41 protein-coding genes (1 of these 41 running past the window's edge) are annotated in these 41,697 nt (G+C 51.1%); 27 read left to right on the forward strand and 14 right to left on the reverse strand.

What is annotated here, in order from left to right:
- From dgt to cdaR, 3 genes are all read left to right on the forward strand, one after another.
- Positions 1-53 carry the 3' portion of a dGTPase gene (gene dgt, locus A1SC_RS02440; RefSeq protein WP_016262891.1) on the forward strand. The gene continues 1,465 nt to the left of window position 1, outside the view, so the window shows 53 of its 1,518 coding nt (coding positions 1,466-1,518); the start codon falls outside the window, past its left edge; the stop codon is at positions 51-53.
- Positions 54-182: 129 nt separating this feature from the next.
- On the forward strand, positions 183-1,607 hold the full coding sequence (gene degP, locus A1SC_RS02435; RefSeq protein ID WP_001517772.1) for a serine endoprotease DegP: 1,425 nt from the start codon (positions 183-185) through the stop codon (positions 1,605-1,607).
- Between the two features lie 126 nt (positions 1,608-1,733).
- Positions 1,734-2,915 carry a DNA-binding transcriptional regulator CdaR gene (gene cdaR / locus A1SC_RS02430; protein WP_032141542.1) on the forward strand — a complete coding sequence of 394 codons (1,182 nt, stop codon included), beginning with the start codon at positions 1,734-1,736 and terminating at the stop codon, positions 2,913-2,915.
- 63 nt (positions 2,916-2,978) lie between these two features.
- Here the strand turns inward: cdaR and A1SC_RS02425 are convergent, their stop codons facing one another.
- The 5 genes from A1SC_RS02425 to map form a co-directional block, all read right to left on the reverse strand.
- Positions 2,979-3,365 carry a DUF3461 family protein gene (locus A1SC_RS02425; RefSeq protein WP_000272188.1) on the reverse strand — a complete coding sequence of 129 codons (387 nt, stop codon included), beginning with the start codon at positions 3,363-3,365 and terminating at the stop codon, positions 2,979-2,981.
- Positions 3,366-3,523: 158 nt separating this feature from the next.
- Positions 3,524-4,336, reverse strand: coding sequence for a phosphodiesterase YaeI (gene yaeI, locus A1SC_RS02420; RefSeq protein ID WP_024214652.1), 813 nt, complete (start codon positions 4,334-4,336; stop codon positions 3,524-3,526).
- Between the two features lie 53 nt (positions 4,337-4,389).
- Positions 4,390-5,214: a 2,3,4,5-tetrahydropyridine-2,6-dicarboxylate N-succinyltransferase gene (gene dapD / locus A1SC_RS02415; protein WP_001186657.1), complete on the reverse strand. Its 825-nt coding sequence runs from the start codon at positions 5,212-5,214 to the stop codon at positions 4,390-4,392.
- 30 nt (positions 5,215-5,244) lie between these two features.
- Entirely contained in the window at positions 5,245-7,917 is a 2,673-nt protein-coding gene (gene glnD / locus A1SC_RS02410) for a bifunctional uridylyltransferase/uridylyl-removing protein GlnD (protein WP_001517774.1), read from the reverse strand.
- A gap of 184 nt (positions 7,918-8,101) precedes the next feature.
- On the reverse strand, positions 8,102-8,896 hold the full coding sequence (gene map, locus A1SC_RS02405) for a type I methionyl aminopeptidase (protein WP_001018205.1): 795 nt from the start codon (positions 8,894-8,896) through the stop codon (positions 8,102-8,104).
- A gap of 367 nt (positions 8,897-9,263) precedes the next feature.
- On the opposite strand from map, the gene rpsB reads away from it, so the two are divergent.
- The 20 genes from rpsB (at position 9,264) to tilS (ending at position 31,485) form a co-directional block, all read left to right on the forward strand.
- A complete protein-coding gene (rpsB, locus tag A1SC_RS02400; protein WP_000246882.1) occupies positions 9,264-9,989 on the forward strand; it encodes a 30S ribosomal protein S2 in 726 nt (241 codons plus the stop codon).
- A gap of 256 nt (positions 9,990-10,245) precedes the next feature.
- Entirely contained in the window at positions 10,246-11,097 is an 852-nt protein-coding gene (tsf, locus tag A1SC_RS02395; RefSeq protein WP_000818112.1) for a translation elongation factor Ts, read from the forward strand.
- A 146-nt stretch (positions 11,098-11,243) separates the two neighbouring features.
- Positions 11,244-11,969, forward strand: coding sequence for a UMP kinase (gene pyrH / locus A1SC_RS02390; RefSeq protein WP_000224575.1), 726 nt, complete (start codon positions 11,244-11,246; stop codon positions 11,967-11,969).
- A 291-nt stretch (positions 11,970-12,260) separates the two neighbouring features.
- Positions 12,261-12,818, forward strand: a complete 558-nt coding sequence (gene frr / locus A1SC_RS02385; protein ID WP_000622419.1) for a ribosome recycling factor — start codon at positions 12,261-12,263, stop codon at positions 12,816-12,818.
- A 91-nt stretch (positions 12,819-12,909) separates the two neighbouring features.
- A complete protein-coding gene (gene ispC, locus A1SC_RS02380) occupies positions 12,910-14,106 on the forward strand; it encodes a 1-deoxy-D-xylulose-5-phosphate reductoisomerase (protein ID WP_000811946.1) in 1,197 nt (398 codons plus the stop codon).
- A gap of 188 nt (positions 14,107-14,294) precedes the next feature.
- Entirely contained in the window at positions 14,295-15,053 is a 759-nt protein-coding gene (gene ispU, locus A1SC_RS02375) for a (2E,6E)-farnesyl-diphosphate-specific ditrans,polycis-undecaprenyl-diphosphate synthase (protein ID WP_001517776.1), read from the forward strand.
- A gap of 12 nt (positions 15,054-15,065) precedes the next feature.
- Complete coding sequence (cdsA, locus tag A1SC_RS02370; protein WP_000922453.1) at positions 15,066-15,923, forward strand: phosphatidate cytidylyltransferase; 858 nt, start codon at positions 15,066-15,068, stop codon at positions 15,921-15,923.
- An 11-nt stretch (positions 15,924-15,934) separates the two neighbouring features.
- Entirely contained in the window at positions 15,935-17,287 is a 1,353-nt protein-coding gene (gene rseP / locus A1SC_RS02365) for a sigma E protease regulator RseP (protein WP_000948226.1), read from the forward strand.
- 29 nt (positions 17,288-17,316) lie between these two features.
- Positions 17,317-19,749: an outer membrane protein assembly factor BamA gene (bamA, locus tag A1SC_RS02360; protein ID WP_001240903.1), complete on the forward strand. Its 2,433-nt coding sequence runs from the start codon at positions 17,317-17,319 to the stop codon at positions 19,747-19,749.
- 121 nt (positions 19,750-19,870) lie between these two features.
- Positions 19,871-20,356 carry a molecular chaperone Skp gene (gene skp, locus A1SC_RS02355; protein ID WP_000758958.1) on the forward strand — a complete coding sequence of 162 codons (486 nt, stop codon included), beginning with the start codon at positions 19,871-19,873 and terminating at the stop codon, positions 20,354-20,356.
- Between the two features lie 3 nt (positions 20,357-20,359).
- Complete coding sequence (gene lpxD / locus A1SC_RS02350) at positions 20,360-21,385, forward strand: UDP-3-O-(3-hydroxymyristoyl)glucosamine N-acyltransferase (protein WP_001139277.1); 1,026 nt, start codon at positions 20,360-20,362, stop codon at positions 21,383-21,385.
- 104 nt (positions 21,386-21,489) lie between these two features.
- A complete protein-coding gene (gene fabZ / locus A1SC_RS02345; RefSeq protein WP_000210739.1) occupies positions 21,490-21,945 on the forward strand; it encodes a 3-hydroxyacyl-ACP dehydratase FabZ in 456 nt (151 codons plus the stop codon).
- A 3-nt stretch (positions 21,946-21,948) separates the two neighbouring features.
- Positions 21,949-22,737 (forward strand): acyl-ACP--UDP-N-acetylglucosamine O-acyltransferase, encoded by a 789-nt coding sequence (lpxA, locus tag A1SC_RS02340; RefSeq protein ID WP_000565976.1) that lies wholly within the window; start codon positions 21,949-21,951, stop codon positions 22,735-22,737.
- Positions 22,737-23,885: a lipid-A-disaccharide synthase gene (gene lpxB / locus A1SC_RS02335; protein ID WP_000840596.1), complete on the forward strand. Its 1,149-nt coding sequence runs from the start codon at positions 22,737-22,739 to the stop codon at positions 23,883-23,885. The genes lpxA and lpxB overlap by 1 nt, the downstream gene beginning before the upstream one ends.
- Entirely contained in the window at positions 23,882-24,478 is a 597-nt protein-coding gene (gene rnhB / locus A1SC_RS02330) for a ribonuclease HII (RefSeq protein ID WP_000569435.1), read from the forward strand. Before lpxB ends, rnhB begins: the two co-directional genes overlap by 4 nt.
- A 36-nt stretch (positions 24,479-24,514) precedes the next feature.
- The gene (dnaE, locus tag A1SC_RS02325; RefSeq protein WP_001294787.1) at positions 24,515-27,997 is read left to right on the forward strand and encodes a DNA polymerase III subunit alpha; all 3,483 of its coding nucleotides are present in this window, start codon (positions 24,515-24,517) and stop codon (positions 27,995-27,997) included.
- A 12-nt stretch (positions 27,998-28,009) separates the two neighbouring features.
- Positions 28,010-28,969, forward strand: a complete 960-nt coding sequence (accA, locus tag A1SC_RS02320) for an acetyl-CoA carboxylase carboxyl transferase subunit alpha (RefSeq protein WP_000055741.1) — start codon at positions 28,010-28,012, stop codon at positions 28,967-28,969.
- A 222-nt stretch (positions 28,970-29,191) separates the two neighbouring features.
- Positions 29,192-29,446 carry a DUF4282 domain-containing protein gene (locus A1SC_RS02315; RefSeq protein ID WP_000644312.1) on the forward strand — a complete coding sequence of 85 codons (255 nt, stop codon included), beginning with the start codon at positions 29,192-29,194 and terminating at the stop codon, positions 29,444-29,446.
- Positions 29,447-29,735: 289 nt separating this feature from the next.
- Positions 29,736-30,125 (forward strand): VOC family protein, encoded by a 390-nt coding sequence (locus A1SC_RS02310; RefSeq protein WP_000901101.1) that lies wholly within the window; start codon positions 29,736-29,738, stop codon positions 30,123-30,125.
- Between the two features lie 64 nt (positions 30,126-30,189).
- Positions 30,190-31,485, forward strand: coding sequence for a tRNA lysidine(34) synthetase TilS (gene tilS, locus A1SC_RS02305; RefSeq protein WP_016262894.1), 1,296 nt, complete (start codon positions 30,190-30,192; stop codon positions 31,483-31,485).
- A gap of 51 nt (positions 31,486-31,536) precedes the next feature.
- Here the strand turns inward: tilS and rof are convergent, their stop codons facing one another.
- Both rof and A1SC_RS02295 read right to left on the reverse strand, forming a co-directional pair.
- Positions 31,537-31,797 (reverse strand): Rho-binding antiterminator, encoded by a 261-nt coding sequence (gene rof / locus A1SC_RS02300; protein ID WP_001517780.1) that lies wholly within the window; start codon positions 31,795-31,797, stop codon positions 31,537-31,539.
- Positions 31,784-31,984, reverse strand: a complete 201-nt coding sequence (locus A1SC_RS02295) for a YaeP family protein (protein WP_000417058.1) — start codon at positions 31,982-31,984, stop codon at positions 31,784-31,786. The genes rof and A1SC_RS02295 overlap by 14 nt, the downstream gene beginning before the upstream one ends.
- Before the next feature lie 165 nt (positions 31,985-32,149).
- Here A1SC_RS02295 and A1SC_RS02290 point away from each other — a divergent pair, with 165 nt between their 5' ends.
- From A1SC_RS02290 to nlpE, 3 genes are read left to right on the forward strand one after another with little or no spacing between them, the layout of a single operon-like run.
- On the forward strand, positions 32,150-32,695 hold the full coding sequence (locus A1SC_RS02290) for a YaeQ family protein (RefSeq protein ID WP_001185278.1): 546 nt from the start codon (positions 32,150-32,152) through the stop codon (positions 32,693-32,695).
- Positions 32,692-33,114 carry an alternative ribosome rescue aminoacyl-tRNA hydrolase ArfB gene (gene arfB, locus A1SC_RS02285; RefSeq protein WP_000635552.1) on the forward strand — a complete coding sequence of 141 codons (423 nt, stop codon included), beginning with the start codon at positions 32,692-32,694 and terminating at the stop codon, positions 33,112-33,114. Before A1SC_RS02290 ends, arfB begins: the two co-directional genes overlap by 4 nt.
- A gap of 13 nt (positions 33,115-33,127) precedes the next feature.
- Entirely contained in the window at positions 33,128-33,838 is a 711-nt protein-coding gene (gene nlpE / locus A1SC_RS02280) for an envelope stress response activation lipoprotein NlpE (RefSeq protein WP_000251764.1), read from the forward strand.
- Between the two features lie 255 nt (positions 33,839-34,093).
- On the opposite strand, the gene A1SC_RS02275 is transcribed toward nlpE, so the two are convergent.
- From A1SC_RS02275 to metN, 7 genes are all read right to left on the reverse strand, one after another.
- The gene (locus A1SC_RS02275) at positions 34,094-34,918 is read right to left on the reverse strand and encodes a YaeF family permuted papain-like enzyme (RefSeq protein ID WP_016262895.1); all 825 of its coding nucleotides are present in this window, start codon (positions 34,916-34,918) and stop codon (positions 34,094-34,096) included.
- Between the two features lie 52 nt (positions 34,919-34,970).
- A complete protein-coding gene (gene proS / locus A1SC_RS02270; RefSeq protein ID WP_001260711.1) occupies positions 34,971-36,689 on the reverse strand; it encodes a proline--tRNA ligase in 1,719 nt (572 codons plus the stop codon).
- Between the two features lie 110 nt (positions 36,690-36,799).
- Positions 36,800-37,507, reverse strand: a complete 708-nt coding sequence (tsaA, locus tag A1SC_RS02265) for a tRNA (N6-threonylcarbamoyladenosine(37)-N6)-methyltransferase TrmO (RefSeq protein WP_000094002.1) — start codon at positions 37,505-37,507, stop codon at positions 36,800-36,802.
- Complete coding sequence (gene rcsF, locus A1SC_RS02260; RefSeq protein WP_001202319.1) at positions 37,504-37,908, reverse strand: Rcs stress response system protein RcsF; 405 nt, start codon at positions 37,906-37,908, stop codon at positions 37,504-37,506. The genes tsaA and rcsF overlap by 4 nt, the downstream gene beginning before the upstream one ends.
- 117 nt (positions 37,909-38,025) lie before the next feature.
- Positions 38,026-38,841, reverse strand: coding sequence for a methionine ABC transporter substrate-binding lipoprotein MetQ (gene metQ, locus A1SC_RS02255; RefSeq protein ID WP_000874673.1), 816 nt, complete (start codon positions 38,839-38,841; stop codon positions 38,026-38,028).
- Between the two features lie 39 nt (positions 38,842-38,880).
- Positions 38,881-39,534 (reverse strand): methionine ABC transporter permease MetI, encoded by a 654-nt coding sequence (locus A1SC_RS02250; RefSeq protein WP_001517783.1) that lies wholly within the window; start codon positions 39,532-39,534, stop codon positions 38,881-38,883.
- Positions 39,527-40,558 carry a methionine ABC transporter ATP-binding protein MetN gene (gene metN, locus A1SC_RS02245; RefSeq protein WP_000593986.1) on the reverse strand — a complete coding sequence of 344 codons (1,032 nt, stop codon included), beginning with the start codon at positions 40,556-40,558 and terminating at the stop codon, positions 39,527-39,529. Before metN ends, A1SC_RS02250 begins: the two co-directional genes overlap by 8 nt.
- A gap of 187 nt (positions 40,559-40,745) precedes the next feature.
- Here metN and gmhB point away from each other — a divergent pair, with 187 nt between their 5' ends.
- Positions 40,746-41,318, forward strand: coding sequence for a D-glycero-beta-D-manno-heptose 1,7-bisphosphate 7-phosphatase (gmhB, locus tag A1SC_RS02240; RefSeq protein WP_001140179.1), 573 nt, complete (start codon positions 40,746-40,748; stop codon positions 41,316-41,318).
- Positions 41,319-41,697 lie beyond the last annotated feature (379 nt).

The following is a 41,697-nucleotide window of genomic DNA, read 5'->3' on the forward strand; positions in this document are numbered from 1 at the left end:
CAGACCTCTATGCGTGGGATGAATACCGGCGTCTGATGGCTGTAGAACAATAACCAGGCTTTTGTAAAGACGGACAATAAATTTTTACTTTTTGCAGAAACTTTAGTTCGGAACTTCGCGCTATAAAACGAATCTGAAGAACACAGCAATTTTGCGTTATCTGTTAATCGAGACTGAAATACATGAAAAAAACCACATTAGCACTGAGTGCACTGGCTCTGAGTTTAGGTTTGGCGTTATCTCCGCTCTCTGCAACGGCGGCTGAGACTTCTTCAGCAACGACAGCCCAGCAGATGCCAAGCCTTGCACCGATGCTCGAAAAGGTGATGCCTTCAGTGGTCAGCATTAACGTAGAAGGTAGCACAACCGTTAATACGCCGCGTATGCCGCGTAATTTCCAGCAGTTCTTCGGTGATGATTCTCCGTTCTGCCAGGACGGTTCTCCGTTCCAGAGTTCTCCGTTCTGCCAGGGTGGCCAGGGCGGTAACGGCGGCGGTCAGCAACAAAAATTCATGGCGCTGGGTTCCGGTGTCATCATTGATGCCGATAAAGGCTATGTTGTTACCAACAACCACGTTGTTGATAACGCGACGGTCATTAAAGTTCAACTGAGCGATGGCCGTAAGTTCGACGCGAAGATGGTTGGCAAAGATCCGCGCTCTGATATCGCGCTGATCCAGATCCAGAATCCGAAAAACCTGACTGCAATTAAGATGGCGGATTCCGATGCGCTGCGTGTAGGTGATTACACCGTAGCAATCGGCAACCCGTTCGGTCTGGGCGAGACGGTAACTTCCGGTATCGTCTCTGCACTGGGACGTAGCGGCCTGAACGCCGAAAACTACGAAAACTTCATCCAGACCGATGCCGCAATCAACCGCGGTAACTCCGGTGGCGCGCTGGTTAACCTGAACGGCGAACTGATCGGCATTAACACCGCGATCCTCGCGCCGGACGGCGGTAACATCGGTATCGGTTTTGCTATCCCGAGTAACATGGTGAAAAACCTGACCTCGCAGATGGTGGAATTCGGCCAGGTGAAACGCGGCGAGCTGGGCATTATGGGAACCGAGCTGAACTCTGAACTGGCGAAAGCAATGAAAGTTGACGCCCAGCGCGGTGCTTTCGTAAGTCAGGTTCTGCCGAACTCTTCCGCTGCGAAAGCTGGCATTAAAGCGGGTGATGTGATCACCTCACTGAACGGTAAACCGATCAGCAGCTTTGCCGCGCTGCGTGCCCAGGTTGGCACCATGCCGGTGGGTAGCAAACTGACCCTGGGCTTACTGCGCGATGGTAAGCAGGTTAACGTGAACCTGGAACTGCAGCAGAGCAGCCAGAATCAGGTTGATTCCAGCTCCATCTTCAACGGTATTGAAGGCGCAGAGATGAGCAACAAAGGCAAAGATCAGGGCGTGGTAGTGAACAACGTGAAAACGGGCACTCCGGCTGCACAGATCGGCCTGAAAAAAGGTGATGTGATTATTGGCGCGAACCAGCAGGCAGTGAAAAATATTGCTGAACTGCGTAAAGTTCTCGACAGCAAACCGTCTGTTCTGGCACTGAACATTCAGCGCGGCGACAGCACCATCTACCTGTTAATGCAGTAATCTCCCTCAACCCCTTCCTGCAAACGGGAAGGGGTTCTCTTTTCAATTTGTGACTCCCTCCACAACTCCATATTTCTGCATTGTCCTTTGTGCATTTGCACAATGCTGTGCGTTGCGTACTTCCTTATGCTAAACCGTGCTCAACGGAGGGCTTATGGCTGGCATCTTGATACCAAAATGGCGCAGGATATCGTGGCGCGCACTATGCGCATTATCGATACCAATATCAACGTAATGGATGCTCGCGGGCGAATTATCGGCAGCGGCGATCGTGAGCGTATTGGTGAATTGCACGAAGGTGCATTGCTGGTACTTTCGCAGGGGCGAGTAGTCGATATTGATGATGCCGTGGCGCGCCATCTGCATGGTGTGCGACAGGGGATCAATCTACCGTTACGGCTTGAGGGCGAAATTGTCGGCGTGATCGGACTGACCGGTGAACCGGAGCATTTGCGTAAATATGGCGAGCTGGTCTGTATGACGGCAGAAATGATGCTGGAACAGTCACGGTTGATGCACCTGCTGGCGCAGGATAGCCGACTGCGTGAAGAGCTGGTGATGCATCTGATTCAGGCTGAGGAGAGTACGCCAGCATTAACCGAATGGGCGCAGAGGTTGGGCATCGATCTCAATCAACCCCGCGTAGTAGCCATTGTCGAGGTCGACAGCGGTCAGCTTGGCGTCGATAGCGCGATGGCGGAATTACAGCAACTGCAAAACGCGCTGACTATGCCGGAACGTAATAATCTGGTTGCGATTGTTTCGCTGACTGAAATGGTGGTGCTAAAACCGGCGTTGAATCAGTTTGGGCGCTGGGATGCGGAAGATCATCGTAAGCGAGTTGAACAACTCATTACCCGCATGAAAGAGTATGGTCAGTTACGTTTCCGCGTTTCGCTGGGTAACTATTTTACCGGTCATGGCAGTATTGCCCGTTCTTATCGCACGGCGAAAACGACGATGGTCGTCGGTAAGCAGCGAATGCCAGAAAATCGCTGCTATTTTTATCAGGATCTGATGTTGCCTGTTTTACTTGATAGTTTGCGCGGTGACTGGCAAGCCAACGAACTGGCTCGTCCTCTGGCACGGCTCAAAGCGATGGATAATAACGGTTTGCTACGGCGTACGCTGGCGGCGTGGTTTCGCCATAATGTGCAGCCGCTGGCAACGTCAAAGGCGTTGTTTATCCATCGTAATACGCTGGAGTATCGTCTCAACCGTATCTCTGAATTGACCGGGCTGGATTTGGGTAATTTTGATGACAGGCTGTTGCTGTATGTGGCGTTGCAACTGGATGAAGAGCGGTAGGTTCATAACAAAATTAAAGCCGGGTGATACTTTACCCGGCTCGCAGAATGACATCAGTTACTATTATTTGCGTGTCAGCTTTTCCAGATCCGCCTCAATTTCGCTGATCTTATTGGTCACCACTGACTCCAGGTGACGCAAGTCATCGAGAATTTTACGTTTAAGATCCACTTCGCTACGATCGCGTTGGCAGATTTGATCAAGCTCATCAATGATATAACGCAGATTCGGGCTGATCTCCTGAACTTCTTTATAGCCCTGACCCACACCATCTGCAACCACCGTTTTGCGCTGACGTGGATATTTAAACTTCACGCTCTTGGCAAAAAACTCACCTTTATCTTTCTGGAAATAGATTTTCAGAATATCGTTGTTGGCTTCCTGCCGGAGGCTGTAACGATCAATTTCTTCAGGATTGGTAATACCCAGACTTTTCAGATTGTCGTACATAGCGTTACCTCAAAATGAGTCAGTAAATTGTGCTTATCTTAGCATTTGGCCTGGCCCGCCCGGCTCGACTGTGATCGCAGAAAGCCTTTTTCCAGACTTCTATCATGGCGTAAAAATTAAAAAATTACCTGCTTTATTCTGGCGATAGATTTTACGTTCTACACCAGTTCCAGTATCGTCACTTCCGGACGGCAGTTAAGCCGCAGCCCATACAAACTTCCCACGCCGCGGGTCGTATAGATTTTTCGTTCACCAAACGCATTTAACCCGGTGACGTAGCGTTTATCTTCGACTGGTGCAAAAGATTCGCCAACCAATGGCACGCGTAGCTGCCCGCCATGAGTATGACCGCACAGCATCAGATCCCAGGGGGCATCACGCATGACTTCTTTGCTGTCGGGATTATGTGCCAGCACCAGCCGTGGCAGATTAGCGTCGTTTACGCCGGGAGGGTTACATTGCCCAGCCCATAAATCCCCAGTGCCAACCAGTTCAAATTGTCGATTCTGTGTGGAGAGAACCGTTGCCTCGTTAAACAACACCTTGATACCAGCCGATTTCAGCGCTTCGCTAATTAAGCGATTCTTTTGCGTACCGACGGGGCGATCGTGGTTGCCGTAACAGGCAAATGTCGGCGCACATTCGGCAAGGGGAGATAGTACGCCACCAAACGCCGAAAAATTCAGCGGCATATCAAATAGTACGTAGTCGCCGCCCAGCAATATCAAATCGGGATTTTGCGCCACTCCAAGGGCAATGGCTTCTGATATCAGGGTGAGTGGAACAAAGCGGGAGTAATGGAGATCGGCAAGAAAAAGAATTTTGAACGGTGCGGCTTTATCTTTAAAAAAGACGATGTGCTGATGGGTTAATTCAAGCCAGCCGGGTTCCAGGTAATGTATATAGCCGAAACCTGAGCCTGCGGCTAACGTTGCGGTGGCAGCCTGTAAAAAACGTCGGCGTGAAATCATCATCTTTCCCTGCAAAGAAAACGGGCAGCATCATGCTGCCCGTGTACATACTCTTAATCGATGGTACGCAGCAGTTCGTTGATGCCGACTTTACCGCGGGTTTTCGCGTCAACTTTCTTAACAATAACAGCACAGTAAAGGCTGTATTTACCATCTTTCGACGGCAGGTTGCCAGAAACAACTACAGAACCTGCCGGAACGCGACCATAGTGGATTTCACCCGTTTCACGGTCGTAAATACGGGTGCTCTGACCGATGTATACGCCCATGGAAATAACGGAACCTTCTTCGACAATTACGCCTTCAACGACTTCAGAACGCGCGCCGATGAAGCAGTTATCTTCAATGATGGTCGGGTTAGCCTGCAGCGGCTCCAGCACACCACCGATACCTACACCGCCAGACAGGTGCACGTTTTTACCAATCTGCGCACAGGAACCGACTGTGGCCCAGGTATCAACCATCGTACCTTCATCAACGTATGCACCGATGTTGACATAAGACGGCATCAGCACAGTGTTACGGGCGATAAACGCACCCTGACGCACTGCCGCGGGTGGCACCACGCGGAAGCCTTCTTTCTGGAAACGTGCTTCGTCGTAGTTGGCGAATTTCATCGGCACTTTATCGAAGTAGCGGCTTTCTGCTCCTTCTACCACCTGATTATCATTAATACGGAAAGAGAGCAGCACCGCTTTTTTTAACCACTGATGCGTCACCCACTGACCGTCAATTTTTTCCGCAACACGCAGTGCGCCGGAATCCAGCAGGGCGATCACCTGATTTACCGCTTCGCGGGTAACGGTGTCTGCATTGGCTGGCGTGATCTCGGCACGGCGTTCAAAAGCGGTCTCAATAATGTTCTGTAACTGCTGCATTGTTAAACTCTTTTCATATCAGTAAACACATCACCCTTTATCGTTTGGATTGAGGGCCTCTGTCAACCGCTGATGTACTTCCTGCTGCAACTCGTTATTAAGTGCACGTCGGTCAGCGGTGGCGATTATGAATAAATCTTCTACTCGCTCACCAATGGTTGTAATTCTGGCACCATGAAGCGAAATTCCCAGATCGGCAAAAATTTTCCCTACCCGTGCCAGCAGTCCAGGCTGGTCGAGAGCAATCAGCTCGAGGAATGATTTTCGGTCGGTATGGGTTGGCAAAAACGTCACTTCGGTTTCAACGGTAAAATGACGCAGTTTGGCGGGTTGACGACGCGGCTGAGGTGGCTGCCAGCTACTTTGTGTCAGTACCTGCTCCAGACCAAAACGAATAACTTCATGGCGATCAGTGGACAGAGGGCTGCCATCTGGCTCCAGCACGATGAAGGTATCCATCGCCATACCGTCGCGGGTGGTGAAAATTTGCGCGTCATGAACGCTTAAATTGCGACGGTCTAACTCGGCACAAACGGCGGCAAACAGGTATGGGCGGTCCGGGCTCCAGATAAAAATCTCGGTGCCACCGCGCGTGGCTTGCGGGCTAAGTAATACCAGCGGCTTACTTAAATCGTGCTGTAATAAATGGCGCGCGTGCCAGGCCAGTTGATTTGGGCTATGGCGGACAAAATAGTTAGCGCGACAGCGCGACCAAATTTGGTGCAGCGCCTCTTCGTCGATGTTATCCATGCGCAACAGAGCCAGCGCCTGAAGCTGGTGATGGCGAACCCGTTCGCGCATATCCGGCGTATTTTGCATTCCGCGTCGTAGCTGCTTTTCGGTAGCAAAATAGAGCTCACGCAACAGACTTTGCTTCCAGCTATTCCACAGCGTTTCGTTAGTGGCACAAATATCAGCCACCGTCAGGCATACCAGATAGCGCAGACGATTTTCCGTTTGTACTTCTTCGGCAAACTGTTTGATGACTTCCGGGTCCTGAATATCACGGCGCTGAGCGGTTACCGACATTAGCAAGTGCTGGCGAACCAGCCAGGCCACCAGTTGCGTTTCGCGCGAGTTCAGCCCGTGGAGTTCAGCAAAATTCACCACGTCTTGTGCGCCGAGTATGGAGTGATCGCCGCCGCGTCCTTTGGCGATATCATGAAACAATGCGGCGATGAAAATCAGCTCCGGCGATGGCAGGCGTGGCCAGACATCCACACACAACGGGTGGCGAGGGCGCGTCTCTTCACTGGCAAAACTTTCCAGTTTCAGCATCACGCGAATGGTGTGTTCATCCACTGTGTAAGCGTGGAACAAGTCAAACTGCATCTGCCCGACGATATGCGACCACTGCGGCATATAGGCACCGAGCACGCTATGACGATGCATTGGCAAAAGTCCGCGACGCACTGCGCCAGGGTGTCGAAGAATGCTTAAAAACAGTTTTCGCGCTTCCGGAATATTACACAGCGGTTGTTGCAGATGGCGACGGGCATGGCGCAACTGACGCAGCGTGGTGGAGTAAATACCAGTGATCGCGCTATTGCGCACCATGGTATAAAACATGCGCAAGATGGCTTCCGGCTGGCGCATAAACAGCGTTTCATCGCGTAGGTCGATCAGCGTACCACGTAGCTGAAATTCATCGTCAATCGGACGTGGTTTTTCATCTGCGGGGAGGGCGAGGATGGCTTCATCGAACAGTTGCAGCAGCATCTGGTTGAGTTCGCTGACGCGACGCGTGACGCGGAAATAATCCTTCATCATTCGTTCGACCGGTTCGTTACCTTCGCCACTGTAATTCAGACGCTGGGCGACGCTTAACTGGCGATCAAACAGCAGTCGGTTATCGTAACGGCTAACGACCAGATGCAGGGCAAAGCGAATGCGCCACAATATATGCAGACACTCGTTTAATTCCGCCCGCTCCGCAGACGTTAAGAAGCCAAACCCCACCATTTCATCCAGCGATGTAGCACCGAAATGTCGGCGGGCGACCCATTGCAGGGTGTGGATATCACGCAAGCCGCCGGGGCTGCTTTTGATATCTGGTTCGAGGTTGTAACTGGTGCCGTGATAACGCTGGTGGCGCTGGTTTTGCTCCTCAACTTTCGCCGCGTAGAACTTGTCAGAAGGCCAGAATCCTTCGCTGAAAATATGCTTTTGCAGTTCGAGAAATAGCGCCACATCGCCAATCAACAGACGTGATTCAATTAAATTGGTGGCGACGGTTAAATCCGATAGCCCTTCCAACATACACTCTTCAAGGGTGCGCACGCTATGACCGACTTCCAGCTTCACATCCCAGAGCAGCGTTAACAGTTCGCCCACTTTTTGCGCCTGATCGTCCGGGAGTTTTTTACGACTTAAGATCAGTAAATCGATATCTGAAAGCGGATGTAACTCGCCGCGACCATAGCCACCGACGGCAACCAGCGCCAGATCGGCAATCTGGCTGAAACCCGCTTCTATCCATAAACGTTGCAGGAGCTGGTCGATAAACTCAGTGCGCGCCTCAATCAATTGTTCCGCAGAAATCCCGCTGTCAAAGGCATCGCCCAGCCAACGCTGGAAAGTGTCGATATGGGCTTTTATTCCACAGACGGTTAATTCATCACGGGGCCAGACGCCAGGGTTTTGCGGTTGACCGGGAAGGGTGGGGAGAGCGGTGTTTGCGTACTGTTCTGGAAGGGTATTCATTGTGCGCCACCCATAAGATTAGATTAAATTATCGCATTAAAAAAGCCGGCATTCGCCGGCTTCAGATTGTTGACAAAGTACGCTTTGTTCATGCCGGATGCGGCGTGAACGCCTTATCCGGCCTACAACTTCTTGCAAATGGAGAAGGTAGGACGCATCAGGCAATTTTGCGTTTGTCTTCCTCTTATTCGTCGTGCGAGATTATCGCCGGGATGGTGTCATCCTTGCGTAGCGTCAGAATTTCGCAGCCGTTATCGGTCACTACAATAGTATGCTCGTATTGTGCAGACAAGCTGCGATCTTTGGTTTTTACCGTCCAGCCATCTTTCATGGTGCGGATCTCTTTTTTACCCGCGTTGACCATTGGCTCGATGGTGAAGGTCATCCCCGGTTTCAGCACGACGTTGGTTTCTGGGGAGTCATAGTGCAGCACTTGCGGCTCTTCATGGAAGCCGCGACCAATGCCGTGCCCGCAATATTCACGAACGACGGAGAAGCCTTCTGCTTCGACAAATTTCTGAATTGCCGCGCCGATTTCACGCAGATTAATGCCCGGTTTTACCATACGCAGCGCCAGATACAGGCTCTCTTGCGTAATGCGACACAGGCGTTCGCCCATGATGGTCGGTTTACCGACGATAAACATTTTTGAGGTGTCGCCGTGGAAACCATCTTTGATTACGGTGACGTCAATGTTAACGATGTCGCCGTCTTTCAGCAGTTTGGCGTCGTCCGGGATACCGTGGCACACCACTTCATTAATAGAAATGCAAACGGATTTCGGATAACCGTGATAGCCGAGGCAGGCAGAAACTGCGTGTTGCTGATTAACAATATAATCATTACAGATGCGATCCAGTTCGCCGGTGCTGACGCCCGGTTTAACATACGGTTCGATCATTTCCAGCACTTCGGCAGCCAGGCGGCCAGCGACGCGCATTTTTTCGATATCTTCAGGGGTCTTGATTGAGATAGCCATTAATTCTGTCCATCAGCGTCGGTGATACCGACAATATATATTTAAGTGCTGTCAATGGTATCACACCCTGCCAAATTGAGAATCATTCTGAACTTCGCGAAACGTGCCACCGAGGGTTTCCTGTAATAGAAAGTTCATCGTGTGATGTTGTACACCGCACCAACAATTATTGGAGTCCACGGCGTATTTGTGGTATAAAGCGCGCCGGACTTCCGATCCATTTCGTATACACAGACTGGACGGAAGCGACAATCTCACTTTGTGTAACAACACACACGTATCGGCACATATTCCGGGGTGCCCTTTGGGGTCGGTAATATGGGATACGTGGAGGCATAACCCCAACTTTTATATAGAGGTTTTAATCATGGCAACTGTTTCCATGCGCGACATGCTCAAGGCTGGTGTTCACTTCGGTCACCAGACCCGTTACTGGAACCCGAAAATGAAGCCGTTCATTTTCGGTGCGCGTAACAAAGTTCACATCATCAACCTTGAGAAAACTGTACCGATGTTCAACGAAGCTCTGGCTGAACTGAACAAGATTGCTTCTCGCAAAGGTAAAATCCTTTTCGTTGGTACTAAACGCGCTGCAAGCGAAGCGGTGAAAGACGCTGCTCTGAGCTGCGACCAGTTCTTCGTGAACCATCGCTGGCTGGGCGGTATGCTGACTAACTGGAAAACCGTTCGTCAGTCCATCAAACGTCTGAAAGATCTGGAAACTCAGTCTCAGGACGGTACTTTCGACAAGCTGACCAAGAAAGAAGCGCTGATGCGCACTCGTGAGCTGGAGAAACTGGAAAACAGCCTGGGCGGTATCAAAGACATGGGCGGTCTGCCGGACGCTCTGTTTGTAATCGATGCTGACCACGAACACATTGCTATCAAAGAAGCAAACAACCTGGGTATTCCGGTATTTGCTATCGTTGATACCAACTCTGATCCGGACGGTGTTGACTTCGTTATCCCGGGTAACGACGACGCAATCCGTGCTGTAACCCTGTACCTGGGCGCTGTTGCTGCAACCGTTCGTGAAGGCCGTTCTCAGGATCTGGCTTCCCAGGCGGAAGAAAGCTTCGTAGAAGCTGAGTAATAAGGCTTGATAACTCCCCCGAAATAGTTCGAGTTGCAGGAAGGCGGCAAGCTCGAGAATCCCAGAGAGCTTACTTAAGTAAGTGACCTGAGTGAGCGAGCGAAGACAACGCGCCTGCAGCTTGAAATATGAAGGGGAGAGCCCTTATAGACCAGGTAGTACACGTTTGGTTAGGGGGCCTGCATATGGCCCCCTTTTTCACTTTTATATCTGTGCGGTTTAATTCCGGGCAGATCACATCTCCGAGGATTTTAGAATGGCTGAAATTACCGCATCCCTGGTAAAAGAGCTGCGTGAGCGTACTGGCGCAGGCATGATGGATTGCAAAAAAGCACTGACTGAAGCTAACGGCGACATCGAGCTGGCAATCGAAAACATGCGTAAGTCTGGTGCGATCAAAGCAGCGAAAAAAGCAGGCAACGTTGCTGCTGACGGCGTGATCAAAACCAAAATCGACGGCAACTACGGCATCATTCTGGAAGTTAACTGCCAGACTGACTTCGTGGCAAAAGATGCTGGTTTCCAGGCGTTCGCAGACAAAGTTCTGGACGCAGCGGTTGCTGGCAAAATCACTGACGTTGAAGTTCTGAAAGCACAGTTCGAAGAAGAACGTGTTGCGCTGGTAGCGAAAATCGGTGAAAACATCAACATTCGCCGTGTTGCTGCGCTGGAAGGCGACGTTCTGGGTTCTTATCAGCACGGCGCGCGTATCGGCGTTCTGGTTGCTGCTAAAGGCGCTGACGAAGAGCTGGTTAAACACATCGCTATGCATGTTGCTGCAAGCAAACCAGAATTCATCAAACCGGAAGACGTATCCGCTGAAGTGGTAGAGAAAGAATACCAGGTACAGTTGGACATCGCGATGCAGTCTGGTAAGCCGAAAGAAATCGCAGAGAAAATGGTTGAAGGCCGCATGAAGAAATTCACCGGCGAAGTTTCTCTGACCGGTCAGCCGTTCGTTATGGAACCGGCAAAAACTGTTGGTCAACTGCTGAAAGAGCATAACGCTGAAGTGACTGGCTTCATCCGCTTCGAAGTGGGTGAAGGCATCGAGAAAGTTGAGACTGACTTTGCAGCAGAAGTTGCTGCGATGTCCAAGCAGTCTTAATTATCGAAAAGGAGCCGCCTGAGGGCGGCTTCTTTTTGCGCCCATCTTGTAAATTCAGCTAACCCTTATGGGGCTGCGCTGAAAAGCGACGTACAATGTCGCCAGTATTAATTCATTTCAATCGTTGACAGTCTCAGGAAAGAAACATGGCTACCAATGCAAAACCCGTCTATAAACGCATTCTGCTTAAGTTAAGTGGCGAAGCTCTGCAGGGCACTGAAGGCTTCGGTATTGATGCAAGCATACTGGATCGCATGGCTCAGGAAATCAAAGAACTGGTTGAACTGGGTATTCAGGTTGGTGTGGTGATTGGTGGGGGTAACCTGTTCCGTGGTGCTGGTCTGGCGAAAGCGGGTATGAACCGCGTTGTGGGCGACCACATGGGCATGCTGGCGACCGTGATGAACGGCCTGGCAATGCGTGATGCACTGCACCGCGCCTATGTGAACGCTCGTCTGATGTCCGCTATTCCATTGAATGGCGTGTGTGACAGCTACAGTTGGGCCGAAGCTATCAGCCTGTTGCGTAATAACCGTGTGGTGATCCTCTCTGCCGGTACTGGTAACCCATTCTTCACCACTGACTCTGCAGCTTGCCTGCGTGGTATCGAAATTGAAGCCGATGTGGTGCTGAAAGCAACCAAAGTTGACGGTGTGTTTACCGCTGACCCGGCGCAAGATCCAACTGCAACTATGTACGAGCAGTTGACCTACAGTGAAGTGCTGGAGAAAGAACTGAAAGTGATGGACCTGGCTGCCTTTACGCTGGCTCGTGACCACAAATTACCGATTCGTGTTTTCAACATGAACAAACCGGGTGCGCTGCGCCGTGTGGTAATGGGTGAAAAAGAAGGGACTTTGATTACGGAATAATTCCCGTAATGGATAAATAAGGGTAAGATTCCGCATAAGTATCGCGGGGGCGTAAGTCTGATTATAAGGCGTTATTGTTTCAGGCAGTTTGGTCACGGCCAGCGCGCAACAACCGGAGCGTACAAAAGTACGTGAGGATTGCGAGCACTGCCCAGGGTCAAAATGGCAAATAAAATAGTCTAATAATCCAGACGATTACCCGTAATATGTTTAATCAGGGCTATACTTAGCACACTTCCACTGTGTGTGACTGTCTGGTCTGACTGAGACAAGTTTTCAAGGATTCGTAACGTGATTAGCGATATCAGAAAAGATGCTGAAGTACGCATGGACAAATGCGTAGAAGCGTTCAAAACCCAAATCAGCAAAATACGCACGGGTCGTGCTTCTCCCAGCCTGCTGGATGGCATTGTCGTGGAATATTACGGCACGCCGACGCCGCTGCGTCAACTGGCAAGCGTAACGGTAGAAGATTCCCGTACACTGAAAATCAACGTGTTTGACCGTTCAATGTCTCCGGCCGTTGAAAAAGCGATTATGGCGTCCGACCTCGGCCTGAACCCGAACTCTGCGGGTAGCGACATTCGTGTTCCACTGCCTCCGCTGACGGAAGAACGTCGTAAAGATCTGACCAAAATCGTTCGTGGTGAAGCAGAACAAGCACGTGTTGCGGTGCGTAACGTGCGCCGTGACGCGAACGACAAAGTGAAAGCACTGTTGAAAGAAAAAGAGATCAGCGAAGATGATGATCGCCGTTCTCAAGACGATGTACAGAAACTGACTGACGCTGCAATCAAGAAAATTGAAGCGGCGCTGGCAGACAAAGAAGCAGAACTGATGCAGTTCTGATTTCTTGAACGACAAAAACGCCGCTCAGTAGATCCTTGCGGATCGGCTGGCGGCGTTTTGCTTTTTATTCTGTCTCAACTCTGGATGTTTCATGAAGCAACTCACCATTCTGGGCTCGACCGGCTCGATTGGTTGCAGCACGCTGGACGTGGTGCGCCATAATCCCGAACACTTCCGCGTAGTTGCGCTGGTGGCAGGAAAAAATGTCACTCGCATGGTAGAACAGTGCCTGGAATTCTCTCCCCGCTATGCTGTTATGGACGATGAAGCGAGTGCGAAACTTCTTAAAACGACGCTACAACAACAAGGTAGCCGCACCGAAGTCTTAAGTGGCCAGCAGGCTGCTTGCGATATGGCGGCGCTTGACGATGTTGATCAGGTGATGGCTGCGATTGTCGGTGCCGCAGGCCTGCTACCTACGCTTGCCGCGATCCGCGCGGGTAAAACCATACTGCTGGCAAACAAAGAATCACTGGTCACCTGTGGACGTCTGTTCATGGACGCCGTAAAGCAGAGCAAAGCGCAGTTATTACCCGTCGATAGCGAACACAACGCCATTTTTCAGAGTTTACCGCAACCTATTCAGCACAATCTGGGATACGCTGACCTTGAGCAAAATGGCGTGGTGTCCATTTTACTTACCGGGTCTGGTGGCCCTTTCCGTGAGACGCCATTGCGTGATTTGGCAACAATGACGCCAGATCAAGCTTGTCGTCATCCGAACTGGTCGATGGGACGTAAAATTTCCGTCGATTCGGCCACCATGATGAACAAAGGTCTGGAATACATTGAAGCGCGCTGGTTGTTTAACGCTAGCGCCAGCCAGATGGAAGTGCTGATTCATCCGCAGTCAGTGATTCACTCAATGGTGCGTTATCAGGACGGCAGTGTTCTGGCGCAGTTGGGTGAACCCGACATGCGAACGCCAATTGCCCACACCATGGCATGGCCGAATCGCGTGAACTCTGGCGTGAAGCCGCTCGATTTTTGCAAACTGAGTGCGTTGACATTTTCCGCACCGGATTATGAACGTTATCCATGTCTGAAACTGGCGATGGATGCGTTTGAACAAGGCCAGGCTGCGACGACGGCATTGAACGCCGCAAACGAAATTAGTGTTGCAGCCTTCCTTGCGCAACGGATTCGTTTTACGGATATCGCCGCGTTGAATTTATCCGTGCTGGAAAAAATGGATATGCGCGAACCACAATGCGTGGACGATGTGTTGTCTGTTGATGTCAATGCGCGCGAGGTCGCCAGAAAAGAGGTGATGCGTCTCGCAAGCTGAGGATAATCCGGCTACAGAGAGTCGTGCTATTTGTTAGCGTAGGGCTTCAGTGATATAGTCTGCGCCATCTGATCGTAAGTAGTTGGCTTTCTAAGGTCAGGTATGCCGTGGTTTGACACGGCTTTTTTTTGTATAGGCTTCAGTATTCCTGAGTACCGTAAACCCTTTCAGGGAATAAGAAACGCGTGATGTTGTCTGCTACTCAACCACTTAGCGAAAAATTGCCAGTTCATGGCTGTCGCCATGTCGCGATCATTATGGATGGCAACGGGCGCTGGGCAAAAAAGCAAGGGAAAATTCGCGCCTTCGGGCATAAAGCCGGGGCTAAATCGGTCCGTCGGGCGGTCTCTTTTGCGGCCAACAACGGTATTGAGGCGTTAACGCTGTATGCCTTTAGTAGTGAAAACTGGAACCGACCAGCGCAGGAAGTCAGTGCGTTAATGGAACTGTTTGTGTGGGCGCTTGATAGTGAAGTAAAAAGCCTGCATCGGCATAACGTGCGTCTGCGTATTATTGGCGATACCAGTCGCTTTAACTCGCGTTTGCAAGAACGTATTCGTAAATCTGAAGCGTTAACTGCCGGGAATACCGGTCTGACGTTGAATATTGCGGCGAACTACGGTGGACGTTGGGATATAGTCCAGGGCGTCAGGCAACTGGCTGAAAAGGTGCAGCAAGGAAATCTGCAACCGGATCAGATAGATGAAGAGATGCTAAACCAGCATGTCTGTATGCATGAACTGGCCCCTGTAGATTTAGTAATTAGGACTGGGGGAGAGCATCGCATTAGTAACTTTTTGCTTTGGCAAATTGCCTATGCCGAACTTTACTTTACAGATGTTCTCTGGCCCGATTTCGATGAACAAGACTTTGAAGGGGCGTTAAATGCCTTTGCTAATCGAGAGCGTCGTTTCGGCGGCACCGAGCCTGGTGATGAAACAGCCTGATGGGGGTCGCTTTTGCTGAAGTATCGCCTGATATCTGCTTTTGTTTTAATACCCGTAGTCATCGCGGCACTGTTTCTGTTGCCGCCGGTGGGGTTCGCTATTGTTACGCTGGTGGTCTGTATGCTGGCAGCGTGGGAATGGGGACAGCTTAGCGGTTTTACCACTCGCTCGCAGCGGGTATGGCTGGCGGTGCTGTGCGGGTTATTGCTGGCGCTGATGCTTTTTCTGTTGCCAGAATATCACCGAAATATCCATCAACCGCTGGTTGAAGTCTCGCTTTGGGCTTCGCTTGGCTGGTGGGTTGCTGCGTTGTTATTGGTGTTATTCTACCCCGGTTCTGCGGCAATCTGGCGAAACTCCAAAACATTGCGCATTATCTTTGGTGTATTAACCATTGTTCCCTTCTTTTGGGGCATGCTGGCGTTACGGACATGGCACTATGACGAGAATCATTACAGTGGCGCGATATGGCTGCTCTATGTCATGATCCTGGTCTGGGGAGCCGACTCTGGCGCATATATGTTTGGCAAATTGTTTGGCAAACATAAGTTGGCACCGAAGGTTTCTCCAGGCAAGACCTGGCAGGGCTTTATTGGCGGACTCGCGACCGCAGCGGTAATCTCATGGGGTTACGGCATGTGGGCGAATTTGAACGTTGCACCTATCACCTTACTCATTTGCTCTATTGTCGCGGCGTTAGCCTCAGTGTTAGGCGACTTGACCGAGAGCATGTTTAAGCGTGAAGCAGGAATTAAGGACAGCGGTCATTTAATTCCAGGACACGGCGGTATTTTGGATCGTATTGATAGCCTGACGGCTGCGGTGCCGGTCTTTGCTTGTCTGTTGTTGCTGGTATTCAGGACGCTTTGACGGAAGGTATTATGCTGAGTTTTCTCTGGGATTTGGCTTCGTTCATCGTTGCACTGGGTGTGCTTATCACCGTGCATGAATTTGGTCATTTCTGGGTTGCCCGGCGTTGTGGTGTCCGCGTTGAGCGATTCTCGATAGGCTTTGGTAAGGCGCTCTGGCGCCGGACTGATAAGTCAGGCACTGAATATGTCATCGCCCTGATCCCGTTGGGCGGTTATGTCAAAATGCTGGATGAGCGCGCAGAACCGGTTGTTCCGGAACTCCGCCACCAGGCCTTCAATAATAAATCTGTCGGCCAACGTGCGGCGATTATAGCCGCAGGTCCGGTTGCAAACTTCATTTTTGCTATCTTTGCCTACTGGCTGGTTTTTATCATTGGCGTGCCTGGTGTTCGTCCGGTGGTTGGCGAAATATTACCCAACTCGATAGCTGCGCAAGCACAAATTGCACCAGGTACGGAACTAAAAGCCGTTGATGGTATCGAAACGCCTGATTGGGATGCTGTGCGTTTGCAGTTGGTCGATAAAATTGGCGATGAAAGTACCACCGTTACCGTAGCACCATTCGGCAGCGACCAGCGACGCGATGTAAGGCTCGATTTACGTCACTGGGCGTTTGAGCCTGATAAAGAAGATCCTGTATCTTCTTTGGGGATTCGTCCCCGTGGGCCGCAAATTGAACCTGTACTGGAAAATGTGCAGCCAAACTCAGCGGCAAGCAAGGCGGGTTTGCAAGCAGGCGACAGGATCGTTAAAGTCGATGGTCAGCCATTAACGCAATGGGTGGCGTTTGTGATGCTTGTCCGGGATAACCCGGGTAAAGCCTTAGCGTTGGAAATTGAAAGGCAGGGGAGTCCCTTGTCTTTAACATTAGTCCCGGAGAGCAAACCGGGTAATGGCAAGGCGATTGGCTTTGTCGGTATTGAGCCGAAAGTCATTCCTTTGCCAGATGAGTATAAAGTTGTACGCCAGTATGGGCCGTTCAACGCCATCGTCGAAGCCACGGACAAAACGTGGCAGTTGATGAAGCTGACGGTCAGTATGCTGGGAAAATTGATCACCGGTGATGTGAAACTGAACAACCTCAGTGGGCCGATCTCTATCGCCAAGGGGGCTGGGATGACAGCGGAACTCGGGGTTGTTTATTATCTGCCGTTTCTTGCGCTTATTAGCGTGAACTTAGGGATAATTAACCTGTTTCCGTTGCCCGTACTTGACGGGGGGCATCTGCTGTTCCTTGCGATCGAAAAGATCAAGGGCGGACCGGTATCCGAGCGGGTTCAAGACTTTTGTTATCGCATTGGCTCGATTCTGCTGGTGTTGTTAATGGGGCTTGCACTTTTCAATGATTTCTCTCGGTTATGAGAGTTAGTTAGGAAGAACGCATAATAACGATGGCGATGAAAAAGTTGCTCATAGCGTCGCTGCTGTTTAGCAGCGCCACCGTATACGGTGCTGAAGGGTTCGTAGTGAAAGACATTCATTTCGAAGGCCTTCAGCGTGTCGCCGTTGGTGCGGCCCTCCTCAGTATGCCGGTGCGCACAGGCGACACGGTTAATGATGAAGATATCAGTAATACCATTCGCGCTCTGTTTGCTACCGGCAACTTTGAGGATGTTCGCGTCCTTCGTGATGGTGATACCCTTCTGGTTCAGGTAAAAGAACGTCCGACCATTGCCAGCATCACTTTCTCCGGTAACAAATCGGTGAAAGATGACATGCTGAAGCAAAACCTCGAGGCTTCTGGCGTGCGTGTGGGCGAATCTCTTGATCGCACCACCATTGCTGATATCGAAAAAGGTCTGGAAGACTTCTACTACAGCGTCGGTAAATACAGCGCCAGCGTAAAAGCTGTCGTGACACCACTGCCGCGTAACCGTGTTGACCTTAAACTGGTGTTCCAGGAAGGTGTGTCAGCAGAAATCCAGCAAATCAACATTGTTGGTAACCATGCCTTCACCACCGACGAACTGATCTCTCATTTCCAACTGCGTGACGAAGTGCCGTGGTGGAACGTGGTAGGTGATCGTAAATACCAGAAACAGAAACTGGCGGGCGATCTTGAAACCCTGCGCAGTTACTATCTGGATCGCGGTTATGCCCGTTTCAACATTGACTCGACTCAGGTCAGTCTGACGCCGGATAAGAAAGGTATCTACGTCACGGTGAACATCACCGAAGGCGATCAGTATAAGCTCTCTGGTGTTGAAGTGAGCGGCAATCTTGCCGGCCACTCCGCTGAAATTGAGCAACTGACGAAAATCGAGCCGGGTGAGCTGTATAACGGCACCAAAGTGACCAAAATGGAAGATGATATTAAAAAGCTTCTCGGTCGCTATGGTTATGCCTATCCGCGCGTACAGTCGATGCCTGAAATTAACGATGCCGACAAAACCGTTAAATTACGTGTGAATGTCGATGCGGGTAACCGTTTCTACGTGCGTAAGATCCGTTTTGAAGGTAACGACACATCGAAAGATGCCGTCCTGCGCCGTGAAATGCGCCAGATGGAAGGTGCCTGGTTAGGCAGCGATCTGGTTGATCAGGGTAAAGAACGTCTGAATCGTCTGGGCTTCTTTGAAACGGTTGATACCGATACCCAACGTGTCCCGGGTAGTCCGGACCAGGTTGATGTGGTTTACAAGGTCAAAGAACGTAACACCGGTAGCTTCAACTTCGGTATTGGTTACGGTACAGAAAGTGGCGTGAGCTTCCAGGCGGGCGTACAGCAGGATAACTGGTTAGGTACGGGTTATGCTGTTGGTATTAACGGTACTAAAAACGATTACCAGACCTATGCTGAACTGTCCGTTACCAACCCATACTTCACTGTAGATGGCGTAAGCCTTGGTGGTCGTGTCTTCTATAATGACTTCCAGGCAGATGACGCCGACCTGTCCGACTATACCAACAAGAGTTATGGTACAGACGTGACGTTAGGCTTCCCGGTTAACGAATACAACTCGCTGCGTGCAGGTCTGGGTTATGTACATAACTCCTTGTCTAACATGCAGCCGCAGGTCGCGATGTGGCGTTATCTCTACTCTATGGGTGAACATCCGAGCACCTCTGATCAAGATAACAGCTTCAAAACGGACGACTTCACGTTCAACTATGGCTGGACCTATAACAAGCTCGACCGTGGTTACTTCCCGACGGATGGTTCGCGTGTCAACCTGACGGGTAAAGTGACCATTCCGGGATCGGATAACGAATACTACAAAGTGACGTTAGACACGGCGACCTATGTGCCGATCGACGACGATCACAAATGGGTTGTGCTGGGCCGTACTCGTTGGGGTTACGGTGATGGCTTAGGCGGCAAAGAGATGCCGTTCTATGAAAACTTCTATGCCGGTGGTTCCAGCACCGTGCGTGGCTTCCAGTCCAACACCATTGGTCCGAAAGCGGTTTACTTCCCGCATCAGGCCAGTAATTATGATCCGGACTACGACTACGAATGTGCGACTCAGGACGGCGCAAAAGATCTGTGTAAATCGGATGATGCTGTAGGCGGTAACGCCATGGCGGTTGCCAGCCTCGAACTCATCACCCCGACACCGTTCATTAGCGACAAGTATGCTAACTCAGTCCGCACTTCCTTCTTCTGGGATATGGGTACTGTTTGGGATACAAACTGGGATTCCAGCCAATATTCTGGATATCCGGACTATAGTGATCCAAGCAATATCCGTATGTCTGCGGGTATCGCATTACAATGGATGTCCCCATTGGGGCCGTTGGTGTTCTCCTACGCCCAGCCGTTCAAAAAGTACGATGGAGACAAAGCAGAACAGTTCCAGTTTAACATTGGTAAAACCTGGTAAGTGTTCTCCACAAAGGAATGTAGTGGTAGTGTAGCGATGACTTTTGGCGATCTTTATAAGATCGCCGGGCCACGCAAAGAACTGCACCTTCCGGTGCAAATGGGATGGTAAGGAGTTTATTGTGAAAAAGTGGTTATTAGCTGCAGGTCTCGGTTTAGCACTGGCAACTTCTGCTCAGGCGGCTGACAAAATTGCAATCGTCAATATGGGTAGCCTGTTCCAGCAGGTAGCACAGAAAACCGGTGTTTCTAACACGCTGGAAAATGAGTTCAAAGGCCGTGCCAGCGAACTGCAGCGTATGGAAACCGATCTGCAGGCTAAAATGAAAAAGCTGCAGTCCATGAAAGCCGGTAGCGATCGTACTAAGCTGGAAAAAGACGTGATGGCTCAGCGCCAGACTTTTGCTCAGAAAGCGCAGGCTTTTGAACAAGATCGCGCACGTCGTTCCAACGAAGAACGCGGCAAACTGGTTACTCGTATCCAGACTGCTGTGAAATCCGTTGCCAGCAGCCAGAGCATCGATCTGGTTGTTGATGCAAACGCCGTTGCTTACAACAGCAGCGATGTAAAAGACATCACTGCCGACGTACTGAAACAGGTTAAATAAGTAATGCCTTCAATTCGACTGGCTGATTTAGCGCAGCAGTTGGATGCAGAACTACACGGTGATGGCGATATCGTCATCACCGGCGTTGCGTCCATGCAATCTGCACAAACAGGTCATATTACGTTCATGGTTAATCCTAAATACCGTGAACATTTAGGCTTGTGCCAGGCGTCCGCGGTTGTGATGACCCAGGACGATCTTCCTTTCGCGAAAAGTGCCGCACTGGTAGTGAAGAATCCCTACCTGACTTACGCGCGCATGGCGCAAATTTTAGATACCACGCCGCAGCCCGCGCAGAACATTGCACCAAGTGCGGTGATTGATGCAACGGCGAAGCTGGGTAACAACGTCTCAATTGGCGCTAACGCGGTCATTGAGTCCGGCGTTGAGCTGGGTGATAACGTGATTATCGGTGCCGGTTGCTTCGTTGGTAAAAACAGCAAAATCGGCGCAGGTTCGCGCCTTTGGGCGAACGTAACCATTTACCATGAGATCCAGATCGGTCAGAATTGCCTGATCCAATCCGGAACTGTGATCGGTGCAGACGGCTTTGGCTATGCCAACGATCGTGGTAACTGGGTGAAGATCCCACAGATTGGTCGCGTGATTATTGGCGATCGCGTGGAGATTGGTGCCTGTACTACCATCGATCGCGGCGCGCTGGATGACACGGTGATCGGCAATGGCGTGATCATTGATAATCAGTGTCAGATTGCACATAACGTCGTGATTGGCGACAATACGGCGGTTGCCGGTGGCGTCATTATGGCGGGCAGCCTGAAAATTGGTCGTTACTGCATGATCGGCGGTGCCAGCGTAATCAACGGGCATATGGAAATATGCGATAAAGTGACGGTTACGGGCATGGGTATGGTGATGCGTCCTATTACTGAACCTGGCGTCTATTCCTCAGGCATTCCGCTGCAACCCAACAAAGTCTGGCGCAAAACCGCTGCACTGGTGATGAACATTGATGATATGAGCAAGCGTCTGAAATCGCTTGAGCGCAAGGTTAATCAGCAAGACTAACGTTCCATCTATTGTTCGCCAAACTTTACGGCCTGTCTCATTCTTACGATTGCGGCAGGCCGTGTTATTATTATCGTTTCTTATATTTTGACAGGAAGAGTATCTTGACTACTAACACTCATACTCTGCAGATTGAAGAGATTTTAGAACTTCTACCGCACCGTTTCCCATTCTTACTGGTGGATCGCGTGCTGGATTTTGAAGAAGGTCGTTTTCTGCGCGCAGTTAAAAATGTCTCTGTCAATGAGCCATTCTTCCAGGGCCATTTCCCTGGAAAACCGATTTTCCCGGGAGTGCTGATTCTGGAAGCTATGGCACAGGCAACAGGTATTCTGGCGTTTAAAAGCGTAGGAAAACTGGAACCGGGTGAACTTTACTACTTCGCCGGTATTGATGAAGCGCGCTTCAAGCGCCCGGTTGTACCAGGCGATCAAATGATCATGGAAGTCACTTTCGAAAAAACGCGCCGTGGCCTGACCCGTTTTAAAGGGGTTGCTCTGGTCGACGGTAAGGTAGTTTGCGAAGCAACGATGATGTGTGCTCGTAGCCGGGAGGCCTGATACGTGATTGATAAATCCGCCTTTGTGCATCCAACCGCCATTGTGGAAGAGGGCGCGTCGATTGGTGCCAACGCTCACATTGGTCCTTTTTGTATCGTTGGACCCCATGTCGAAATTGGTGAGAATACCGTACTGAAATCTCACGTTGTCGTGAATGGTCATACTAAAATTGGCCGCGACAATGAGATTTATCAGTTCGCCTCCATCGGTGAAGTTAACCAGGATCTGAAATATGCTGGCGAACCGACCCGTGTGGAGATTGGCGATCGTAACCGCATTCGCGAAAGCGTCACCATTCATCGTGGCACAGTCCAGGGCGGTGGATTGACGAAGGTGGGCAGCGACAACTTACTGATGATCAATGCGCACATTGCGCACGATTGTACGGTAGGTAACCGCTGCATTCTCGCCAACAACGCAACGCTGGCGGGGCACGTATCGGTAGACGACTTTGCGATCATCGGCGGCATGACCGCAGTCCATCAGTTCTGCATCATTGGTGCGCATGTGATGGTTGGCGGTTGCTCCGGTGTGGCACAGGACGTCCCTCCTTATGTCATTGCGCAGGGTAACCACGCAACGCCGTTCGGTGTCAATATCGAAGGGCTGAAGCGCCGCGGATTCAGCCGTGAGGCGATTACCGCTATCCGCAATGCGTACAAGCTGATTTATCGCAGCGGTAAAACGCTTGATGAAGTGAAACCGGAAATTGCTGAACTGGCGGAAACGCATCCGGAAGTGAAAGCCTTTGCCGATTTCTTTGCTCGCTCAACGCGCGGTCTGATTCGTTAATGGCTGAACAGCGTCCATTAACGATTGCCCTGGTCGCCGGAGAAACCTCCGGCGATATCCTGGGGGCCGGTTTAATCCGCGCTCTGAAAGAACGTGTGCCCAACGCCCGCTTTGTCGGTGTTGCCGGGCCACGGATGCAGGCTGAAGGCTGCGAAGCCTGGTACGAAATGGAAGAACTGGCGGTGATGGGCATTGTTGAAGTGCTTGGTCGTCTGCGTCGCTTACTGCATATTCGTGCCGATCTGACAAAGCGTTTTGGCGAACTGAAGCCAGATGTTTTTGTTGGCATTGATGCGCCTGACTTCAATATTACCCTCGAAGGTAACCTCAAAAAGCAGGGTATCAAAACCATTCATTATGTCAGTCCGTCCGTGTGGGCGTGGCGACAGAAACGCGTTTTCAAAATAGGCAGAGCCACTGATTTAGTCCTCGCATTTCTGCCTTTCGAAAAAGCGTTTTACGACAAATACAACGTGCCGTGCCGTTTTATCGGCCACACAATGGCTGATGCCATGCCGTTAGATCCAGATAAAAATGCCGCACGAGATGTGTTGGGGATCCCTCACGATGCCCACTGCCTGGCGTTGCTGCCGGGGAGCCGTGGCGCGGAAGTCGAAATGCTTAGTGCCGATTTCCTGAAAACGGCCCAGCTTTTGCGCCAGACATATCCGGATCTTGAGATTGTGGTGCCGCTGGTGAATGCCAAACGCCGCGAGCAGTTTGAACGCATCAAAGCTGAAGTTGCGCCAGACCTGTCGGTTCATTTGCTGGATGGGATGGGCCGTGAGGCGATGGTCGCCAGCGATGCGGCGCTACTGGCGTCGGGCACGGCAGCACTGGAGTGTATGCTGGCGAAATGCCCGATGGTGGTGGGCTATCGTATGAAGCCTTTCACCTTCTGGCTGGCGAAACGGCTGGTGAAAACTGATTATGTCTCACTGCCAAATTTGCTGGCGGGCAGAGAGTTAGTCAAAGAGTTATTGCAGGAAGAGTGTGAGCCGCAAAAACTGGCTGCGGCGCTGTTACCGCTGTTGGCGAATGGTAAAACCAGCCATGCGATGCACGACACTTTCCGCGAGCTGCATCAGCAGATCCGCTGCAATGCCGATGAGCAGGCGGCACAGGCCGTTCTGGAGTTAGCACAATGATCGAATTTGTTTATCCGCATACGCAGCTTGTTGCAGGTGTGGATGAAGTTGGGCGCGGGCCGTTGGTCGGTGCGGTCGTTACCGCTGCCGTGATCCTCGATCCGGCGCGCCCGATTGTCGGGTTGAATGATTCCAAAAAGCTGAGTGAAAAACGCCGTCTGGCGCTCTGTGAAGAGATCAAAGAGAAGGCGTTAAGCTGGAGTCTGGGTCGCGCGGAACCTCATGAAATCGACGAACTGAATATTTTACACGCAACCATGCTGGCGATGCAGCGTGCCGTAGCGGGGCTGCATATTGCGCCGGAATATGTGTTGATTGATGGTAACCGCTGCCCGAAATTACCGATGCCATCGATGGCGGTTGTTAAAGGCGACAGTCGCGTGCCGGAAATCAGTGCGGCGTCTATCCTGGCGAAAGTGACACGCGATGCTGAAATGGCGGAGCTGGACATCATTTACCCACAATATGGATTTGCCCAACACAAAGGGTATCCAACGGCTTTTCATCTGGAAAAACTGGCTGAACACGGTGCGACCGAACACCATCGGCGCAGCTTTGGCCCTGTCAAACGCGCACTGGGACTTGCGTCCTGATTCTTGTGTCGAGATTAAGTAAACCGGAATCTGAAGATGTCTGAACCACGTTTCGTTCACCTACGGGTGCACAGCGACTACTCGATGATCGATGGTCTGGCAAAAACCGCGCCGCTGGTAAAAAAGGCGGCGGCGTTGGGGATGCCGGCACTGGCGATCACTGATTTCACCAACCTTTGCGGTCTGGTGAAGTTCTACGGAGCGGGACATGGCGCAGGGATTAAGCCTATCGTCGGGGCGGATTTTAATGTCCAGTGCGACCTGCTGGGTGATGAGTTAACCCACCTGACGGTGCTGGCGGCGAACAATACCGGCTATCAGAATCTGACGTTGCTGATCTCAAAAGCGTATCAGCGCGGGTATGGTGCCGCCGGGCCGATCATCGATCGCGACTGGCTTATCGAATTAAACGAAGGGTTGATCCTCCTCTCCGGCGGACGCATGGGCGACGTCGGGCGCAGCCTTTTGCGTGGTAACAGCGCACTGGTAGATGAGTGTGTCGCGTTTTATGAAGAGCACTTCCCGGATCGCTATTTTCTCGAATTGATTCGCACCGGCAGGCCGGATGAAGAAAGCTATTTGCACGCGGCGGTGGAACTGGCGGAAAGGCGCGGTTTGCCTGTTGTGGCAACCAACGATGTGCGCTTTATTGACAGCAGTGATTTCGACGCGCACGAAATCCGCGTCGCGATCCACGACGGCTTTACCCTCGACGATCCCAAACGTCCGCGTAACTATTCGCCGCAGCAATATATGCGTAGCGAAGAGGAGATGTGCGAGCTGTTTGCCGACATCCCGGAAGCTCTTGCTAACACCGTGGAGATTGCCAAACGTTGTAACGTGACCGTGCGTCTTGGTGAATACTTCCTGCCGCAGTTCCCGACCGGGGACATGAGCACCGAAGATTATCTGGTTAAGCGAGCAAAAGAAGGTCTGGAAGAGCGTCTGGCATTTTTATTCCCTGACGAAGAAGAACGTCTTAAGCGCCGCCCGGAATATGACGAGCGTCTGGATACTGAACTCCAGGTTATCAACCAGATGGGCTTCCCTGGCTACTTCCTCATCGTTATGGAATTTATCCAGTGGTCGAAGGATAACGGTGTACCGGTAGGGCCTGGCCGTGGTTCCGGTGCGGGGTCACTGGTGGCCTACGCGCTGAAAATCACTGACCTCGATCCGCTAGAATTTGACCTGCTGTTCGAACGTTTCCTTAACCCGGAACGTGTCTCCATGCCTGACTTCGACGTTGACTTCTGTATGGAGAAACGCGACCAGGTTATCGAACATGTGGCGGACATGTACGGTCGCGATGCGGTATCGCAGATCATCACCTTCGGTACGATGGCGGCAAAAGCGGTGATCCGCGACGTAGGTCGCGTGCTGGGGCATCCGTATGGCTTTGTCGATCGTATCTCGAAACTGATCCCGCCAGATCCGGGGATGACGCTGGCGAAAGCGTTTGAAGCCGAGCCGCAGTTGCCAGAAATTTACGAAGCGGATGAAGAAGTTAAGGCGCTGATCGACATGGCGCGTAAACTGGAAGGGGTTACCCGTAACGCGGGTAAACACGCCGGTGGGGTGGTTATCGCGCCGACCAAAATTACCGATTTTGCGCCGCTTTATTGCGATGAAGAAGGCAAACATCCGGTTACTCAGTTTGATAAAAGCGACGTTGAATACGCCGGACTGGTGAAGTTCGACTTCCTCGGCCTGCGTACTCTCACCATCATCAACTGGGCGCTGGAGATGATCAACAAGCGGCGGGCGAAAAATGGCGAGCCGCCGCTGGATATCGCCGCGATCCCGCTGGATGACAAGAAAAGTTTCGACATGCTGCAACGCTCGGAAACCACAGCGGTATTCCAGCTTGAATCGCGCGGCATGAAAGATTTGATCAAGCGTCTACAACCTGACTGCTTCGAAGATATGATCGCACTGGTGGCGCTGTTCCGCCCAGGTCCGTTGCAATCAGGGATGGTGGATAACTTTATCGACCGTAAACATGGTCGCGAGGAGATCTCCTACCCAGACGTGCAGTGGCAGCATGAAAGCCTGAAACCGGTTCTGGAGCCAACTTACGGTATTATCCTGTATCAGGAACAGGTAATGCAGATTGCCCAGGTACTTTCTGGCTATACCCTCGGCGGCGCGGATATGCTGCGTCGTGCGATGGGTAAGAAAAAGCCGGAAGAGATGGCCAAGCAGCGTTCTGTTTTTGCCGAAGGTGCAGAAAAGAACGGCATCAATGCCGAACTGGCGATGAAAATCTTCGACCTGGTAGAGAAATTCGCGGGTTACGGATTTAACAAATCGCACTCTGCGGCCTATGCTTTGGTGTCTTATCAAACGTTATGGCTGAAAGCGCACTATCCGGCAGAGTTTATGGCGGCGGTAATGACTGCCGATATGGACAATACCGAGAAAGTGGTTGGCCTGGTGGATGAGTGCTGGCGGATGGGCCTTAAAATCCTGCCGCCAGATATAAACTCCGGTCTTTACCATTTCCACGTCAACGATGACGGGGAAATCGTGTATGGTATTGGCGCTATCAAAGGGGTGGGTGAAGGGCCAATTGAGGCCATCATCGAAGCCCGTAATAAAGGTGGCTACTTCCGCGAACTGTTTGATCTTTGCGCCCGTACCGACACCAAAAAACTGAACCGGCGGGTGCTGGAAAAACTGATCATGTCAGGGGCATTTGACCGCCTGGGGCCACACCGCGCGGCGTTAATGAACTCGCTGGGCGATGCGTTAAAAGCGGCAGATCAACACGCGAAAGCGGAAGCCATCGGCCAGGCCGATATGTTCGGCGTGCTGGCAGAAGAGCCGGAACAAATTGAACAATCCTACGCTAGCTGCCAGCCGTGGCCGGAGCAGGTGGTGTTAGATGGGGAGCGCGAAACGTTGGGTCTGTACCTGACGGGCCACCCGATCAACCAGTATTTAAAAGAGATTGAGCGTTATGTCGGAGGCGTAAGGCTGAAAGACATGCACCCGACAGAACGTGGTAAAGTCACCACGGCTGCGGGGCTCGTTGTTGCCGCGCGGGTTATGGTCACCAAGCGCGGCAATCGTATCGGTATCTGCACGCTGGATGACCGTTCCGGGCGGCTGGAAGTGATGTTATTTACTGACGCCCTGGATAAATACCAGCAATTGCTGGAAAAAGACCGCATACTTATCGTCAGCGGACAGGTCAGCTTTGATGACTTCAGCGGTGGGCTTAAAATGACCGCTCGCGAAGTGATGGATATTGACGAAGCCCGGGAAAAATATGCTCGCGGGCTTGCTATCTCGCTGACGGACAGGCAAATTGATGACCAGCTTTTAAACCGACTCCGTCAGTCTCTGGAACCCCACCGCTCTGGGACAATTCCAGTACATCTCTACTATCAGAGGGCGGATGCACGTGCACGGTTGCGTTTTGGCGCGACGTGGCGTGTCTCTCCGAGCGATCGTTTGTTAAACGATCTCCGTGGCCTCATTGGTTCGGAGCAGGTGGAACTGGAGTTTGACTAATACAGGAATACTATGAGTCTGAATTTCCTTGATTTTGAACAGCCGATTGCAGAGCTGGAAGCGAAAATCGATTCTCTGACTGCGGTTAGCCGCCAGGATGAGAAACTGGATATTAACATCGATGAAGAAGTGCATCGTCTGCGTGAAAAAAGCGTAGAACTGACGCGTAAAATCTTCGCCGATCTCGGTGCATGGCAGATTGCCCAACTGGCACGCCATCCACAGCGCCCTTATACCCTGGATTACGTTCGCCTGGCATTTGATGAATTTGACGAACTGGCAGGCGACCGCGCGTATGCAGATGACAAAGCTATCGTCGGTGGTATCGCCCGTCTTGACGGTCGTCCGGTGATGATCATTGGTCATCAGAAAGGCCGTGAAACCAAAGAGAAAATTCGTCGTAACTTTGGTATGCCAGCGCCAGAAGGTTACCGCAAAGCACTGCGTCTGATGCAAATGGCTGAACGCTTTAAGATGCCAATCATCACCTTTATCGACACCCCTGGGGCTTATCCGGGTGTGGGCGCAGAAGAACGTGGTCAGTCTGAAGCCATCGCGCGTAACCTGCGTGAAATGTCTCGCCTCGGCGTACCGGTCGTTTGTACGGTTATCGGTGAAGGTGGTTCTGGCGGTGCGCTGGCCATTGGCGTGGGCGATAAAGTGAATATGCTGCAATACAGCACCTATTCCGTTATCTCGCCGGAAGGTTGTGCCTCTATCCTCTGGAAGAGCGCAGACAAGGCCCCGCTGGCGGCTGAAGCGATGGGCATCATCGCTCCGCGTCTGAAAGAACTGAAACTGATTGACTCCATCATCCCGGAACCGTTGGGCGGCGCTCACCGTAACCCGGAAGCGATGGCTGCGTCTCTGAAAGCGCAACTGCTGGCGGATCTGGCCGATCTCGACGTGTTAAGCACTGAAGATTTAAAAAATCGTCGTTATCAGCGACTGATGAGCTACGGTTACGCGTAATCAGCAAATTTTCTGAAAAGGGTCACTTCGGTGGCCTTTTTTTCTATGTAGTTTATTTAGTCATATTATAAATACATTTAGATAATCTTTCTTTCGTTTTCCCCTGCCATAAAATTCTTGAACTCATGTTGATAACTCCGATTTCGGAGGCATATACAAATATACACAGTGGTCAAAAATAATATAAATTTATCAATCTCATAGAATTTTTAAGGATAAAATATGAAAGCAATTTTAGGATTTGATCATCTTCTTATGCCGCGTGTTCTGGTGTTTTTTTACTGGCTGGCTATGGTGCTGACACTGATAGGCGGTGTCTTCTCCATATTTAGCGGAAACATTATCTTAGGGGTAGCTTATACCGTCATTGGCCTTATAAGCTGTCGTATGACTTTCGAATTAATTATGATAGCGTTTAAGAATAACGAATATTTGCGCCGCATTGCCGAGAGTGTTAGCAAGAATAGTGCAGAGTAACCCCCCACAAAGCGCTTCACCAGACCGCATCTCAACCGCTATTACAGGCGTTTGAGATGTTGTTTTAAAATCAGAGTATACTCTAAATAATTCGAGTTGCAGGAAGGCGACAAGCGAGTGAATCACCAGGAGCTTATATAAGTAAGTGACTGGTGTGAGCGAACGCAGACGCAGCACATGCAACTTAAAGTATGACGAGTATAAATGTCTGATTCATCTTTCCTGTAATTTGTGCGTATTATCAATATATAGCGATGCACGTGCGTATCATATCAATGCAGGAGATTCTATGTTGGGTTTAAAACAGGTTCACCATATTGCGATTATTGCGACGGATTATGCGGTGAGCAAAGCCTTCTACTGCGATATTCTCGGCTTCACGCTGCAAAGCGAAGTTTATCGCGAAGCGCGTGATTCGTGGAAAGGGGATTTGGCGCTTAACGGGCAGTACGTGATTGAGCTTTTCTCATTTCCATTCCCACCGGAGCGCCCCAGCCGACCGGAAGCCTGCGGCCTGCGCCATCTGGCATTTAGCGTTGATGATATTGATACGGCAGTGGCGCACCTTGAAAGCCATAATGTGAAATGTGAAGCGATACGTGTCGACCCGTATACGCAAAAACGCTTTACGTTCTTTAACGATCCTGACGGGCTGCCACTGGAACTGTATGAGCAGTAAGGCTTGTCATCGCCGCATTTGCCCGGTAACGTGCCGGGCATCTCTATTGTAGATTCGCACTATCATGACACTCACGCTGAATACTCAACTTCTCGCCTCACGCCAGATTCTGGTGGCCTTTAGTGGCGGACTGGACTCCACCGTTTTACTGCATCAACTGGTGCAGTGGCGGGCTGAAAATCCGGACGTCACGTTACGCGCTATCCATGTGCATCACGGTTTAAGTGCTAATGCTGATGCCTGGGTCGTGCATTGTGAAAATATCTGCCAGCAGTGGCAGGTGCCGCTGGTGGTTGAGCGCGTGCAGCTTGCGCAAGAGGGGTTAGGCATTGAGGCCCAGGCACGGCAGGCGCGTTATCAGGCATTTGCCCGAACGCTGTTACCCGGAGAAGTTCTGGTCACTGCACAACATCTTAACGATCAATGTGAAACCTTTTTGCTGGCGTTAAAACGTGGCAGTGGCCCTGCCGGGCTTTCCGCTATGGGAGAAGTATCTGATTTTGCCGGAACCCGGCTTATCCGCCCGTTGCTCACTCGCACACGTGGAGAGCTGGAGCAGTGGGCACATAAACATGGCTTACGCTGGATTGAAGACGAAAGTAATCAGGACGATAGCTACGATCGTAACTTCCTGCGCCTGCACGTGGTGCCGTTATTACAGCAGCGTTGGCCGCATTTTGCCGAAGCAACGGCACGCAGCGCCACGCTTTGCGCTGAACAAGAGAGCCTGTTGGATGAACTGCTGGCGGATGATTTAGCGCGCTGCCAAACGTCGCAGGGAACGCTACAGATTGCGCCAATGATGGCGATGAGCGATGTCCGCCGCGCGGCGATTATCCGCCGCTGGCTGGCTGGGCTGAATGCGCCGATGCCTTCCCGCGATGCGCTGGTACGGATTTGGCAAGAAGTTGCACTGGCGCGGGAAGATGCTTCCCCCTGTTTGCGCTTTGGCGCGTTTGAAATCCGTCGCTATCTGTCGCAACTGTGGTGGATTAAATCCGTTGCCGGACAAAGCGAAACCATTGTGCCGTGGCTGGCGTGGCAACAGCCGCTGGAATTACCGGTTGATCTGGGAAGTGTGCAGTTTACTGCGGGAGGCGATATTCGCCCTCCGCGTGCAGATGAAGCGGTCAGCGTGCGTTTCAAAGCGTCGGGATTGCTGCACATTGTCGGGCGCAACGGTGGACGTAAGTTAAAGAAAATCTGGCAGGAACTGGGCGTGCCGCCGTGGCTGCGTGATACTACGCCACTGCTGTTTTATGGCGAAACGTTGATTGCGGCAGCGGGAATTTTTGTTACACGTGAAGGCTTTGCTGAAGATGAGGCTGGTGTAAGTTTTTTCTGGCAGAGAAATAGTTAGTTCAGCATAGCCGGATAAGACGCGCTATGCGTCGCATCCGGCAAAAGTGAATCAGGACTCACTCACCACTACCGTACCGATTTCCGGATGGCTAAAGCTGGTAATTTTATCCAGGCGCAACTCGCGGGTTTCGCCAGCGACATCGACGACCAGATATTCCACATTTTTGCGGGACACTAAATCATTGGCTTTACCCTGCAATTTTTCGCCATCTTTCAGCTCCAGCGTCAGCAACAGGTGATGCTGGCAGGCGAGCTCAAGATTATCGTAATCATCACAATTGATAGGTTGATACGTATCATTCATTGACATAATCGCTCACCAGTAAGTTTGCCGCAGCGTATGCTGCTTTTTCCCTGACAGCCTCTGAAAGGGCATCGTCGGCAGCCATTTCATTCAGCACTTTCAAAACGCAGCCCAGCGCGTCCGGAACGTATCCTAAGTCTCCGCTGGCGATTTCCGCGTACCGCTTGCGTATTAACTCACAATATTTTTCCACATGCCCTCCTGTCAGCACTCTGACTTAACCGTGGATGCAAGTCTAAGCCTACGAAGATAAACCCTGTTTCGCAAGGTGACTATACCACACTCATTTCTGCAATATCAGCGCCGCAACTGCACGTATTCCGTTACAATGGCCTCCTGATTCGAAAGGAGTTTTCTTATGGCGCTTAAAGCGACAATTTATAAAGCGACGGTTAATGTGGCCGATCTTGACCGCAACCAGTTTCTCGATGCCTCTCTGACGCTGGCGCGCCACCCTTCAGAAACTCAGGAGCGCATGATGCTGCGCCTTCTGGCATGGCTGAAATATGCCGATGAACGTCTGCAATTTACCCGTGGTTTGTGTGCCGATGACGAGCCGGAAGCGTGGCTGCGTAATGATCATTTAGGTATTGATTTGTGGATTGAACTGGGGCTGCCGGACGAGCGGCGAATTAAGAAAGCCTGCACCCAGGCCGCGGAAGTGGCGCTGTTTGCCTATAATAGTCGGGCGGCGCAGATCTGGTGGCAGCAAAATCAGAACAAATGCGCGCAGTTTGCCAATCTTTCCGTCTGGTATCTGGACGACGAGCAACTGGCAAAAGTGAGTGCCTTTGCCGATCGCACCATGACACTACAGGCAACGATTCAGGACGGCATTATCTGGTTATCGGATGATAAGAATAATCTGGAAGTAAACTTAACTGTCTGGCAACAACCGTCATGATTGTGATTTCCCGACATGTTGCTATCCCCGATGGCGAGCTTGAGATCACCGCCATTCGTGCTCAGGGGGCGGGCGGGCAGCATGTCAATAAGACCTCAACGGCTATTCATCTGCGTTTTGACATTCGGGCCTCCAGCCTGCCAGAGTATTACAAAGAGCGCCTGCTCGCCGCCAGCCATCACCTGATTAGTAGTGATGGTGTGATTGTCATTAAGGCTCAGGAATACCGCAGCCAGGAACTGAACCGCGAAGCGGCGCTGGCCCGACTGGTGGCAGTGATTAAAGAATTAACAACGGTACAAAAATCCCGACGACCGACGCGACCTACCCGTGCATCGAAAGAGCGCAGGCTGGTATCGAAAGCACAAAAATCAACCGTGAAGGCGTTGCGTGGCAAAGTGCGCAGCGGTCGGGAATAAAAAGAAGGAATTGATGGTGAGAAAAGCGATAGTAGCAGCGATGACTGTAATCAGTCTCTTTACTCTAATGGGATGTAATAATCGGGCCGAAGTAGATATGCTTTCCCCAGCGCAGGCCGCCGAGCTGAAACCGATGCCGCAAAGCTGGCGTGGTGTGCTGCCGTGTGCTGATTGTGAAGGGATCGAAACCTCTTTGTTTCTCGAAAAAGATGGAACCTGGGTGATGAATGAGCGCTATCTGGGCGCTCGTGAAGAGCCTTCATCTTTTGCTTCCTACGGTACATGGGCGAGAACCGCAGACAAACTTGTATTAACCGACACTAAAGGCGAAAAGTCATATTATCGGGCAAAAGGTGATGCGCTGGAGATGCTCGATCGTGAAGGTAATCCGATTGAATCGCAGTTCAACTACACACTGGAACCGGCAAAATCCAGCTTGCCCATGACGCCGATGACCATGCGTGGCATGTATTTTTATATGGCTGACGCAGCAACTTTTACTGATTGTGCGACCGGAAAACGATTCGCGGTGGCAAATAACGCAGAGCTGGAACGAGGCTATCTGGCTGCTCGCGGCAGCAGTGAAAAACCGGTGCTGCTGTCAGTAGAAGGTCACTTTACGCTTGAGGCTAATCCGGATATCGGGGCACCGACTAAGGTATTAGCGCCCGATACGGCTGGTAAATTTTTCCCGAACCAGGATTGCAGTAGTTTGGGGCAGTAAACCTGCTTGTGGCAGAAACAAACGCAAAATTGCCTGATGCGCTACGCTTATCAGGCCTACAGAGTAGATTGCAATGTTTTGAATTAGCACGATTTTGTAGGTCGAATAAGATGTTCACACCGCATCCGGCATTCTGTGCACAACGCCTGATGCGACGCTGGCGCGTCTTATCATGCCTACAAAACACCCCCATTCCTTAGGAGTGATCAAACGTTTAATCCACATCCGGCATAAACACTCTGAGACTGGCTTTTATCACCGGGTCAGTCCAACGAAGCGACCCGTTTTGATATAAATCCCTGGTTTCAGATGCCCAACATACTGTAACTGTGCTTCTGGCCTAAACGCAGAGACATCGCCAGCACGCATATGCATCAGATCGGCAGGACTAATCCAACCTGACTGCGCCAGCGTAAGCGGATGCCCGGCTTTGGCAAATGCATCCGTGACAAATTCCGAACAAAACCACGATTTTTTGTCCCCCTCGCCAACACTGCTTAACTGCGCTTTCGCCAGGCCGCTGACGCACTGTTGGCGGAAATCTGCGGAAAAAGGATTCAGTGAGCACATCTGGCGGGTCACCATAAACGGAATAAATTCGACAATGCCGCGATAGTTATACCCGCTATCTTTGATTTTGTTGGCGAACGCGGTGATATCTGTGGCTTGTTGCGGGGTAAGATCCGGGGCTCGTAAGACGAAAAGCTTATCACTATGCTTCATGGCTTTTTTCAGGGAAACAATCTGGACGCCAGCGCCTGTCGCTTCTGCGACGTTATTATCACCTAAATAGATGGCAACGTGACTCACCGAGGAAGTGCTGAAGACGCGGATACCGAATGAGGTTATCCCAAGGCTTGAGGAGAACAGCAAATCGCCGGGCTTGAGGTCAGATTCAGTTATTTCAGTTATTGATTGTTCGGTAAAAGAGCTTTGATGCTGGAATTTGACTGCCCATGTTTTCGCCTCGGCATCTACCGCTGTGGCTGATGAGTCTGGCTGACTAATATCAACGGTACAGGCCGAAAGTAAAAGAAAGCAAGGGAGAAGCAGACGACAGTACGCCTTTGGTTTATTCATTTTATACAATCCATGTAAAAAAGGGTCCTGAAATTCAGGACCCTTTCTGGCATCAGCCTTTAATCTGTTTCACCAGATAATCGACGATGTCACCGGTCTTAATTAATTGCTTCTCGCCGTTACGACGGTATTTGTATTCGATATCGTCGTTGTCGAGGTTACGGTCGCCCAGCACGATAGTGTGTGGAATACCGATCAGTTCCATATCGGCAAACATCACGCCCGGACGTTCTTTACGGTCATCCAGCAGGACTTCGATTCCCTGCGCACGCAGTTCGCTGTAAAGTTTCTCGGCCAGTTCTTGTACGCGGAAGGATTTGTGCATGTTCATCGGCAGAATAGCTACCTGGAACGGTGCGATCGCGTCAGGCCATACGATGCCGCGCTCGTCGTAGTTTTGCTCAATCGCCGCAGCCACTACACGCGTAACCCCAATACCGTAGCACCCCATAGTCAGGATCTGGTTGCGGCCATCTTCGCCCTGTACGGAGGCTTTCAGAGCTTCAGAATACTTAGTACCCAACTGGAAGATGTGACCGACTTCGATACCGCGTTTGATCAGCAGCGTACCCTGACCATCCGGGCTTGGATCGCCAGCCACTACGTTACGGATGTCAGCAACTTCCGGGGTTGCGACATCGCGATCCCAGTTGATACCAAAGTAGTGTTTACCGTCGATGTTAGCACCGGCAGCAAAATCACTCATCGCCGCAACGGTACGGTCAATTACAACCGGAATCGGCATGTTTACCGGACCCAGTGAACCCGGGCCTGCTTTAACGACGGCACGAATTTCTTCTTCGGTTGCGAAAGTCAGCGGGCTGGCAACCTGCGGCAGTTTCTCCGCTTTTACTTCGTTCAGTTCGTGGTCACCGCGCACCAGCAGCGCAACCAGCGGGAAGCTGCTGCCTTCAACGGCTTTAACCAGCAGTGTTTTAACGGTTTTTTCAATCGGCAGATTGAACTGTTCAACCAGTTCAGCGATGGTTTTCGCGTTCGGTGTATCAACCAGCGTCATTTCCTGAGTTGCAGCAGCGCGCGGTTCTTTCGGCGCGATAGCTTCTGCCAGTTCAATGTTAGCTGCGTAGTCAGAGGTGTCGGAGAAGACCACATCGTCTTCACCGCTCTGTGCCAGCACCTGGAATTCGTGAGAGGCGCTGCCGCCGATAGAACCGGTGTCGGCCTGTACGGCGCGGAAATCCAGCCCCATACGGCTGAAGATTTTGCTGTAGGCCGCATACATTGCATCGTAGGTTTCCTGCAAGGATTCCTGAGAAGTGTGGAAAGAGTAAGCATCTTTCATCAGGAATTCGCGGGAACGCATGACGCCGAAACGTGGACGAACTTCATCACGGAACTTGGTCTGGATCTGATAGAAGTTCAGCGGTAACTGTTTGTAAGAACTCAGCTCATTACGAATCAGGTCGGTAATAACTTCTTCATGAGTTGGGCCGAGTACGAACGGACGCTCGCCACGGTCAACAAAACGCAGCAGTTCCGGACCGTACTGTTCCCAACGACCACTCTCTTGCCACAGATCGGCTGGCTGAACCACTGGCATCGACACCTCGATCGCACCGGCGTTGTTCATCTCTTCACGCACGATGTTTTCGACTTTTTTCAGAACGCGCACGCCGGTCGGCAGCCAGGTATATAACCCGGAGGCCAGCTTGCGGATCATCCCGGCGCGTAGCATCAGTTGATGGCTGATCACCTCGGCGTCGGCAGGTGTCTCCTTGAGAGTGGAGAGCAGGTATTGGCTAGTACGCATGTTGTTACGGTTCCAGTTGGAAGGTAGAACAGGCTCAAGGCGAGCCTGGGACAAAAAAAGTGATTTAGTTTACCAGTGCAGAAGAAATGTCAAAAGAGAAGGGCGTGAATTTAACGCGCTTCCAGCGCAAAGACTTCAAAACCAGTCTCGGTGACTCGCCAGCGGACGTTAAAATCATGCAGCCAGACGGCATAGGTTTTACCCGTGTCTTCACCTTTACGATAGGCCGGGCGCGGGTCCTGCGCCAGTACTTCGCGGATAAACAGCGTTAACTGCGGATAACGCTTCTCCAGCGTCAAAAGTTGCTTTTCGACGTCTGCGGTAAATCTCACCGCCATCTCTGCTACTGGCGCGCTTTGCGCATAGCTGGCGCTGGCATCGGGAAGCGATTCGGCAAAGGGGAGGTAAGGTTTTATATCTACCACCGGCGTACCATCGACCAGATCCAGACCGCCGAGCTTCAGAATCACGTTATCTTTATGGCAAACAACCTCTTTCAGCTCTACCAGTGACATCCCAATCGGGTTAGGGCGAAAAGTAGAACGCGTGGCGAAAACGCCCATTCTGGCGTTACCGCCGAGACGAGGCGGACGCACAGTCGGGCGCCAGCCACCTTCCATCGTTTGATGAAAGACGAAAAGGATCCATAAATGGCTGAACGCTTCCAGGCCGCGTACGGCATCGGCCTGGTTGTAAGGAGCAATAAGGTGCAGTTCTCCGTTGGCGCTTTTTACCAGCCCAGGCTGGCGCGGAACGGCGAATTTTTCTTTATAGGGTGAGCGAATAACACCTATTTGCTCAAACTGGAAACTGCTCATTTCGCCGTAATGTTAAGCGCTGAACCGATGCACACAGCCTGACGATAGCAGCCTGGCGTACCGCTGGTGACTTCACAGCTATGCAGTAATACCGCATTGGCTTTCATTTTGGAGGCATTGATTTGCATCCGCTTACGTGCGGTTGGGATGCTCGGTGGAGAATCCTGATTAGAGGCCTGGCAAGAGTCGCCACTGACTTCACCGAGATCGCGGAACGGTTTGCCGACTAATTCTTCAGCATTGGTATAAATTCGGACCGGCGTGGCGCGCGGCGCTTTCGGTTTTGCAGGCTCCGCTTTCGGCTGGGGTGCAGTGCTTTGAACGGATTCGACAGGGGATCTGCTTAACATAGAACAGCCGCTTAGCATGAGTGCTAATAAACAGATCGGTAAAGCACGCATAGTATTTCCTCAATGTATGATCAAAACGTCAATATTGAATCAGGCGCTTGTAAAAATGACAAGACGGGCAAGCGCCCGTCCTGAATGATATTACAAATTGTGGAAACAGCCTAAAAATTACCAGCCTTTAACCGCACCGCCGTTAAACACTTTATTTGCCGCTTCATAAACTTCATCAGACTGATAAGCCTGGACGAATTTCTTCACGTTTTCCGCGTCTTTGTTATCTTCACGGGTCACGATCAGGTTTACGTAAGGAGACTCTTTGTCTTCCACGAAGATACCGTCTTTCGCCGGAGTCAGGCCAATCTGGCTGGCATAGGTGGTGTTGATAACCGCCAGAGCAATCTGTGCATCGTCCAGGGAACGTGGCAATTGCGGTGCTTCCAGCTCAACAATTTTCAGATTTTTAGGATTCTCAACCACATCAAGCACGGTCGGCAGCAGACCTACGCCATCTTTCAGCTTGATCAACCCCACTTTTTGCAGCAGCAGCAGTGAACGGCCGAGGTTAGTCGGATCATTCGGTACGGCAACCTGTGCTTCATTGGGTAGTTCATCCAGTGATTTGATTTTCTTGGAATAACCGGCAATCGGATAAACAAAAGTATTGCCTACTGCAACCAGTTTGTAGCCACGATCCTTCAGTTGCTGATCGAGGTACGGTTTGTGCTGGAAGGCGTTGGCGTCGATATCGCCTTTGCTTAATGCTTCGTTCGGTAGCACGTAGTCGTTGAAGGTGACCAGCTCAACGTCCAGGCCATATTTGTCTTTCGCAACTTTCTGCGCGACTTCTGCAACTTGCTGTTCGGCACCGACAATCACGCCGACTTTAATGTGGTTTGGATCTTTTTCATCCTGACCGCAGCCTACCAGTGCCAGTGATCCAATCAGGGCTCCCACTGCCGCAAAGGTTTTGAGTTTGAACGCCATACCTTATTCCTTCTTCAATTATTTATGTTGTGTTGAACGTTACTTGCGAGTGACAGCCCGGACGATGCGATCGCCTGCGAACTGAATTAAATAAACCAGAATGACCAGCAATACCAGCACTGTATTCATCACCGTTGCGTTATAGCCGATGTAACCATATTGATAGCCAATCTGACCCAAACCACCGGCTCCGACTGCACCACCCATCGCGGAATAACCGACCAGAGTAATCAGGGTGATAGTTGCGGCATTTACCAGACCCGGCAACGCCTCTGGTAACAGCACTTTGCGCACGATCTGCATCGGTGTGGCACCCATTGCGCGGGAGGCTTCAATCAACCCGGTTGGGATCTCCAGCAGGGCGTTTTCGACCATACGGGCAATAAACGGTGCTGCGCCAACTGTCAGCGGAACAATCGCCGCCTGCAAACCAATCGATGTGCCGACAATAATGCGAGTAAACGGAATCATCCATACCAGTAAAATAATGAACGGAATGGAACGGAAAATGTTCACAATCGCAGATACGGTACGATACAACTTCGCGTTAGCAATAATTTGCCCCGGACGTGTGACATAAAGCAGGACGCCAACCGGCAGACCAATCACAAAACCGAAAAAACCGGATACGAAGGTCATTGCCAGCGTTTCCCATACGCCACGAACCAGCAACCACATCATCGGCTCAGACATAACCTAGTACCTCTACTTTTACATGGTGTTCTTGCAGCCAGGCAATGGCGGCTTGCGTATCTTGTTGTGTACCGTGCATTTCGGTCAGCATGATGCCGAACTTAACGCCTCCGGCGTAATCCATCTGCGCGCTAATAATGTTGTTATTAACGTTGAAACGACGTGCGGTTTCAGAAAGCAACGGGGCATCTACTGACTGACCGGTAAACTCCAGGCGCAGCATGGGGACACAATCAGTGAACGGCTCCGCTTGCAGACGTTCCTGATAATCTTCCGGGATATCCAGATGCAGGGTCGACTGAATAAATTTCTGTGCCAGCGGCGTTTTCGGATGCGAGAACACTTCACTTACTGTGTCTTGCTCGATCAACTCACCATTACTGATAACCGCCACGCAATCACAAATACGCTTCACAACGTCCATTTCGTGGGTGATTAACAGAATCGTCAAACCCAGACGGCGGTTGATGTCTTTCAGCAGTTCGAGAATAGAACGCGTGGTTGCCGGGTCCAGTGCGCTGGTGGCCTCATCGCACAGCAACACTTTGGGATTGCTGGCTAATGCGCGAGCAATCGCCACACGCTGTTTCTGCCCACCGGAAAGATTCGACGGGTAGCTATCATGTTTGTCGCCAAGACCAACCAGCGCCAGTAATTCCGTCACGCGACGTTTGATCTCCTCTTTTGGCGTGTTGTCCAGCTCCAGCGGCAGTGCCACGTTACCAAAAACAGTACGCGAAGAGAGCAGGTTAAAGTGCTGGAAAATCATGCCAATATGACGGCGTGCTTTGGTCAACTCGGATTCTGACAGCGTGGTCAGTTCCTGGCCATCGACCAGAACGCTACCCTCGGTTGGGCGCTCCAGCAGGTTTACACAACGGATAAGCGTACTCTTACCCGCGCCAGAGGCACCGATAACGCCATAAATTTGTCCGGCTGGCACATGCAGACTGACGTTGTTTAACGCCTGGATAGTGCGGGTGCCCTGGTGGAACACTTTGGTGATATTCGAAAGTTTTATCATTGATTATTTATTATCGTCATTAAGTTAGTCGTGGCATTTCGACTGCCTGATACGGTCAAAGCCGTCAATGAAATGGATGTTAAGGCATCCAGACGTCTAAATCAATCAGGTTTATACGAAGAGCACTTTCTTGCAGGTCGAAACATGCGATACTAGCGGCACATGCCTTATTAAGGAGCTATAAAAGGTGGCGAAGAGCGTACCCGCAATTTTTCTTGACCGTGACGGCACCATTAATGTCGATCACGGCTATGTCCATGAGATCGATAACTTTGAATTTATCGACGGTGTCATTGACGCCATGCGTGAGCTTAAAAAAATGGGCTTTGCGCTGGTGGTGGTAACGAACCAGTCTGGTATTGCGCGCGGCAAATTTACTGAAGCGCAGTTTGAAACGCTGACCGAGTGGATGGACTGGTCGCTGGCGGACCGTGATGTCGATCTGGATGGCATCTATTATTGCCCGCATCATCCGCAGGGCAGTGTTGAAGAGTTTCGCCAGGTCTGCGATTGCCGTAAACCACATCCAGGAATGCTTTTGTCAGCACGCGATTATTTGCATATTGATATGGCCGCTTCTTATATGGTGGGCGATAAATTAGAAGATATGCAGGCAGCGGCTGCGGCGAACGTGGGAACAAAAGTGCTGGTGCGTACGGGGAAACCTGTTACCCCTGAAGCTGAAAATGCAGCGGATTGGGTGTTAAATAGCCTGGCAGACCTGCCGCAAGCGATAAAAAAGCAGCAAAAATCGGCGTAACGATTAAAAGATGAGCGGTTGAAATAAAAATGCATTTTTCCGCTTGTCTTCCTGAAACGACTCCCTATAATGCGCCTCCATCGACACGGCGGATGTGAATCACTTCACACAAACAGCCGGTTCGGTTGAAGAGAAAAAATCCTGAAATTCAGGGTTGACTCTGAAAGAGGAAAGCGTAATATACGCCACCTCGCGACAGTGAGCTGAAAGCCGCGTCGCAACTGCTCTTTAACAATTTATCAGACAATCTGTGTGGGCACTCGAAGATACGGATTCTTAACGTCGCAAGACGCTAAATGAATACCAAGTCTCAAGAGTGAACACGTAATTCATTACGAAGTTTAATTCTTTGAGCATCAAACTTTTAAATTGAAGAGTT

It is taken from the genome of Escherichia sp. KTE52 (assembly GCF_000408325.1).
In the GTDB taxonomy this organism is placed as follows: domain Bacteria; phylum Pseudomonadota; class Gammaproteobacteria; order Enterobacterales; family Enterobacteriaceae; genus Escherichia; species Escherichia marmotae.

Excerpts from the sequence above, each read along its gene's own strand:
- A1SC_RS02250 (WP_001517783.1), bottom strand. The coding sequence starts at position 39,534 with ATGTCTGAGCCGATGATGTGGTTGCTGGTTCGTGGCGTATGGGAAACG.
- A1SC_RS02425 (WP_000272188.1), bottom strand. The coding sequence starts at position 3,365 with ATGTACGACAATCTGAAAAGTCTGGGTATTACCAATCCTGAAGAAATT.
- rof (WP_001517780.1), bottom strand. The coding sequence starts at position 31,797 with ATGTCAATGAATGATACGTATCAACCTATCAATTGTGATGATTACGAT.
- arfB (WP_000635552.1), top strand. The coding sequence starts at position 32,692 with ATGATTGTGATTTCCCGACATGTTGCTATCCCCGATGGCGAGCTTGAG.
- tsaA (WP_000094002.1), bottom strand. The coding sequence starts at position 37,507 with ATGAGCAGTTTCCAGTTTGAGCAAATAGGTGTTATTCGCTCACCCTAT.
- dapD (WP_001186657.1), bottom strand. The coding sequence starts at position 5,214 with ATGCAGCAGTTACAGAACATTATTGAGACCGCTTTTGAACGCCGTGCC.
- metQ (WP_000874673.1), bottom strand. The coding sequence starts at position 38,841 with ATGGCGTTCAAACTCAAAACCTTTGCGGCAGTGGGAGCCCTGATTGGA.
- yaeI (WP_024214652.1), bottom strand. The coding sequence starts at position 4,336 with ATGATTTCACGCCGACGTTTTTTACAGGCTGCCACCGCAACGTTAGCC.
- A1SC_RS02275 (WP_016262895.1), bottom strand. The coding sequence starts at position 34,918 with ATGAATAAACCAAAGGCGTACTGTCGTCTGCTTCTCCCTTGCTTTCTT.
- metN (WP_000593986.1), bottom strand. The coding sequence starts at position 40,558 with ATGATAAAACTTTCGAATATCACCAAAGTGTTCCACCAGGGCACCCGC.
- rcsF (WP_001202319.1), bottom strand. The coding sequence starts at position 37,908 with ATGCGTGCTTTACCGATCTGTTTATTAGCACTCATGCTAAGCGGCTGT.
- cdaR (WP_032141542.1), top strand. The coding sequence starts at position 1,734 with ATGCTAAACCGTGCTCAACGGAGGGCTTATGGCTGGCATCTTGATACC.
- proS (WP_001260711.1), bottom strand. The coding sequence starts at position 36,689 with ATGCGTACTAGCCAATACCTGCTCTCCACTCTCAAGGAGACACCTGCC.
- ispU (WP_001517776.1), top strand. The coding sequence starts at position 14,295 with ATGTTGTCTGCTACTCAACCACTTAGCGAAAAATTGCCAGTTCATGGC.
- degP (WP_001517772.1), top strand. The coding sequence starts at position 183 with ATGAAAAAAACCACATTAGCACTGAGTGCACTGGCTCTGAGTTTAGGT.
- rpsB (WP_000246882.1), top strand. The coding sequence starts at position 9,264 with ATGGCAACTGTTTCCATGCGCGACATGCTCAAGGCTGGTGTTCACTTC.
- rnhB (WP_000569435.1), top strand. The coding sequence starts at position 23,882 with ATGATCGAATTTGTTTATCCGCATACGCAGCTTGTTGCAGGTGTGGAT.
- A1SC_RS02290 (WP_001185278.1), top strand. The coding sequence starts at position 32,150 with ATGGCGCTTAAAGCGACAATTTATAAAGCGACGGTTAATGTGGCCGAT.
- lpxD (WP_001139277.1), top strand. The coding sequence starts at position 20,360 with ATGCCTTCAATTCGACTGGCTGATTTAGCGCAGCAGTTGGATGCAGAA.
- lpxB (WP_000840596.1), top strand. The coding sequence starts at position 22,737 with ATGGCTGAACAGCGTCCATTAACGATTGCCCTGGTCGCCGGAGAAACC.
- tilS (WP_016262894.1), top strand. The coding sequence starts at position 30,190 with ATGACACTCACGCTGAATACTCAACTTCTCGCCTCACGCCAGATTCTG.
- accA (WP_000055741.1), top strand. The coding sequence starts at position 28,010 with ATGAGTCTGAATTTCCTTGATTTTGAACAGCCGATTGCAGAGCTGGAA.
- map (WP_001018205.1), bottom strand. The coding sequence starts at position 8,896 with ATGGCTATCTCAATCAAGACCCCTGAAGATATCGAAAAAATGCGCGTC.
- bamA (WP_001240903.1), top strand. The coding sequence starts at position 17,317 with ATGGCGATGAAAAAGTTGCTCATAGCGTCGCTGCTGTTTAGCAGCGCC.
- tsf (WP_000818112.1), top strand. The coding sequence starts at position 10,246 with ATGGCTGAAATTACCGCATCCCTGGTAAAAGAGCTGCGTGAGCGTACT.
- ispC (WP_000811946.1), top strand. The coding sequence starts at position 12,910 with ATGAAGCAACTCACCATTCTGGGCTCGACCGGCTCGATTGGTTGCAGC.
- nlpE (WP_000251764.1), top strand. The coding sequence starts at position 33,128 with ATGGTGAGAAAAGCGATAGTAGCAGCGATGACTGTAATCAGTCTCTTT.
- glnD (WP_001517774.1), bottom strand. The coding sequence starts at position 7,917 with ATGAATACCCTTCCAGAACAGTACGCAAACACCGCTCTCCCCACCCTT.
- dnaE (WP_001294787.1), top strand. The coding sequence starts at position 24,515 with ATGTCTGAACCACGTTTCGTTCACCTACGGGTGCACAGCGACTACTCG.
- A1SC_RS02310 (WP_000901101.1), top strand. The coding sequence starts at position 29,736 with ATGTTGGGTTTAAAACAGGTTCACCATATTGCGATTATTGCGACGGAT.
- rseP (WP_000948226.1), top strand. The coding sequence starts at position 15,935 with ATGCTGAGTTTTCTCTGGGATTTGGCTTCGTTCATCGTTGCACTGGGT.
- pyrH (WP_000224575.1), top strand. The coding sequence starts at position 11,244 with ATGGCTACCAATGCAAAACCCGTCTATAAACGCATTCTGCTTAAGTTA.
- A1SC_RS02315 (WP_000644312.1), top strand. The coding sequence starts at position 29,192 with ATGAAAGCAATTTTAGGATTTGATCATCTTCTTATGCCGCGTGTTCTG.